This window comes from Leisingera sp. ANG-S5 (genome assembly GCF_000813925.1).
In the GTDB taxonomy this organism is placed as follows: Bacteria; Pseudomonadota; Alphaproteobacteria; order Rhodobacterales; family Rhodobacteraceae; genus Leisingera.
The window spans coordinates 611461-669131 of record NZ_JWLH01000001.1 but is presented as its reverse complement, the minus strand read 5'-3'; the positions used below and the strand labels follow the sequence as shown (position 1 = coordinate 669131).

At 63.3% G+C, this 57671-nt stretch carries 53 protein-coding genes (2 of these 53 only partly in view); 33 read left to right on the top strand and 20 right to left on the bottom strand.

Translation table 11 applies throughout. The features are described from left to right. The 3 genes from RA25_RS03340 to grxD form a co-directional block, all read left to right on the top strand. Positions 1–39 carry the final stretch of a hypothetical protein gene (locus RA25_RS03340; protein ID WP_039146073.1) on the top strand. Its footprint begins 234 nt before the window's first position, so 39 of the gene's 273 nt are visible here — the last part of the coding sequence; the start codon falls outside the window, past its left edge; it ends in the stop codon at positions 37–39. Between the two features lie 6 nt (positions 40–45). After that, positions 46–279 (top strand): hypothetical protein, encoded by a 234-nt coding sequence (locus tag RA25_RS03335; protein ID WP_019297753.1) that lies wholly within the window; start codon positions 46–48, stop codon positions 277–279. 377 nt (positions 280–656) lie between these two features. Beyond that, positions 657–1019: a Grx4 family monothiol glutaredoxin gene (gene grxD, locus RA25_RS03330; RefSeq protein WP_019297750.1), complete on the top strand. Its 363-nt coding sequence runs from the start codon at positions 657–659 to the stop codon at positions 1017–1019. A gap of 80 nt (positions 1020–1099) precedes the next feature. Here the strand turns inward: grxD and RA25_RS03325 are convergent, their stop codons facing one another. Continuing rightward, positions 1100–1495 (bottom strand): cell division protein ZapA, encoded by a 396-nt coding sequence (locus tag RA25_RS03325; protein ID WP_019297749.1) that lies wholly within the window; start codon positions 1493–1495, stop codon positions 1100–1102. Then, the gene (locus RA25_RS03320) at positions 1495–2337 is read right to left on the bottom strand and encodes a hypothetical protein (RefSeq protein ID WP_019297748.1); all 843 of its coding nucleotides are present in this window, start codon (positions 2335–2337) and stop codon (positions 1495–1497) included. Before RA25_RS03320 ends, RA25_RS03325 begins: the two co-directional genes overlap by 1 nt. Before the next feature lie 243 nt (positions 2338–2580). Here RA25_RS03320 and tkt point away from each other — a divergent pair, with 243 nt between their 5' ends. Beyond that, entirely contained in the window at positions 2581–4602 is a 2022-nt protein-coding gene (tkt, locus tag RA25_RS03315) for a transketolase (RefSeq protein ID WP_039170138.1), read from the top strand. Positions 4603–4763: 161 nt separating this feature from the next. Here tkt and RA25_RS03310 read toward each other — a convergent pair whose 3' ends face one another. After that, positions 4764–5735, bottom strand: coding sequence for a DUF808 domain-containing protein (locus RA25_RS03310; protein WP_039170136.1), 972 nt, complete (start codon positions 5733–5735; stop codon positions 4764–4766). 244 nt (positions 5736–5979) lie between these two features. On the opposite strand from RA25_RS03310, the gene gap reads away from it, so the two are divergent. Next, positions 5980–6981, top strand: a complete 1002-nt coding sequence (gene gap / locus RA25_RS03305) for a type I glyceraldehyde-3-phosphate dehydrogenase (RefSeq protein WP_039136330.1) — start codon at positions 5980–5982, stop codon at positions 6979–6981. A gap of 75 nt (positions 6982–7056) precedes the next feature. Then, positions 7057–7200: a hypothetical protein gene (locus RA25_RS22940; RefSeq protein WP_019296919.1), complete on the top strand. Its 144-nt coding sequence runs from the start codon at positions 7057–7059 to the stop codon at positions 7198–7200. A gap of 87 nt (positions 7201–7287) precedes the next feature. Here the strand turns inward: RA25_RS22940 and coaD are convergent, their stop codons facing one another. The 3 genes from coaD to RA25_RS03285 all read right to left on the bottom strand — a co-directional run bounded on the left by coaD (position 7288) and on the right by RA25_RS03285 (position 9302). Further along, positions 7288–7788 (bottom strand): pantetheine-phosphate adenylyltransferase, encoded by a 501-nt coding sequence (coaD, locus tag RA25_RS03295; RefSeq protein WP_019296918.1) that lies wholly within the window; start codon positions 7786–7788, stop codon positions 7288–7290. 124 nt (positions 7789–7912) lie between these two features. Next, positions 7913–8350 (bottom strand): CBS domain-containing protein, encoded by a 438-nt coding sequence (locus tag RA25_RS03290; RefSeq protein ID WP_039170134.1) that lies wholly within the window; start codon positions 8348–8350, stop codon positions 7913–7915. A gap of 55 nt (positions 8351–8405) precedes the next feature. Then, positions 8406–9302 carry a LysR family transcriptional regulator gene (locus RA25_RS03285; RefSeq protein WP_039146088.1) on the bottom strand — a complete coding sequence of 299 codons (897 nt, stop codon included), beginning with the start codon at positions 9300–9302 and terminating at the stop codon, positions 8406–8408. A gap of 137 nt (positions 9303–9439) precedes the next feature. On the opposite strand from RA25_RS03285, the gene RA25_RS03280 reads away from it, so the two are divergent. The 3 genes from RA25_RS03280 to RA25_RS03270 all read left to right on the top strand — a co-directional run bounded on the left by RA25_RS03280 (position 9440) and on the right by RA25_RS03270 (position 12927). After that, positions 9440–10939 carry a CoA-acylating methylmalonate-semialdehyde dehydrogenase gene (locus tag RA25_RS03280; RefSeq protein WP_039170132.1) on the top strand — a complete coding sequence of 500 codons (1500 nt, stop codon included), beginning with the start codon at positions 9440–9442 and terminating at the stop codon, positions 10937–10939. Between the two features lie 202 nt (positions 10940–11141). Beyond that, positions 11142–12176 (top strand): fatty acid desaturase, encoded by a 1035-nt coding sequence (locus RA25_RS03275; RefSeq protein ID WP_039146094.1) that lies wholly within the window; start codon positions 11142–11144, stop codon positions 12174–12176. A gap of 148 nt (positions 12177–12324) precedes the next feature. Beyond that, positions 12325–12927, top strand: a complete 603-nt coding sequence (locus RA25_RS03270; protein WP_019296913.1) for a L,D-transpeptidase — start codon at positions 12325–12327, stop codon at positions 12925–12927. A gap of 77 nt (positions 12928–13004) precedes the next feature. Here RA25_RS03270 and RA25_RS03265 read toward each other — a convergent pair whose 3' ends face one another. Then, positions 13005–14723, bottom strand: a complete 1719-nt coding sequence (locus tag RA25_RS03265; protein WP_152612155.1) for an O-linked N-acetylglucosamine transferase, SPINDLY family protein — start codon at positions 14721–14723, stop codon at positions 13005–13007. Between the two features lie 342 nt (positions 14724–15065). Here RA25_RS03265 and RA25_RS03260 point away from each other — a divergent pair, with 342 nt between their 5' ends. From RA25_RS03260 to RA25_RS03240, 5 genes are all read left to right on the top strand, one after another. Next, positions 15066–16205, top strand: a complete 1140-nt coding sequence (locus RA25_RS03260) for an acyl-CoA dehydrogenase family protein (protein WP_039170129.1) — start codon at positions 15066–15068, stop codon at positions 16203–16205. 50 nt (positions 16206–16255) lie between these two features. Further along, positions 16256–17302, top strand: a complete 1047-nt coding sequence (locus RA25_RS03255; RefSeq protein ID WP_039170128.1) for an enoyl-CoA hydratase/isomerase family protein — start codon at positions 16256–16258, stop codon at positions 17300–17302. Continuing rightward, positions 17299–18174: a 3-hydroxyisobutyrate dehydrogenase gene (mmsB, locus tag RA25_RS03250; RefSeq protein ID WP_039170125.1), complete on the top strand. Its 876-nt coding sequence runs from the start codon at positions 17299–17301 to the stop codon at positions 18172–18174. Before RA25_RS03255 ends, mmsB begins: the two co-directional genes overlap by 4 nt. 217 nt (positions 18175–18391) lie before the next feature. Further along, entirely contained in the window at positions 18392–19963 is a 1572-nt protein-coding gene (locus tag RA25_RS03245) for a choice-of-anchor L domain-containing protein (protein ID WP_039170122.1), read from the top strand. A 97-nt stretch (positions 19964–20060) separates the two neighbouring features. Beyond that, on the top strand, positions 20061–20402 hold the full coding sequence (locus RA25_RS03240; protein ID WP_241477352.1) for an excinuclease ABC subunit A: 342 nt from the start codon (positions 20061–20063) through the stop codon (positions 20400–20402). A gap of 16 nt (positions 20403–20418) precedes the next feature. Here the strand turns inward: RA25_RS03240 and RA25_RS03235 are convergent, their stop codons facing one another. Further along, positions 20419–21189 (bottom strand): helix-turn-helix domain-containing protein, encoded by a 771-nt coding sequence (locus RA25_RS03235; RefSeq protein WP_039170120.1) that lies wholly within the window; start codon positions 21187–21189, stop codon positions 20419–20421. A 121-nt stretch (positions 21190–21310) separates the two neighbouring features. On the opposite strand from RA25_RS03235, the gene RA25_RS03230 reads away from it, so the two are divergent. Further along, complete coding sequence (locus tag RA25_RS03230) at positions 21311–21745, top strand: hypothetical protein (protein ID WP_039170117.1); 435 nt, start codon at positions 21311–21313, stop codon at positions 21743–21745. Positions 21746–21865: 120 nt separating this feature from the next. On the opposite strand, the gene uvrA is transcribed toward RA25_RS03230, so the two are convergent. The 3 genes from uvrA to lpdA all read right to left on the bottom strand — a co-directional run bounded on the left by uvrA (position 21866) and on the right by lpdA (position 27783). Continuing rightward, positions 21866–24724 carry an excinuclease ABC subunit UvrA gene (gene uvrA / locus RA25_RS03225; protein ID WP_039170115.1) on the bottom strand — a complete coding sequence of 953 codons (2859 nt, stop codon included), beginning with the start codon at positions 24722–24724 and terminating at the stop codon, positions 21866–21868. Positions 24725–24899: 175 nt separating this feature from the next. Continuing rightward, a complete protein-coding gene (locus RA25_RS03220) occupies positions 24900–26069 on the bottom strand; it encodes an MFS transporter (protein WP_039170113.1) in 1170 nt (389 codons plus the stop codon). 319 nt (positions 26070–26388) lie between these two features. Further along, positions 26389–27783, bottom strand: a complete 1395-nt coding sequence (gene lpdA, locus RA25_RS03215) for a dihydrolipoyl dehydrogenase (RefSeq protein ID WP_039170111.1) — start codon at positions 27781–27783, stop codon at positions 26389–26391. A gap of 194 nt (positions 27784–27977) precedes the next feature. On the opposite strand from lpdA, the gene RA25_RS03210 reads away from it, so the two are divergent. Then, positions 27978–28391: a hypothetical protein gene (locus RA25_RS03210; RefSeq protein WP_039170338.1), complete on the top strand. Its 414-nt coding sequence runs from the start codon at positions 27978–27980 to the stop codon at positions 28389–28391. Positions 28392–28398: 7 nt separating this feature from the next. On the opposite strand, the gene RA25_RS03205 is transcribed toward RA25_RS03210, so the two are convergent. The 5 genes from RA25_RS03205 to RA25_RS03185 form a co-directional block, all read right to left on the bottom strand. After that, positions 28399–28833: a GFA family protein gene (locus RA25_RS03205; RefSeq protein WP_241477351.1), complete on the bottom strand. Its 435-nt coding sequence runs from the start codon at positions 28831–28833 to the stop codon at positions 28399–28401. Between the two features lie 161 nt (positions 28834–28994). Next, on the bottom strand, positions 28995–29573 hold the full coding sequence (locus tag RA25_RS03200) for a DUF924 family protein (protein ID WP_039146122.1): 579 nt from the start codon (positions 29571–29573) through the stop codon (positions 28995–28997). A 137-nt stretch (positions 29574–29710) separates the two neighbouring features. Further along, positions 29711–30985, bottom strand: coding sequence for an MFS transporter (locus RA25_RS03195; RefSeq protein ID WP_019296897.1), 1275 nt, complete (start codon positions 30983–30985; stop codon positions 29711–29713). A gap of 205 nt (positions 30986–31190) precedes the next feature. Next, positions 31191–32240, bottom strand: coding sequence for a tRNA preQ1(34) S-adenosylmethionine ribosyltransferase-isomerase QueA (queA, locus tag RA25_RS03190; RefSeq protein ID WP_039170107.1), 1050 nt, complete (start codon positions 32238–32240; stop codon positions 31191–31193). Positions 32241–32313: 73 nt separating this feature from the next. Continuing rightward, on the bottom strand, positions 32314–35778 hold the full coding sequence (locus RA25_RS03185; RefSeq protein ID WP_039170105.1) for a YhdP family protein: 3465 nt from the start codon (positions 35776–35778) through the stop codon (positions 32314–32316). A 50-nt stretch (positions 35779–35828) separates the two neighbouring features. On the opposite strand from RA25_RS03185, the gene RA25_RS03180 reads away from it, so the two are divergent. The 9 genes from RA25_RS03180 to RA25_RS03140 all read left to right on the top strand — a co-directional run bounded on the left by RA25_RS03180 (position 35829) and on the right by RA25_RS03140 (position 46807). Beyond that, a complete protein-coding gene (locus tag RA25_RS03180) occupies positions 35829–36290 on the top strand; it encodes a peroxiredoxin (protein ID WP_039146133.1) in 462 nt (153 codons plus the stop codon). 253 nt (positions 36291–36543) lie between these two features. Further along, a complete protein-coding gene (locus tag RA25_RS03175) occupies positions 36544–37386 on the top strand; it encodes a ferritin-like domain-containing protein (RefSeq protein WP_039170101.1) in 843 nt (280 codons plus the stop codon). Positions 37387–37485: 99 nt separating this feature from the next. Beyond that, positions 37486–37995 (top strand): ribosome modulation factor, encoded by a 510-nt coding sequence (locus tag RA25_RS03170; RefSeq protein WP_039170098.1) that lies wholly within the window; start codon positions 37486–37488, stop codon positions 37993–37995. 390 nt (positions 37996–38385) lie between these two features. Beyond that, positions 38386–39729, top strand: coding sequence for a LamG-like jellyroll fold domain-containing protein (locus tag RA25_RS23400; protein WP_039170095.1), 1344 nt, complete (start codon positions 38386–38388; stop codon positions 39727–39729). Positions 39730–40028: 299 nt separating this feature from the next. Continuing rightward, a complete protein-coding gene (locus RA25_RS03160; protein ID WP_039170092.1) occupies positions 40029–41360 on the top strand; it encodes a M23 family metallopeptidase in 1332 nt (443 codons plus the stop codon). Next, positions 41350–41907, top strand: a complete 558-nt coding sequence (locus RA25_RS03155) for a bactofilin family protein (protein WP_039146145.1) — start codon at positions 41350–41352, stop codon at positions 41905–41907. Before RA25_RS03160 ends, RA25_RS03155 begins: the two co-directional genes overlap by 11 nt. Before the next feature lie 200 nt (positions 41908–42107). After that, entirely contained in the window at positions 42108–43604 is a 1497-nt protein-coding gene (locus RA25_RS03150) for a calcium-binding protein (RefSeq protein ID WP_039170090.1), read from the top strand. Positions 43605–43809: 205 nt separating this feature from the next. Then, positions 43810–45189, top strand: a complete 1380-nt coding sequence (locus RA25_RS22060; RefSeq protein WP_152612154.1) for a calcium-binding protein — start codon at positions 43810–43812, stop codon at positions 45187–45189. 196 nt (positions 45190–45385) lie between these two features. Beyond that, on the top strand, positions 45386–46807 hold the full coding sequence (locus RA25_RS03140; protein ID WP_052254140.1) for a calcium-binding protein: 1422 nt from the start codon (positions 45386–45388) through the stop codon (positions 46805–46807). 54 nt (positions 46808–46861) lie between these two features. On the opposite strand, the gene RA25_RS03135 is transcribed toward RA25_RS03140, so the two are convergent. The 3 genes from RA25_RS03135 to RA25_RS03125 form a co-directional block, all read right to left on the bottom strand. After that, positions 46862–47824, bottom strand: a complete 963-nt coding sequence (locus RA25_RS03135; RefSeq protein ID WP_039170331.1) for a DUF3179 domain-containing protein — start codon at positions 47822–47824, stop codon at positions 46862–46864. 154 nt (positions 47825–47978) lie between these two features. Continuing rightward, positions 47979–48527 (bottom strand): peptidylprolyl isomerase, encoded by a 549-nt coding sequence (locus RA25_RS03130; RefSeq protein WP_039170088.1) that lies wholly within the window; start codon positions 48525–48527, stop codon positions 47979–47981. After that, positions 48520–49026, bottom strand: a complete 507-nt coding sequence (locus tag RA25_RS03125) for a peptidylprolyl isomerase (RefSeq protein WP_019296866.1) — start codon at positions 49024–49026, stop codon at positions 48520–48522. The genes RA25_RS03130 and RA25_RS03125 overlap by 8 nt, the downstream gene beginning before the upstream one ends. A gap of 140 nt (positions 49027–49166) precedes the next feature. Between RA25_RS03125 and RA25_RS03120 the strand changes: the two genes are divergently transcribed. From RA25_RS03120 to RA25_RS03110, 3 genes are all read left to right on the top strand, one after another. Beyond that, on the top strand, positions 49167–50357 hold the full coding sequence (locus tag RA25_RS03120) for a phosphoglycerate kinase (RefSeq protein WP_039170085.1): 1191 nt from the start codon (positions 49167–49169) through the stop codon (positions 50355–50357). Positions 50358–50497: 140 nt separating this feature from the next. Further along, on the top strand, positions 50498–51640 hold the full coding sequence (locus RA25_RS03115; RefSeq protein WP_039170083.1) for a M24 family metallopeptidase: 1143 nt from the start codon (positions 50498–50500) through the stop codon (positions 51638–51640). Positions 51641–51789: 149 nt separating this feature from the next. Further along, entirely contained in the window at positions 51790–52089 is a 300-nt protein-coding gene (locus RA25_RS03110; RefSeq protein ID WP_039146165.1) for an FtsB family cell division protein, read from the top strand. Positions 52090–52140: 51 nt separating this feature from the next. Here RA25_RS03110 and RA25_RS03105 read toward each other — a convergent pair whose 3' ends face one another. Next, on the bottom strand, positions 52141–52896 hold the full coding sequence (locus tag RA25_RS03105) for an SDR family oxidoreductase (protein ID WP_039170329.1): 756 nt from the start codon (positions 52894–52896) through the stop codon (positions 52141–52143). A 302-nt stretch (positions 52897–53198) separates the two neighbouring features. Here RA25_RS03105 and pdhA point away from each other — a divergent pair, with 302 nt between their 5' ends. The 5 genes from pdhA to RA25_RS03080 form a co-directional block, all read left to right on the top strand. Beyond that, positions 53199–54212 carry a pyruvate dehydrogenase (acetyl-transferring) E1 component subunit alpha gene (gene pdhA / locus RA25_RS03100; protein ID WP_039170081.1) on the top strand — a complete coding sequence of 338 codons (1014 nt, stop codon included), beginning with the start codon at positions 53199–53201 and terminating at the stop codon, positions 54210–54212. A gap of 16 nt (positions 54213–54228) precedes the next feature. Beyond that, positions 54229–55599, top strand: a complete 1371-nt coding sequence (locus RA25_RS03095; RefSeq protein ID WP_039170079.1) for a pyruvate dehydrogenase complex E1 component subunit beta — start codon at positions 54229–54231, stop codon at positions 55597–55599. Between the two features lie 8 nt (positions 55600–55607). Then, complete coding sequence (locus tag RA25_RS03090; RefSeq protein ID WP_039170074.1) at positions 55608–55868, top strand: hypothetical protein; 261 nt, start codon at positions 55608–55610, stop codon at positions 55866–55868. 1 nt (position 55869) lies between these two features. Then, positions 55870–57189, top strand: coding sequence for a pyruvate dehydrogenase complex dihydrolipoamide acetyltransferase (locus RA25_RS03085; protein ID WP_039170073.1), 1320 nt, complete (start codon positions 55870–55872; stop codon positions 57187–57189). Positions 57190–57523: 334 nt separating this feature from the next. Further along, positions 57524–57671, top strand: the beginning of a protein-coding gene (locus RA25_RS03080) for a YwqG family protein (RefSeq protein WP_275041659.1). It continues 740 nt past the right edge of the window; only the first 148 of its 888 coding nucleotides appear in the window; it begins with the start codon at positions 57524–57526; its stop codon lies off the right edge, out of view.

Here is a 57671-nt window from a genome sequence, read left to right as displayed (position 1 = left end):
ATGCGGGCGCCGGCACGCACCGCCAAGGCACCGGAGTAACCCGGGATGTCGCTGTTCTCCTCCATTCTGGTGATTGGCATTGTGATCATGACCGCTGTTGTGGCGGTTGTGTCCCAGCGCCGGCGCCCACTGGAAGACGATGACGACGACCCCGATTACCACACCCTGCGCTCTGACTATCAGTCGGGCATGGGCGGCGGTTCCGCCCGGACCTGGAAAGTCCCAAAAGACCCGCAGGAATACGCCCGGTTCTTTGTTCCGAAGCGCAAACTGAAGTAGCACAGGTGAGCAAAAAATGAGCGGTATTCCTACTCTTTGGCTCGTTTGTGGAGGTTTTCTACTTTGGTTTGGAGCAGTCCTGTCTGCCTTGCTGTATTTGAAACGGCATGACAAACCACAGCCGCGCAATGCCCTTTGTGCCGCTTGACGGAAAGCATCCTGAGCTGGAGGCAGAACTGAAGCACGAGAAGCAAGAGCGAATGATTGAAATGGGAACAAACGTCGTGAGTAAGTACCTTGACCGCTTTTGAACCTGTTTTCAGCCTTTATCCAGCCATCGCAGCAATTGCCTTGATTGCGGGACTTACTTTTCTGAAGCTTCTCCCCTATATCCGAACCGAACGCGACCGGCGGAAGCGCCAAGAGGAAATGGATTAATGACCGACGCAAAGACCCGCATCGACGAAACCGTCAAAGCCAATGACGTGGTGCTCTTCATGAAAGGCACCAAGGAAATGCCGCAGTGCGGCTTCTCTTCGCGCGTGGCAGCCGTGCTGAATTACATCGGTGTCGACTACACCGATGTGAACGTGCTGGCCGACGAAGACCTCCGTTCGGGCATCAAGGAATACTCCGACTGGCCGACCATCCCGCAGCTTTATGTGAAGGGCGAGTTTGTCGGCGGCTGCGACATCATCACCGAGATGGCCCTGTCGTCGGAGCTGGACACCTTGTTCGAGGACAACGGCATCACCTTCAACAAGGAAGCCGCAGACAAGATCCGCGAAGCCAACGCCTAATTTCAGGCGGAATCGGCAGCAAAAAAAAGGCGCCTCTAGGGCGCCTTTTCCTTTTTTTTGCAGTGGCTTAGGACCCCCCCTCAGCCCGCTGCCTGTTCCTCAATCTGCTGGGCCAGTGCTTCGGTGCGGGCGGCCAGTTCGGCCAGGCTCTCGTTCACCTGCGGCGGCACGATAGGGATCTCGATCCTCTCAGGCTCCGGCGGGGGCGCGTTTTTCAGCGCTTCCAGCTCCTGCATTCGCTCGGCAAGTTCGGCCTCCACTTCCTTGATCCGGTCCTCGACAGCGGCAGTCTTGTCCGCCAGCATCAGCCCGGCCATCAAGAGCATCCGCGCCTCCGGCATACGGCCGATCTGGTCGGACAGCACTTGCGCCTCATCGTCCAGCATCTTGGCGGCAGAGTGCAGATAGCTTTCCTCGCCTTCCTGGCAGGAGACCTCAAAGCCGCGGCCGCCGATCATTATGGTTACTTCAGGCATCAGACTTCCTCTCCCTCAGGCAGGTTGCGGGCATTGGCCAGAAGCGGCTCCAGCTTGGCCAGCACGGCGTTGACCTGGGCCTGATCGCTGGCCTGGGCTGCGCGCAAACCTTCGATTTCGGCTTCCATCGCGGTGTTAATCAGCCCGGCATCGCCCAGGCTTTGCGCGTTGGCTTCGCGCAGGGAGATATTTGAGGCACGCAGCTCCTCATTGGCCTGGCGCAGTTGCTGCAGCTCCATATCGAGCCGCACCAGCGCTTCGTTCTGACGTTCCAGTTCGGCGCTCATGTCCGGTGCGTCCGCCGGCTCTGCAGGCGTGTTCTCCGCCGCAGGGGCTGCCTCCAGCTGTGCCTTCAGCGCGTCATTGGCCGCCTTGGCCTCTGCCAGCTCATCTTCAAGCGCTTCCTTGTCGCTGGCGGCAGTATTGGCCGCCGCTTCCAACTCACCCTTCAGACGGGCAACCTCCGAACGCAGCGCCTGTTTCTCAGCCGGATCCCCGGCCTCGTTGCGCAAGAGCTCCAGTTCTGCCTGCATCGCGGCCACGTCTTCGTCGCTGGCAGAACCAGCCGGCGCGCTGCCCTCAATTTCCTTCAGGCGGGAGTGCAGGACCCGCACCCGCTCTTCCAGTTGGGCGTTGGCCGTCTTTTCCTCGTCCAGCGCCTGTTCAAGCTCAGCATTGGCGGCACCGGCAGCGGCGGCCTCAGCAGCCTGCACCGCTTCTGCCGCGGCTTCCTCGGCCCTGACCTTATCCGCCGCGCGCGCCTCCTGCAGCGCGGCTGTGCCTTCGCTGATACGCTCCAGCGCAGCCTGGATGCGGCCCTGCAATTCTTCAATCTGGTTCATGCCCGTCCCTCACCCGCGCCCTGCCGTTCCATTGTCGTTCTGCGGCCTGCCCGAATCGAGCACGCGCGGCCGGCATGGGCCAATTCTTCCCTTTCAGGGATAAATCACCCCCCTTTGCGTTTCAACCACTTGCCGCGCCTAGTTCGCGCAGATTGGCCGCAATAGGCGCAACCACGCTTGATCTTTGGCGCATCGCTGTTATTGAGCGCAGCAAATGCCTGTTAACGCCAAAGGACAATCCAAGTGGACCTGACAGCCCTGCGCACCGCCAATCCCGAACATTGGAACAAAGCCGCCGCCATCCGCGCGCTGGCCCTGGACGCGGTTGCCGCCGCCAATTCCGGCCATACCGGCATGCCGATCGGCATGGCCGATGTCGCCACCGTGCTGTTCGAAAAGCACCTGAAATTCGATGCATCCAACCCGCAGTGGCCGGACCGCGACCGGTTCATCCTGTCGGCAGGCCACGGCTCGATGCTGATCTACTCGCTGCTGTACCTCACCGGCGACAAGCAGGTCACCCTGGATCAGATCAAGAACTTCCGCCAGACCGGCGCGCTGACCGCGGGCCACCCGGAGAACTTCCTGCTGGACGCAGTTGAAGTCACCACCGGCCCGCTGGGCCAGGGCATCTCCAACGCCGTCGGCTTTGCCATGGCAGAGGAAATGCAGCGCGCCCATTACGGCAAGAAAGTTGTTGATCACCACACCTACGTGATCGCCGGCGACGGCTGCCTGATGGAGGGCATCAGCCAGGAGGCCATCGGCCTCGCAGGCCGCCACCAGCTGGGCAAGCTGATTGTCTTCTGGGACAACAACAACATCACCATCGACGGCACCGTTGATCTGTCCGACCGCACCAACCAGGTGCAGCGCTTCAAGGCGTCGGGCTGGCAGGTGTTGGAAATCGACGGCCACGATCCGGTTGCCATCGACGAGGCCATCACCGCGGCGAAGAAATCGAAGAAACCCTCGATGATCGCCTGCAAGACCCACATCGCCCTGGGCCACGCCGCGCAGGACACCTCCAAGGGCCACGGCGCCCTGACCGATCCCGATCAGCTGAAAGCGGCCAAGGACGCCTACGGCTGGACCGGCGGCGCGTTTGAGGTACCGGCAGAGATCAAATCCCAATGGGAAGAGATCGGTTCGCGCGGCAAGTCCGAGCGCGAAGCCTGGGAAGCCCGCTTTGCGGAGCTGTCGCAGCAAAAGCAGGACCGTTTCAACCGCGCCTATTCTCTGGATGCGCCGAAGAAACTGTCGGCTGCCATCAAGGCGCTGAAAAAGCAGGTGAGCGAGGAGCAGCCCAAGGTTGCCACCCGAAAATCCTCTGAGATGGCGCTGGCCGTCATCAACCCGCTGATGCCGGAAACCGTGGGCGGCTCTGCCGACCTCACCGGCTCCAACAACACCAAGACCGGCGACCTGGGCGTCTTTGACACCGACAACCGCAAGGGCCGCTATGTCTACTGGGGCATCCGCGAGCACGGTATGGCCGCAGCGATGAACGGCATGGCCCTGCACGGCGGCATGCGCCCCTACGGCGGCACCTTCTTCTGCTTCACCGACTATGCCCGCCCGGCGATGCGTCTGGCCGCGCTGTCGAAAATCCCGTCGGTGTTTGTGATGACCCACGATTCCATCGGCGTTGGCGAAGATGGCCCGACCCACCAGCCGGTGGAGCATCTGGCGATCTGCCGCGCGACCCCGAACACCTATGTGTTCCGCCCCGCCGACACCGTGGAAACCGCCGAGGCCTGGGAAATCGCCCTCACCTCCAAGGACACTCCGTCGGTGATGACGCTCACCCGTCAGAACCTGCCCACCGTCCGGACCGAGCACAAGCTGACCAACATGGTCGAAAAAGGCGCCTATGTTCTGGCTGAGGCCGAGAACAAGCGCCAGGTGATCCTGATCGCCACCGGCTCTGAGGTTTCCGTTGCGATGGACGCCAAGGCCAAGCTGGAGGCCGAAGGCATCGGCACCCGCGTCGTCTCCATGCCCTGCATGGAGCTGTTTGCACAGCAGGACGAAGCCTACCGCCGCAAGGTCCTGCCCGCAGGCCCGGTGCGTGTCGGTATCGAGGCCGCCGTCCGCGACGGCGGCTGGGACCGCTGGCTGCTGGGCGAGCGCGGCCAGGAGAAGAAAGCCGGTTTCGTCGGCATGGACCGCTTCGGCGCCTCTGCCCCCGCAGGCGAGCTGTTCGAACGCTTCGGCATCACCGCCGAGGGCACGGTGGCTAAGGTGAAAGAGCTGCTGGGTTAAGTCAGTTCACAGATAAGAACGAACACAGGGGCATCCAAGCGGATGCCCCTTTTCTGTTTGTGCAGTCCACAAACCCGGCGCCCGGGCCGAGGGGTGGGCGTGAAGCGCCCCCCCCGTGGGGTCGGTCCGGGCGCTGCCCGTGCTTCGCACGGGCATTTTGCTCAATGGCTGGCCTTCTTCCCAGAAACCGAGGCAATCGCCGGCCCGATAACCTTCGTCGCCAGCGGGATAAGCACCAGCCCCCAGGCCACACCAAACACCCCGTCCATCGTTGCTTTGGCGGTCCACTCGGCAAAGCCCATCCAGGCAGCAGGCACTGCGTGACCCACGGCATTGGCCCAGTCGTGGATGTGATGGCCCAGCCAGCCAAAGCCCAGCACCTCCAGCCCGTGGATGATGATGGAGCCGCCGACCCACAGCATCGCCGCGGTGCCAACCACCGACAGGATCTTCATCAGCACCGGCATGAACTTGACCAGCCCGCGCCCCAATCCGCGCCCCACCGGCGTCGGTGCGTTCTGCGCCAGGTAGAGACCCACATCGTCCATCTTCACGATCAGCGCGACAGAGCCGTAGACCGCCAGCGTCACGCCGATCGCCACCACCGCCAGAGTCGCAGCCTGCATCCAGACGTTCGGCGCCTCGATGGCGGCCAGCGCGATGGTCATGATCTCGGCCGACAGGATGAAATCGGTCTTGATCGCGCCCTTGATCTTCTGCTCTTCCAGATGGCCGGGGTCCTTGACGCTCATATCCTCGTCGATGGCGTGGCTGGCGTGCGGGAACAGCACGTGAAAGACCTTCTCAGCACCTTCAAAACACAGGTAGGACCCGCCGAGCATCAGCAGGGGCGTAATCAGCCAGGGCGCGAAATTTGCCAGCAGCATGGCGACGGGCATCAGCAGGATCAGCTTGTTGAACAAGGAGCCTCGGGTAATGCGCCAGATGATCGGCAACTCGCGGGCCGGCGCAAACCCCTGCAGATACTTCGGCGTCACTGCGGCGTCGTCGATAATCACGCCCGCGGTCTTGGCCCCGGCCTTGCCCGCCGCTGCCGCCACATCGTCGACCGAGGCCGCTGCCACCTTGGCGATCCCCGCCACATCATCCAGCAACGCCAGCAATCCGCTCATGCCAATTTCCTCAATCCCTGTTCGCGTCTGAGTGGCAATCTGCCTTCTTCCGCGCCGCAGCACAAGCGTTAGCGCCACCGCACGCGGGGCGCGGATTTCCGTTACCGCCACCGCCACAAACCGTTATCGCCAACATCACGATTTTGCGCTAACAGTTTCATTTAATGACGCTTTTACCCCTTTAGACCACATCCGCCCCGGTCTATATGGCGGCCAAAGGTTTTGCTCGCTTGGAGACGTACTCATGACCATCAAAGTCGGGATCAACGGTTTTGGCCGCATCGGCCGCTGCACCCTGTCGCACATCGCCGCCTCGGGCCGCGACGACATCGAAGTGATCAAGGTGAACGCCACCGGCCCGCTGGAAACCGCTGCGCATCTGATCAAATACGACTCCGTGCATGGCCGTTTCCCGGGTGAAGTGACCATCGGCGACGGCACCATGAACCTGGGCCGCGGCGACATGCAGATGTTCTCCACCTATGACATGAACGAGCTGGACTGGTCGGGCTGCGACGTCGTTCTGGAATGCACCGGCAAGTTCAACGACGGCGAAAAGGCCAAGGCGCACCTGGAGCGCGGCGCCAAGAAAGTGCTGCTGTCCGCCCCCGGCAAGAACGTCGACAAGACCATCGTGTTCGGCGTCAATGACGACCAGCTGCAAGCCGGCGACACCATGATCTCCAACGGCTCCTGCACCACCAACTGCCTGGCGCCGCTGGCCAAGGTGCTGGACGAGGCGTTCGGCATCGAGCACGGCATCATGACCACCATCCACGCCTACACCGGCGACCAGCCGACCCTGGACCGCCGCCACAAGGACCTGTACCGCGCCCGCGCTGCCGCCATGTCGATGATCCCGACCTCGACCGGCGCCGCCAAGGCCCTGGGCGAAGTGCTGCCGAACCTGAAAGGCCGCCTGGACGGCTCCGCCATCCGCGTGCCGACGCCCAACGTCTCTGCAGTGGACCTGACCTTCCGCGCCGGCCGCGACGTGACCGCCGAGCAGGTCAACGCCGCCGTCAAAGAGGCTGCTGAGGGCCCGATGAAGGGCGTGCTGGGCTATGAGCCGGCGCCGCTGGTCTCCACCGACTTCAACCACACCCCGGAGAGCTCGATCTTCGCACCGGACCAGACCCGCGTGGTCGAGGACCGCATGGTGCGCGTGCTGGCCTGGTACGACAACGAATGGGGCTTCTCGGTCCGCATGGCCGATGTAGCCGTGGCCATGGGCAAGCTGGGCTAAACGCCGCTAGACCCTTGAGAATTCGTGCCCGCTCAGGTTATCTGGGCGGGCGTTTTCATTTGCGGTGGAGCTTTCATGACAAACCGGATTGCCATTTACCTCGGGCTGTTCCTGATTGCCGCCGCCGTGATTGACATCGCCCTGTTCGGCGACACGCATATGATCTTTCTCGGCAAGAAGCTGTTTGCGCTGATCGACTGGGCTGCTTTCTGGCGCTGACGTCCCGCACAGTCCCGCAGCGTTCCACAGATAGCACAAAGCCGGGCGTCAGCCCGGCTTTGCCTGCGTCCAAACCTGTAAACGGAGTCAGCCGGTTTTGCCCAACCGCTCCATCAGCTTGTCATTGACAAGCGGTGTGACGAATTTCGACACGTCGCCATCCAGCCGGGCGATTTCCTTGACCAGTTTCGATGCAATCGCCTGATGCCGCGCCTCGGCCATCAGGAACACGGTCTCGATCGAGCTGTCCAGCGCCCGGTTCATTCCAACCATCTGGAACTCGTACTCGAAATCGGCAACCGCCCGCAGGCCGCGCACGATGATCTGTGCACCCACGTCGCGGGCGCAGTCGATCAGCAGGTTTTCGAACGGATGCGCAATGATCTCGGTGCCGGTCTCATCGCTCAGCTTGGCGCATTCCGCTTCGATCATCGCCACCCTCTCCTCCAGCGGGAACAGCGGCCCCTTGTCGCGGTTGATGGCGACGCCGATCACCAGCTTGTCCACCAGCGCGCTGGCGCGGCGGATGATGTCGATATGCCCGATGGTGATCGGATCAAATGTGCCGGGATACAGACCAACGCGCATGGGCGGCCTCCTGCCTTGTCAGAAATTTCTGCACACGCAAACATATTTGCAGCCGCCATTGCAAGGGGGCAGAAATACGGAAGCGCAGCCTGCGGCCAAGTGCCCCGCGCGCCGGCTTGCGGGCTCAGTGGCCCATGATCATGTCCTGCAGCGCGTCCTTCTCCATCGCTACCTGGGCCAGCTGCGCCTTGACGGCATCGCCAAGGGTGATGATCCCGATGAGCTTTCCGTCTTCCTCAACTACCGGCATGTGGCGGAACCGGCCGTCGGTCATCTGCTGCAGAACTTCGCCGACGTTTGACTGGCTGGTGCAGGTGACCAGTTCCTTGGTCATATAGCCGCTGACAGGCTCCGACAGGCAGCCTGCGCCGTCCTTGGCCAGTTCCCGCACGATATCCCGCTCCGACAGGATGCCGTCCGGGTATTCGCCGTCTGCGGATACCACAACGGTGCCGAAACGGTTGTCTGCCATCACTTTTGCAGCTTCGGCGACACTCGCAAACAGGCTGACGGTAACAACACCCGAGCCGGCCTTGGACTTTAAAATCTCTTGAACGAGCACGCTGGGGACCTCCGGAAATAACTTCTCAATAAATTAAGTGTGCCGCAACGCAGCTTTAAGTCAAGGCTTCCAGCCGGGCCACCTCGTCGCGGATGCCCTTGGACAAGGCATGGGCAAATCGGTTCAGCCGCTCGCTGCGCTGGTCGCCCTGGTGCCGCACCAGGTGGAAACTGCGGGTGAGGCTCACCTTGTCGGTCAGGATCTTGCGCAGCATACGGTGGGCCGGCAGGCTGAAATCATGCGCAATACAGACCGCCGTCCCTTGCGCCGCCATCTTGATCTGCACCGAGACAGAGTTGGACGCCAGCGCCACCCGCTCAATGCCGATGTCGTTCAGGTAGTCCAGTTCCTTGTCAAAGATCATGTCCGGAATATAGCCGATCATCTTGTGACCCTTCAGGTCTTCCAGCTTTTCGATCGGCGGGTGTTCCTTCAGGTAATGGCGCGAGGCCACAAGGTGCAGCTTATAGTCGCAGATCTTCTGCACCAGCAGCTTGCCCGCGGTGGGGGCGCTGACCGTGACTGCCATGTCGGCTTCGCGGCGGCTGAGGTTGATGACGCGCGGCAGTGCCACGATCTGGATGTCCAGATCCGGGTTGTCCTCTGCGATCTGGGCGCAGACCTGCGGCAATATGTAGTTGGCGCTGCCGTCCGGCGCGCCGATGCGGATCTGGCCAGACATGGTATCGCTGGGGCCGCTCAAGGCTTCCGTCCCTGCCCTCATGGCCTGTTCTGCCGCTTCGGCATGGACCAGCAGACGGTCGCCAGCTGCGCTGAGGGCATAGCCCTGCGGCGATTTCACGAACAGCGGGGTTTCCAGCGCCGCCTCGAACCGGGCGATGCGGCGGCCGACGGTGGCGGGGTCCATCTTGAGGATGCGGCCGGCGCCGGACAGGCTCGCCTCCCGCGCCACCGCCAAAAACACTTTCATATCATCCCACTGCGGATCCATTGGCCCCGGGTCCTCCGTTCTGCTGCTAACCTGGCGTTAACCTTTTGCGTTCCTGCAAAGCCTCTTTGAAATGTTTCCTCTTTTCCAGTGTTTTTTGCAAGCCTACGATTAGGGCAACATGAACAGAGGAGGATCCGATGAAAGAACTCGGCCACTTTATCAACGGCAAACTGGTCTCCGGCACCTCGGGCCGCTTTGACGATGTCTTCAACCCCGCAACCGGCGAAGTGCAGTACCAGTGCCCGATGGCCAGCGCTGCGGAAATCACCGATGCGATCGAAAAGGCCGCGGCGGCACAGCCCGCATGGGGCGCCACCAACCCGCAGAAACGCGCCCGCGTGATGATGGCGATGGTTGGCCTGATGAACCGCGACATGGACAAGCTGGCAGAGGCCCTGTCCCGCGAGCACGGCAAGACCATCCCGGACGCCAAGGGCGACCTGCAGCGCGGCCTGGAAGTGATCGAATACTGCGTCGGCGCGCCGCAAATGCTGAAGGGTGAATTCACCGACAGCGCAGGCCCCGGCATCGACATGTACTCCATGCGCCAGCCGCTGGGTGTTGTCGGCTCGATCATGCCGTTCAACTTCCCGGCCATGATGCCCCTGTGGCACGTCGGCCCGGCGCTGGCCTGCGGCAACGCCGTGGTGCTGAAACCGTCCGAGCGCGACCCCTCCGTGCCGCTGATGCTGGCGGAACTGTTTGTCGAGGCCGGCCTGCCCGAAGGTGTGTTCCAGGTGGTGAACGGCGACCGCGAGGCGGTTGATACCATCCTGGACAGCGACATCATCCAGGGCGTGTCCTTCGTGGGCTCCACCCCGATTGCGCAGTACATCTATTCCCGCGCCACCGCCAACGGCAAGCGCGCCCAGTGCTTCGGCGGCGCCAAGAACCACATGATCATCATGCCCGACGCTGATCTGGACCAGGCCGCAGACGCGCTGGTCGGCGCAGGCTTCGGCGCGGCCGGCGAACGCTGCATGGCGATCTCCGTTGCGGTGCCGGTTGGCGAGGAAACCGCCGACAAGCTGATCGAAAAGCTGATCCCGCGCATCGAGACCCTGAAGGTCGGTCCCTACACCGCCGGCGACGACGTCGACCTGGGCCCGGTTGTGACCGCAGCCGCCAAGGAGCGTATCCTTGGCCTGATCCAGTCCGGTGTCGATCAGGGCGCCAAGCTGGTTGTCGACAACCGCGACTTTAAACTGCAGGGCTACGAGGACGGTTTCTTTGTCGGCGCCCACCTGTTCGACCATGTCACCCCCGACATGGACATCTACAAGCAGGAAATCTTCGGCCCCGTGCTTTCCACTGTGCGTGCAGGCACTTACGAGGAAGCCCTGAAGCTGGCGATGGACCACGAGTACGGCAACGGCACCGCGATCTTCACCCGTGACGGCGACACCGCGCGTGACTTCGCCTCCCGTGTGAACATCGGCATGGTGGGTATCAACGTGCCGATCCCGGTGCCGCTGGCCTACCACACCTTCGGCGGCTGGAAGAAATCCATGTTCGGTGACCTGAACCAGCACGGCCCGGACAGCTTCAAGTTCTACACCCGCACCAAGACCGTGACCTCCCGCTGGCCCTCGGGCATCAAGGAAGGCGGCGAGTTCAACTTCAAGGCAATGGACTAAACCACTGCTGACTAACAGGAAAAGGCCCCGAAAACTTCGGGGCCTTTTTCCTTTGCAGACATCTGGGGCAGATGCACCGCCGGTTTCCGCGGCGCTTTTGACGGCACGGTGTAAGTTAAAATAGGCTTTTCAGCCAGTTTTTGCTTGTTCCGCCGCGTAACTCGTCTATCCGGGCAGGAACAGACAGACAAACGGCAGGCGCATGAGCAAGACAGAAGTACCGGACCAGCCGCAGGCGGCTGCAAAGACCGCCCGCGACTGGGTCAAGATCCTGGCCCAATACCGCGACCCCAACCCCCTGCGCAGCAGCTTTGAGCTGGCCGTGACGGTGGTGCCCTTCCTGCTGCTCTGGGCGCTGGCCTGGTGGTCGCTGTCTGTCAGCTACTGGCTGACTCTGGCCATTTCCGTGCTGATCGCCGCATTCCTGTTGCGCCTGTTCACCATCCAGCACGACTGCGGTCATGGGTCCTTCTTTTCCAACCGGCATGTCAGCGACTGGGTCGGCCGCATCATCGGCGTACTGACCCTGACACCTTATGACGTCTGGCGCCGCACCCATTCGATCCATCACAGCACCCATGGCAACCTGGACAAGCGCGGCATGGGCGACATCCACACAATGACGGTGGCCGAATATCGCGCCGCCAGCCGCTGGGACCGTTTGGTCTACCGGTTGTACCGCCACCCGGTGACACTGTTCGCCATTGGTCCCGGCTACCTGTTCTTCCTGCAAAACCGCATCCCCTACGGCCTGACCGGCCAGGCCCGCTACTGGATCAGCGCGATGGGCACCAATGCCTCTATCCTGGCCGCTCTGGGACTGATCTGGTACTTCGGCGGGCTGATGCCGCTGGTGCTGATCTTCCTTCCAGCCACCCTGATCGCCGCTACCGCAGGCCTGTGGCTGTTCTATGTGCAGCACCAGTTCGAGACCACCCAGTGGGAGCAGGAAGAGGACTGGCAACTGCATGACGCCGCGCTGCACGGCAGTTCGCATTACGTGCTGCCGCCGGTGCTGCAATGGCTCAGCGCCAATATCGGCATCCACCATGTGCACCACCTCTACAGCCGCATCCCCTTCTACCGCCTGCCCGAGGTTCTGCGCGACCATGCCGAATTGGCCGAGGGCAACCGGATGACAATTCGTGAAAGCCTGGCCAACGCCCGGCTGCACCTGTGGGACGAGGACAGCAAGCGCCTGTTGTCCTTTGCCCAAGCCCGCAGCCTGTCAGCCTGACTGTTGTTTGATGCCAGGGCGGCAATCTTCCGCCGCCCGGCACAACACAAGCTTGTGAGGCTGGGAAATTCCGCTATGCCGCCCCTAGGAAAACTCGTTGGCATGCTTATCTTGCGGCGGAGTTTTCGAGCAGCACGGTAGAGGAAATATGACCAAACTCCGCATCACCCGCCGCGCAACCCTGATGGGTCTTGGCGCAACCCTGGCCACCCCGGCCCTTCTGCGCGCCCAATCCACAGACGCCTTCCCGCAAAACGAACCGGCGATCCGCGAGGAAGTGCCGGTGCAGCGCAACACCTCCGCCTTCACCCAGCAGAACTGGCAGGACCATTTTGAAACGCTGGGCGTAGGCTGCCTGCTGGCCGACATCAGCTCCCGCGCGCTGCATTACTGGGGCGCAGACGGCGAAACTTACCGGCTGTTCCCCTCTTCGGTGCCTATGACAGAGGACCTGACCAAGCGCGGCTACACCGAAGTGGTGCGCAAGAAGGAAAACCCCAGCTGGACCCCGACCGCGTCGATGCGCGAGCGCGACCCGTCGCTGCCGGTGACAATCGAAGGCGGGGTTCCGAACAACCCGCTGGGCACCCGTGCCATGTATCTGGACTGGCCGGCCTATCTGGTGCACGGCACCCATGACACCCGCAAGATCGGACGGCAAAGCTCCTCCGGCTGTATCGGCCTTTACAACCAGCACGTCGAAGACCTGTATGAGCTGGTGCAGATCGGCACCCAGGTGCGCTTGCTCTGACCTACGTGGCGGCAGCGGCAGGCTGAATAGAAAAGGGCGCGGAAAACTCCGCGCCCTGTTTTTGTTTTGGCCGGCTGTCAGGACAGGCTGATGTGGTCCGGCTTCAGCCCTGCGTTAAAGCGCTCCAGAGACTTTTCCAGCAAAGCCTCGAAGTTGCGGGTGAATTTTTCAGTGTCATAGAGCGGGCCGTCCTCGATCCCCTGTTTCACCCGTGCCTTCACATCCGCCAGGTAATCCCGGTCGCGGGCCAGCTTCAGCGCCAGCGCCTGATATTGCTGCGGTGTGGTTGCGGTCAGCTCATCCAGCCCGACGGAGTGCAGCAGGCTGGCGGCCACCCGTGCCGCGAACTGCTTGCCGATCTTGGTGACAACCGGGACGCCTGCCCACAATGCGTCACTTGCGGTGGTGTGGGCGTTGACAAAGAAAGTGTCCAGGAAAATATCCGCCAGCGGCAGACGCGCCAGGTGTTCCTCTTGTTTGACCTGGGCCGCAAATACGATCCGTTCCGGGCTGACGCCGCGCCGCTTCGCCTCCGCAAGGATATTGTCGCGGATGCCGTCCCTGGACGCGTAGAACCACAGAACACTGTCCGGCACCAGCTTCAGCAGTTTCATCCAGATATCGAATTCATCCGGCGACACCTTGTAGGAACTGTTGAAGGAACAGAACACCAGCGCATCCTCCGGAAGGCCCACATCCGCTCGCGTGGGCTTCGTCTCAGCGGCCTTACGCTGGTCATCATTGGACTGGTAGCAGTCCGGCATATAGAGGACTTTTTCCGTGTAGTATTTCCGGTACTTCGGCGGCACGACAATTGGGTCTGCCACCATGTAGTCGATGGAGTCCACTCCGGAGGTTCCAGGGTAGCCCAGATACGACACCTGAACCGGCGCCATGCGGTGGTCAAACAGGTTGACCCGGTTGCCCTTTGTGTGCCCCTTGAGGTCGACGGCAATGTCCAGGCCATCCGCCCGCGCTTGATCGACGATTATCTCGCTCGCCATACCGCCGACATGCCGGTAGACATCAGCGGAGTCTTCTGCCCGCTGCCGGCCTTCATTGTCGTTCATGGCGCCGTAGTCGTAGATGTAAATCTCGAACTTCTCCCGGTCATGCAATTCGAACATCCGGCCAATCAGGAACATGGTCGCGTGGTTCAGGAAGTCACAGGAGAAATAGCCGATCCGGATCTTGTCTTTCTTTGCCAGCGGTGCGGTGAATGTGGCGGTCTCGCTCTTGCAGACCCTGTTGACGTTGGCTGCAAGGATTGAAAACTTCATTTGCATTTCGGGATCGTCGACAAGGCTCAGGAACGAAAACGGGTCAATCGCCGTCATAGCCTTGGTGCTGTTCCTGATCTTCCGGCGTGTCTTGTCAAAGTCGGACCAGTCGCATTTATGCCGCTTCAGGTGCATCATGCGGGCAAAGACAACGTCGTTATTCGGGGCGAACTTCAGGCAGTCCTGAAAGTAATTGATGGCTTCCTCTTCCTGACCGATCCGCATCAGAAAACTGCCAATGTAGGACAGGCATTCCGGGTTCCGCGGCTCAAGCCGCAGTGCCTCAACATGGCAAAGGATCGCCTTGTCGCGCTTTTCCATCAGTTCGTACACCTCGCCAAGCGCGGTGTGCACCCCCCGGTTCTTCGGGTCGAGTTCCAGCGCCTGCTGCATCAGGTAAACCGCATCGTCGAAACTGCGCTCAATCGCCTTGCGGCGGGCCAGCTTCATCAAACGCACGACCTGCTCCCTGACCGGCGCATCGGTCGACTTGATCATGCCATGCTTCATTGCCATGGCGAAATTTGCCCGTTCGTTGCTGGCCACGGCGCCCGGGAAATTCAGTGTTTTGCCCGCTCCCTTTGCGGGCCCGCTGAGGTTGGTTGCCAGAAAATGCTGCGCCCCAGAATTTGACACTTCGCCTGCTCCTTTTGGAATGCGTTAGGCAGGATTCACCTGCACTTGACCGGTTTGAGACAGAGTTTCGCCGAAGTTTCTTAATTTTCTCCTGACCGCGGGGCGGGAAGCCGCGGCATTGCTGCACGGCGGCTTTGCATTTGCGCAGCTTGCCTCAGCGTCCGCTGGCCGCTATTAAATAAACAACTGTTCAATTCATCTGAGCGACGGGAGGAACGGCGCATGGATTTCGCACTGTCAGAGGAACAGCAGGCCATTTTCGACATGGCTCTTGCATTCGGCCAGGACAACATCGCCCCGCATTCCCGCGAATGGGAGAAGGCAGGCACCATCCCGAAAACCCTGTGGCCGCAGCTGGCAGAGCTGGGGTTTGGCGGGCTCTACGTGTCCGAGGAATATGGCGGCTCCGGCCTGTCGCGCCTGGACGCCACCCTGGTGTTCGAAGCATTGGCGATGGCCGATCCCGCAATTGGCTCCTTCCTGTCGATCCACAACATGTGCGGCGGCATGATCGACAAGTTCGGCTCAGAAGCGACCAAGCAGAAATGGCTGCCGAGCCTCTGCACCATGGAGAAAATCTTCTCCTACTGCCTGACCGAACCAGGTTCCGGCTCTGACGCGGCGGCGCTGAAAACCCGCGCCGAGCGCAGCAATGAGGGCTACATCCTGAACGGCACCAAGGCGTTCATCTCCGGCGGCTCCTACTCCGACGCCTATGTCGTGATGTGCCGCACCGGCGAGGATGGCCCCAAGGGCATTTCCACCGTGGTGGTCGAGGACGGCAACCCGGGCCTGTCTTTTGGCGCGCTGGAGGACAAGATGGGCTGGAAGGCGCAGCCCACCTCGCAGGTGCAGTTTGACGATTGCGCGATCCCGGCGGACAATCTGATCGGCGAGGAGGGCAAGGGCTTCTCTTACGCAATGGCGGGCCTCGACGGCGGCCGCCTGAACATCTCGGCCGGCGCTTTGGGCGGCGCCCAGGCGGCGCTGGATCAGACCGTGCAATACATGTCCGAGCGCAAGGCCTTCGGCAAATCCATCAACCAGTTCCAAGCGCTGCAGTTCCGGCTGGCGGAATACGAAACCCGCCTGCAGGCCGCCCGCACTTTCCTGCGCCAGGCGGCGTGGAAACTGGACACCGGCGCCCATGACGCCACCAAGTTCTGCGCCATGGCCAAGCTGATGGTCACCGACACCGCCTTTGACGTCGCCAACGGCTGCCTGCAACTGCACGGCGGCTACGGCTACCTGGCCGACTACGGCGTCGAGAAGATCGTGCGCGACCTGCGGGTGCACCAGATCCTGGAAGGCACCAATGAGATCATGCGCCTGATCGTCTCGCGCCAGCTGATTGCAGGCTGATCCGCCCTGCCCCAGACTGCACGGCAAGACATACTGATGGAGCACGCCAGATGAGTGATATCCATATCCGCAAATCCGGCCAGGCCGGCCGCATCACCTTTACCCGCCCCAAGGCGCTCAATGCGATGAGCTATGAGATGTGCATGGCGATCGACGCCGCGATGCGCGAGTGGGCTGAAGATGATGCCGTGAATCTGGTGGTGATCGACGCTGAGGGCGACAAGGCTTTCTGTGCCGGCGGCGACATCGCCGAGCTGTATGACACCGGCACCAAGGGCGACTATTCCTATGGCCGCACCTTCTGGCGCGATGAATACCGTCTGAACGCGCGGATCTTTGAATACAAGAAGCCGGTGATCAGCTTCATGCAGGGCTTCACCATGGGCGGCGGCGTCGGCATCGGCTGCCACGGCACCCACCGGGTGGTGGGTGAAAGCAGCCAGATCGCCATGCCGGAGGTCGGCATCGGCCTGGTGCCGGACGTGGGAGGTTCGCTGATGCTGGCGCTGGCGCCGGATCACCTGGGCGAATACCTTGGCATGACGGCGGCGCGGATGGGCGCCGATGATGCCATCCTCGCAGGCTTTGCCGACTATTTCATCCCTGAAGGCGATTGGCCCGCGCTGATCGCCGCGCTGGAGGAGACCGGCAGCGCCAAGCTGGTAGAAGACGCCGCCAAGCCTGCACCGGAGGGCAAGTTGCGCACGGTTCGCGAGGACACCGCCCGGCATTTCGGCAAGGACAGCCTGGAAGACATCCTTGCGGGGCTTGAGGCAGAGGACAGCGAATTTGCCGCAAGCGCGCTGAAGTCGCTCAAGCGCAACTCGCCGCTGTCGATGGCCTGCACGCTGGAAATGCTGCGCCGCCTTCGTGCCGACGGCCCCGCCATCCGCCGGGCGCTGGACCTGGAATACCGCTACACCTTCCGGGCTATGGAGCAGAGCGATTTCCTGGAGGGCATCCGGGCCCAGATCATTGACAAGGACCGCAATCCGCAATGGCAATATGCAGGCCAGCCGGTTCCGGCACAGGCGGTTGACGACTTGCTGGCGCCGCTTGGTGCTGATGCGCTGACATTTGAGGAGGAACTCGCATGAAGATCGGATTTATTGGGCTAGGCAACATGGGCGGGCCGATGGCCGCCAACCTGGCCAAGGCCGGCCATGAGGTCACCGGTTTCGACATGGCTGATGTCAGCATCGAAGGTGTCAAAATGGCGGCCTCCGGCCCTGAGGCTGCGGCAGGCGCCGATGCGGTGATCACCATGCTGCCCAACGGCGCTATCCTGCGCCTGGTCGCGGCAGAGGTGATCCCGGCAATGGCCAAGGGCGCCGCCCTTATTGACTGCTCCACCGTCGACGTCGACTCCGCCCGCGCTGTGGCGGAACAGGCTGAGGCCGCTGGCCTCCTGTCCGTCGACGCGCCGGTCTCCGGCGGCATCGGCGGCGCGGCCGGCGGCACGCTGACCTTCATGGCCGGCGGCTCAGCCCAGGCCTTTGCGGCGGCGGAACCACTGTTCGATATCATGGGCCAGAAGGCCGTGCATTGCGGCGAGGCAGGTGCCGGCCAGGCCGCCAAGATCTGCAACAACATGATCCTCGGCGTCACAATGATCGCCACCTGCGAGGCCTTTGCGCTGGCAGACAAGCTGGGGCTTGACCGGCAGAAGATGTTTGACGTGGTCTCCACCTCCTCCGGCTACAGCTGGACCATGAACGCCTATTGCCCGGCCCCCGGTGTCGGCCCGCAATCGCCCGCCGACAACAACTACCAGCCAGGCTTTGCAGCGGAACTGATGCTCAAGGACCTGGGCCTCAGCCAGCAGGCGGCTGAGAGCGCCGATGCCGATACCCCGATGGGCGAACTGGCAATGGCGCTCTACAAGAAGTTCGTCGAGGACGAAGACGGCAAGGGCATGGACTTCTCTGCCATGCTGCCCCGCTTTGAGAAACGCAGCCGGGAGGGCTGACACGCCCGGCCGCCTCCACGCGGTTTCCTCCCAAACCGGCATTGCGTCAGGCCGGCCCTTCAACGGGCCGGCCTCAATCTTCGGGAGTTCCTGAAAATACCCCTAAAATTCGAATAAACTCCCGGATTTTGGCCCCAACCCGCCACAGTTCCGTCTCAATTCAGCAGCATTCCGGTAAGCGACCGTAAAGCCGAGCACTAGGATCGAGACGCCCGTCATGGCCACCGCCACCGAACTGAATATCGACTCCACCGCTACCGCCATTCAAATGGCGGAGGAGATTTTCGGCGACGGCGTGACCGTGACCAGCGCCAGCTACAGCGGCGACAACCTGTCGTCCGGCATCTACACCGGCGCGGACACCACCACCCCTGGCGTGGCCCCCGCGGATTCAGGCGTCATCCTGTCAACCGGTTATGTCCGGGACTTCACCAACAGCGACGGCTCAACCAATACCAACCAGAACACCAACACAACCACCAATACCAGCGGCGTGAACGGGGATGCCGATTTTGACTCTCTGGCCGGTGCCAGCACGTTCGACGCGTCCTTCCTGGAGATCGATTTCGTCCCGGATGGTGATACGCTGACCATCGACTTCGTGCTGTCCTCCGAAGAATACCCGGAGTTCGCCAACTCCCAGTACAACGATGTCATTGGCGTCTGGGTGAACGGTGTGGAGGCCCAGGTCACCATCGGCGACGGCACCGCCTCGATCGGCAACATCAACGACGGCACCGAGAACGTCTACGTCGACAACACCGGTGACCAGTACAACACGGAGATGGACGGGTTCACCATCACCCTGACCTTTGTTGCCCCGGTGAATGCAGGTGAAATCAATACACTCAAGATCGGCGTCGCCGATACTGCCGACAGCAGCTACGACACCAACCTTCTGATTGCCGGCGGCTCGGTGCAGACGGCGGTGGTTGCGCAGGACGATCAGGAAGACATCGCCATCAACAAGACGCGGGTGATCGACGTTCTGGAGAACGACACCACCACCTCCGGCACGCTGACCATTACCCATATCAACGATCAGGCGGTCACCGCCGGCGATACCGTCACTCTGGCGACGGGGCAGCAGATCACCCTGAACGCCGATGGCACCCTGACCGTGGTCACCGACGGCGATCTGGAGACCGTCTACTTCAACTACACCGCGGACAACGGCCAGGGAAATTCCGATACTGGTCTGGTGGAAATCAACCAGACCGTGCCATGCTTCCTGCGCGGCACCCTGATCCGCACCCCGGACGGCGAGATCCCGGTCGAAGATCTGCGCCCGGGCATGGAAGTGCTGACCTACGACAACGGCCCGCAGGTCCTGCAATGGACCGGCAGCCGCCGCACGGCATGCACGGCCGAAACCGCTCCGGTCCGTTTTGCCAAGGGCAGCTGCGGCAACACGCGCGACCTCTATGTCTCCCCCCAGCACCGGATGGTTGTCTCCGGCCCGCTGGCCGAACTGCTGTTCGGCGAGGAAGAGGTTCTGGTCAAGGCCAAGGACCTGGTCAACGACAGGACTGTGCGCCCGGCACTGGAGCTGCAGGAGGCAGAGTATTTCCACCTGCTGTTCGGCCGTCATCAGATTCTCTGGGCCAACGGTGCGCTCAGCGAAAGCTATCAGCCCGGACCGGAATCAGCCTCTGGCTTTGATGCCGGAACACAGGCGGAAATCCGCGACTTGTTCCCCGAGCTGTGCGCTGAAACCGGCCGCGGCTACGGAAACGCCGCCCGGCTGTCCCTGCGCAGCTTCGAAGCGCGGGTTCTTGCCGCCGCCTAAGCAGCAACTGGCGGCGCGCCGCCGCCCCTTTTCAGCTCCCTTGGCTTTGCCGCGCAGCTCTTTATGACAAGGGCAGCGAAGAAAGGATCCGCTGTAAATGGTACGCCGTCATCTTGTTCCGATCACCGTTCTTGCCGCGGCCTGCGCGCTGGCGATTCCGCTGGCGGCAGGCAATGGCGGCATCGAAAAGGCCTCGCTCGATTGCCCTCAGGGCCTGGCCCTGAAGGCCTCGCACTGCACGCCGGCACGGTTAACCAAGAAGTTCTACCGCCGCGGCGACCATATCCTGGATGACTACACCTGGATCGGCGAACCGGGCCAATGGGCGCCCGATCCTTATGGAACCTATGTGCAAGCCGGCGGCTATGTCTACCAGGTGAATCGCGAGACCCAGAAGGTGCTGCGCCTGATCGGCGCCGCGGACAATCTCTCCCAATAGACGCCGCGCCGCCCGGTCAGGGCCGGGCCATCGCCTCCATCACCTGGCGCGTTGCCTCATCTGCCGGAAACAGCATCTCGATCCGCAGCTCCGACATCGCCAGATCACCGGTGCCGCCGAACTGGGTGATGGTTGAGAAGAACGCCAGCACCTGCCCGCCCATCCGGTAGCGGGCCGGGATCACAGCGGGCAACACGCCCTCCTGCGGTGTTTCATGGGCGGCCGCATTTGCCTGCAGCTGCGCCACCGCCTTTTCCAGAACCGGGTCAGCCCCGAAATGCGCCAATTCGGTCCTGAGGCGCGCCAGGCTGTGCCGTTCGACCTCCTCCAGGTTATCCAACGCATCCCGCAGCGCCGCATTGCCCAGCAGCGCATTGATCAGGCTGCTGCCCTTGCTGATGCCGGCACCGCTCAGCATCATCTCCATTGGGCGGTTCAGATCCAGCAGGGTCCAGTGGCGGTCGATCATCATCGCCGGATAGGGCGCATGCGCCGCCAGCATCTGCGCCGCCGCCTGCCGCAGCGGCACCAGCGCTGCATCATCCAGATCCCGGCTTGCATAGGCCGGCGCCAGCCCCGCCGCCGTCAGCATCTGGTTCTGCGCCCCGCCCGGAAGCTGCAATTCCTCGCTGAGACGCAGCACCATGCCCCGGCTGGGGCGCGCGCGGCCGCTCTCCAGGAACGACAGATGCCGGGCTGAGACCCCGGCCTCCAGCGCCAGCTGCATCTGGCTCATCCGCCGCAGCCCGCGCCATTTCTTCAGAACCGCACCAAATGCCTCTGCCATGTTCGGCCTCCGTTTGCTGCAGCATAGGCGATGGAAGCCGGTACTTCACTTACCTCCCAGGTAATTGTTTCGCCTCTGTGTTCCGCTGCACCCTGCCCTCAGAAATCTTCAGGAGCCCCCAATGACCCACACTGCCTCGATCCGCATGCTAAAGACCGTCTCGATCCTCTCCGCTGCCTTCGGCCTTGCCATGGTGCTGGCACTGGCCACCCCGCTGGGCGCAGCGCTTGGCCTGTTCATCGACCTAGCCTTCCTGCCGGTGGACGGCGCCCAGATGCTCAGCCCTGGCGCGGCGTCGCTGATGACCGCCATCAGCGGCGGGCTGATGTGCGGCTTCTGCGTGCTGATCTATCTGCTGACTGAACATGTCTACAGCACCGACCCCGCCCTTGGCCGCCGCCTGCTGATCCCGGCGCTTCTGGCCTGGTACATTCCCGACAGCCTCGGCTCCCTCGCCGCAGGCGCCTGGTTCAACGTGGTGATGAACACCGCCTTCCTGGCCCTGTTCCTGGTGCCGCTGCTGCTGGCCCGCCCAACTGCCATGCAGCCCGCATAAGAAAAGGGGGCGCACCCGCCCCCTGTTCACCTTTGCGAAAATACTCCGGGGTGAATTGGCCATCGGCCAAGAGGGGCAGCGCCCCTCTTTCCCGCGTCAGCAGGCCAGCGCCGCTCTCTCTTATTCCGCCGCCACCTTCCGCGCCGCCAGAATGTCCTTCAGATAACGCCCGGTGTGACTGCGCGGCTCCTCCGCCACCGTTTCCGGCGTGCCGGCCGCAACAATCTCGCCGCCGCCATCCCCGCCTTCAGGTCCGATGTCGATGATCCAGTCGGCAGTCTTGACCACATCCAGATTGTGCTCAATCACCACCACCGAATTGCCCTGCTCCACCAGCTCGTGCAGCACTTCCAAAAGCTTCTTCACATCCTCGAAATGCAGGCCGGTGGTCGGTTCGTCCAGAATATACAGCGTCCGCCCGGTGGAGCGTTTCGACAGTTCCTTGGACAGTTTCACCCGCTGCGCCTCGCCGCCCGACAGCGTCGTCGCCTGCTGGCCTACCTTGATATAGCCCAGGCCCACCCGCATCAGCGCATCCATCTTGTCGCGGATCGCGGGCACCGCCTGGAAGAAGCCCTGCGCGTCTTCAACCGTCATATCAAGCACATCGGCAATGCTCTTACCCTTGAACTTGATCTCCAGCGTCTCGCGGTTGTAGCGCGCGCCCTTGCAGGTTTCGCAGGTGACATAGACGTCGGGCAGGAAATGCATCTCGATCTTGATGACGCCGTCGCCCTGGCACGCCTCGCAGCGCCCGCCCTTGACGTTGAAGGAGAACCGCCCGGGCTTATACCCCCGTGTCTTTGCCTCCGGCAGGCCAGCAAACCAGTCGCGGATCGGGGTGAAGGCACCGGTGTAGGTCGCAGGGTTCGACCGCGGCGTGCGGCCGATCGGGCGCTGGTCGATGTCGATCACCTTGTCCAGATGCTCCAGCCCCTTGATGCTCTCGCAAGGCGCCGGTGTCTGGCGTGCACCATTCAGCCGCATCGAGGCGGTCTTGAACAGCGTCTCGATGGTCAGCGTCGACTTGCCGCCGCCCGACACGCCGGTCACGCAGACGAACTTGCCCAGCGGAAACTCTGCCGTCACCTCTTTCAGGTTGTTGCCGGTGGCCTTGACTACCTTGATCTTCTTCTTGTTGCCCTTGCGGCGCTTGGCCGGCACCGCGATTTCCCGCGTGCCCGCCAGATACTGGCCGGTGATCGAGTTGGTGTCAGACGCAATCCTCTGCGGCGTGCCGTGGCTCACCACCTCGCCGCCGTGCACCCCGGCGCCGGGGCCGATGTCGAACACATAGTCCGCCTGGCGGATCATGTCCTCGTCATGCTCCACCACGATCACGGTGTTGCCCTGGTCGCGCAGGTTCTTCAACGTGCCGATCAGCCGGTCATTGTCGCGCTGGTGCAAGCCAATCGAGGGCTCGTCCAGCACATAGAGAACCCCGGTCAGGCCGGACCCGATCTGGCTCGCCAGCCGGATCCGCTGGCTCTCGCCGCCAGACAGGGTGCCGGAATTGCGGCTCAGGGTCAGATACTCCAGACCCACGTTATTCAGGAAACCAAGCCGCTCGCGGATCTCCTTGACGATGGCGCGGGCGATCTCCTGCTTCTGCTGGGTCAGATGGTTCGGCACATCCTCGATCCAGGCCAGCGCCTCCCGGATCGACAGCTGCACCACCTGCCCCACATGCACGCCCGCGATCTTCACCGCCAGCGCCTCTTCCCGCAGCCGGTAACCCTCGCAGTGATGGCAGTGGCGGTTGTTCTGGTAGCGCTCGAATTCTTCCCGGATCCAGTTGGAATCGGTCTCGCGGTAGCGCCGCTCCATATTCGGAATCACACCCTCAAAGGTGCGCTCCACCTGGTAGACCCGCCCGCCCTCGTCATAGCGGAACATGATCTCCTCGTCGCCGGAACCGTACAGGAACACTTTCTGCACCTTCTCCGGCAAGTCCTTCCAGACGGTGTTCTTGTCGAACTCGTAGTGCCGTGCGATGGCCTCGATGGTCTGAAGGAAATAGGGCGACTTACCCTTGCGCCAGGGTGCCAAAGCGCCGTCATAGACTTTCAGGCTCTGGTCCGGCACCACCAGCCGCTCGTCAAAGAACAGCTCAACCCCCAGCCCGTCACATTCCGGGCAGGCCCCGAACGGCGCGTTGAAGGAAAACAGCCGCGGTTCGATCTCCGGGATGGTAAAGCCGCTGACCGGGCAGGCAAAGTTTTCGCTGAAGGTGATCCGCTCCGGCTCGCCCTCCTTGGGCGCGGTCTCCAGAATGGCAATGCCATCCGCCAGGTCCAGCGCGGTACGCAAGCTGTCCGCCAGCCGGGTCTCCATGCCTTCGCGCACCACCAGACGGTCGACCACCACGTCGATGTCATGACGGAACTTCTTGTCCAGAGTGGGCGGCTCGTCCAGCTCATAGAACGCGCCGTCCACCTTCACCCGCTGGAAGCCCTGCTTGCGCAGCTCCAGGAATTCCTTCTTGTACTCGCCTTTGCGGTCGCGGACGATCGGCGCCAGCAGGTAGCCGCGGGTGCCCTCCTCCATCTCCATGATCCGGTCGACCATGTCCTGCACCTGCTGCGCCTCAATCGGCTTGCCGGTGGCCGGGCTGTAGGGCGTGCCCGCACGGGCAAACAAAAGACGCAGATAGTCATAGATCTCCGTCACCGTACCAACGGTGGAGCGCGGGTTCTTCGACGTTGTCTTCTGCTCGATGGAGATCGCCGGGGAAAGACCGCTGATATGGTCCACATCCGGCTTTTCCATCATGTCGAGGAACTGGCGCGCGTAGGCCGACAGGCTCTCGACATAGCGGCGCTGGCCCTCGGCATAGATGGTGTCAAACGCCAGAGAGGACTTGCCTGAACCCGAAAGACCGGTAATCACCACCAGCTCATCGCGCGGAATATCCACGTCGATGCTCTTCAGATTGTGCTCGCGCGCGCCGCGCACTTCGATGGATTTCAGCTCAGCCATAATGCCCCCGTACCCGCGCCGCCGAACCCCTGGCGGACGCCCGCCCTACAGATAGGGAATGCTGTGGAAAACGCCAAGCCCTAAAAGAGAACATAGAGCGAACAGGTTGAAACTTGCTGACAGCAGCTGGCAGCAGGCGGAAGCCACAGGTTTTCCGGCCCGGACTCCGGCGCGTCTAGGCCCAGGCGCGCCGCCGCGCGGCCAGCAGCTGGTGCACCAGAATGCCCGCCAGGAACAGGGCGCAGACCACCAGCATCATGCCGCCGTAACCCGCCACCCCCAGCGATGCCAGCAGCAGCGGCGTGCCGATCACATTGCCGGCATTGCCCGCCTGCGACATCGCGCCGTTCGACTCGGCCTGATCCGCTGCCGTAGTGTTCAGCTGCGGAACACAGGCAAAACTGCCGCTCTGCACCAGGCCAAAGGCCGCGGCCAGCGCAAAGCACGCCAGCCAGTCCCCTGGCATGGCCCACAGCCACAGCCCGCCCGCCGCACAGAGGCCAAAGCCCAGCTGAATGAGCTGCACCGCCGGCATCACCCGCAGCAGCGCCACCCCGATCACCATCGACGAGGCGATGGATATCAGCGGAAACGCTCCCATCACAAAGGCCCGCTGCCCCTCCGGCACATGCGGCGGCAGCACCGTCAGCAGTGCCACAAAGCAGGTGGTGTAAAACAGCCAGCCAGCAGCCGGCGCCAGTTTGAAGGGGGAACGGTAGATCTTCACGTGCAGCGCAGGCAGCATCGCAAGCTGCGGCATCGGCTGGCGCGGCGGCACTGGCAGATCGCGCATTGCCCAATGGAGCAATACCGCCAGCGCCGCCATCAGCGCGGCATGGGCCGCAAACAATGCCAGCAGCCCGTAGGAGGCCACCAGCGGCAGCCCCAGCCAGTTCAGCAGTGCAAAGGCAACGCCGAAAAACGTGCTCCATACCGTCAGCGCCGCGCCCCGCTGGCGGTCGCTTGCCAGCAGCGCCATCAGCGTCGGTCCGGCCACCACAATACCCAGGTGCGACAGGCCTTCCACCGCGCGGGTCACCAGAAACAGCCCGTAGGGCAGATGCAGCACCTGCAGCGCCGACATTACTGCCCCTGTCCACAAGGCCCAGACCAGCGTGCGCCGGTAGCCAAAGGAAGACACGAACAACCCGGCCACCGCGCCCATCAGAATGCCCAGCACGCCCGTCATCGACACGCTCAGGCTCAGCGCCGCGCCAGCCTCGGGATACAGCGCGCCAAGCTGGTCAAAAACAACCGACACCTTGCCGTATTGCGCGGCAGCGCCAAGGCCCGCAGCCCAGACCGCCAGGATCGCGCCCCAGCGGGTTTTCCCGGTTGTGCTCATGTCCGCTGCCCCTTTGTTCTTAATTTGCCTCTGGTTACCCCGGCCCGGTCCGGGAGGCCATAGCGCACAGACAAACCGACGCAGCGCCCCCCAGCGCGGAACCAGGCCGCAAGGCCGCCGCGCATCGCCGGCGCGCCCCCACGCGGCGGCGATCTGGCTGGTCTTGGCGTTCTGCTCAGACGTTCTACGGATGTGGCCGGTATAAACTGCCACTCAAAGACGTCAGGATCGCCTCCACGCGCGCCGACGATGCGCGGCTCCAGGAAAAAAGGCGGCCTGTTACAGACCGCCTTTCAGAACGTCCACTGCCGTTGGCAGCTTACATATGGATCACCCGGTCGTAGGCATCGAGCACGCTCTCATGCATCATCTCGGACAGCGTCGGGTGCGGGAAGACGGTGTTCATCAGGTCTTCCTCGGTGGTCTCCAGCTGGCGGCCCACCACATAGCCCTGGATCATCTCGGTCACCTCGGCGCCGACCATATGGGCACCCAGCAGTTCGCCGGTCTTGGCGTCAAAGATGGTCTTGACCATGCCTTCGGCCTCTCCCAGGGCAATCGCCTTGCCGTTGCCGATGAAGGGGAAGCGGCCGACCTTGATGTCGTAGCCCAGTTCCTTGGCCTTCGCCTCGGTATAGCCGACGGAGGCGACCTGCGGCTGGCAGTAGGTGCATCCGGCAATGCTTTCAGGCTTTACCGGGTGTGCGTGCTTGCCCGCAATCAGCTCCGCCACCATGACGCCCTCGTGCGACGCCTTATGCGCCAGCCAGGGCGCGCCGGCGATGTCGCCAATGGCATACAGGCCGTCGACGCCGGTGCGGCAGAATTCGTCCGTGATCACATGGGTGCGGTCGACCTTGACGCCCAGCTCTTCCAGGCCCAGGCCCTCGACATTGCCGACGATGCCAACGGCAGAGATTACAGTGTCGAACTCCTGTTTCTCCACCTTGCCGCCGACCTCGATATGGGCGGTCACCTTACCCTTGCCGCGGTCCAGCTGCTTGACCATGGCTTTCTCCATGATCTTCATGCCCTGTTTGACAAAGGCCTTCTTGGCAAAGGCGGAAATCTCCGCGTCCTCCACCGGCAGCACCCGGTCCATCACCTCAACCACCGTGGTGTCAGCGCCCAGCGTGTTGTAGAAGCTGGCAAATTCGATGCCGATGGCGCCGGAGCCGATCACCAGCAGCTTTTTGGGCATGCGGACCGGCTGCAGCGCGTGCTTGTAGGTCCAGACCTGATCGCCGTCCGCTTCCAGCCCCGGAAGTTCGCGGGCGCGGGCGCCGGTGGCCAGCACGATATTCTTGGCGGTCAGATCCTGCGTGCCTTTGTCGGTCTTGACCGAAACCTTGCCTTTGGCCGGAATCGACGCCTCGCCCATCACCACGTCGATCTTGTTCTTCTTCATCAGATGGCCGATGCCGGAGGACAGCTGTTTCGCCACCCCGCGCGAGCGTTTGACCACCGCATCGAGGTCATAGCCGATGTTCTCTGCCTTCAGGCCGAAATCCTTGGCGCGCTCCATCAGATGAAACACTTCCGAGGACCGCAGAAGCGCCTTGGTCGGGATGCAGCCCCAGTTCAGGCAGATGCCGCCCAGATGCTCACGCTCGACCACGCAGGTCTTAAGGCCCAGCTGCGCCGCACGGATGGCGGCAACATAGCCCCCCGGCCCGGCGCCGATTACGATCACGTCATAAGATTGTGCGGCCATGTTGCTCCCTCGCCCTCGAACAGGTTCCAAAAACTAGTTTACCGTTAAACTAGTTTTCGCTGCACTGCAATCATCCTCTGCTGCGGCATAGCGGCCATGCATTTTCCGGCAGGTTTCCGCTTGGCAGCAGGGGCAGCTCCGGGTCAGCATAGGCCGGAAGCTTTCGGCAATCCACAACCCTGGACCGCATGCATATGACAAAAACACTTATCGACCTCGCCAAGGCGCTCTTGAACGCCTCCCTGATCCTGCTGGCACTTTGCCTGTTCCTGGGTTGGAAACTGATGGCCGCAGCCGAAGGCGTCACCGCCAATGCTGCGGCCATTGCTGATCAGGCCGCACCGCTGCGCACCGCCATAACCGGGCTGCAGTCAGACGTTGCCGCTCTCCGCAGTTCTATGCAGGACGGCTCCGTGTCCAGCGCACGGCTCACCCAGCTGGAGGCGCGCGTGGCAAAGGTGCAAGACAGCCTCGCGGACATGCGCACGCTGCCGCAGCAGGCCGTGGCAGAGGCCGCCCGTGCCGGAGCCGCAGAACTTGCCGGCCGGATCATCCGCGCTGCGCCCCTGCTGAAGGACGGCAGCGCCTGCGGTTCAGGGGAAAGCTGACCCCGGCTCAGCCTTTTGCGGCGTAGGCTGCCAGCAGCCCGCCGAACTCTTCCATCGTGGGGAAATGGTCAAAGCTGTGCTCAGTTGTGACCTGCACAAACGGATGTTTGGCCGCTGTCCAGGTTTCGATAAACGGCCGGAACCAGCTGCTGTCCTCGAACATCGTCGGACGCACGTTCACAAACCCCTCCACGCCGGTAATGCGGGTGAACATCCAGGTCTGGCACTCCGGGCAGCAGAAATGGCTCAATTCCTCCCCCTTGGCTCCGCCAACCACAGGGGCGCCCTGTGTCACCCGGAACGCCTCAGCCGGGAACATCGCGGTCAGGGAAAAGGCGCTGGAACTCATCTTCTGGCAGCCCCTGCAGTGGCAGGCGGCTGTCAGGGCTGGCGGTGCGGACACTTCAATTCCGGTGGCGCCGCAGCGGCAGCTTCCGGTCATGGGAAAGGAGGATTCAGTCATGCTCTGTCTTTCAAGGATTTTTCTGAAATGCGGGAGCACCTCCCTGCCGCAGTGCCGTGCTGCGCGCAAGGGAGCGGCAACAGAAAAACGCCGCGCCCTTTTTCAGGACGCGGCGTTGAATTCTTCCAGCAAAACCGGCGTCAGCCAGCAGCTTGCATCTGCCGCACGGTCTCGCCATAGCCGCCGGCCTGAACATAGGCCCGTTCCGGCGTGGTGCTGGCGCGGTGCAGCGCCTCGTTGCGGTACGGGAAGCGGCCGAACTGCCGGATCACTTCGCGGTGCGCGCGGGCGTGCAGCAGGTTGCCGCCGCCGGTCTCCGGCATACGCTCCATCATCAGCCGGATGCAGCGCTCCTGGTCGCACAGGTTTTCCGAATGCATCAGCGGCAGGTAAAAGAACTGCCGGGCCGGTTCATTGATCTTGAGGTCCCAGTTCTTGTTGATCGCGATCTTCGCCGCAGACAGCGCCGCCCGGTCCGAGGCAAAGGCCCGGGCATCACCGCGGAACATGTTGCGCGGGAACTGGTCCATCAGGATGATGTAGGCCAGCGTGCCGCTCGGGTAGGTGAGCCAGAAGGAGAACCGGCCTTCGCAGGCCGCCTCCCAGGTGCTTTGGAACTTTTCGCGGATCTCCTGATCCAGCGCGTCATCCTGCAGATACCATCCCTTCTCCCCGACTTTGTCGAGCCAGAATGAAAGTATCTCTTCGGGACCAGTCATCGGTCGTAACTCCAAGTTTTTCCTGACCCTATCTCAGGCCATTTTACATTACCTTTACAAGTAACCTTGGGTCACAAATTACGTCAGACAAGCCCTCTGTGTGAAATAATCCTCACAATTCCGGCTGGTTAGCGCAATCAGACTGTTTCTTGGGCAGTTTCCTGCTCCTCCAGCTCCGACTCGATGGCATATTCCTGGGCAAATTCCACAGCCACCGGCGTAGCCGTCGGCGACATCGCGGCAAAGCTGCCGGTTTCATCGACAGGCACCGCCGCACGCTGCGTCGCGCGGTAGGCGGCATAGGCGGCCATCGCAAACATCAGCGCACCGATGAAGGTAAAGAAGCCCGCCGGACCAAACACCGCATCCTCCATCAGCCAGCCGGTGATCAGCGGCCCGGCAATGGCGCCCAGCCCGTTGATGAAAATCAGCCCGCCGGAAGCCGCCGCCATGTCGTCATGTTCCAGGTAGTCGTTGGTATAGGCGATCAGCAGCGAATAGAGCGGGTTGGAAAGGCCGCCGATGAAGAAGGCCGCCACCAGCAGCATCTTGAACTCCATCCCGAACAGGAAGCCCAGGACAGCACCGACGCCGCCCGCGAGGGCCGCACCCAGGATCAGGAAACGGCGGTCCATGCGGTCCGACAGCCAGCCCAGCGGGTACTGCAGCAGCATCGCCCCTACATAGAAGGTGGAGACAAAGACCGACAGCTGCCACAGCGTCAGCCCGGCGGCTGAGCCGTAAACCGCGCTCATGCCGAACTGGGCCGAGAACACGCCGCCCAAAAGGAACATGCCGACACAGCCCAAGGGCGAGGTTTCAAACAGCTTGCGCAGGGTCATCGGCTTGGTGGTGTCAAAGGCCGGCGTCGGCGAGATCGACAAGAGGATCGGCCCAAAGGAGACCGAAACAAGGATCGACGCGATGATGAACGCCTCATAGCCGGCCGGGTCGCCGATCTGGATCATCATCTGGGCGGCAATGATGCCGATGGTCTGCACGATCATATAGAGCGACAGCGCCTTGCCGCGGTTGGTGTTGTCGGCAGCATTGTTCAGCCAGCTTTCCGCGGTCACATACACGCCCGAGAAGCAGAAGCCGATGATCATCCGCCCCAGCGCCCAGGCAACTGTGTTGGGCAGCAGCGGATAGAGGATCATCACCGCAGAGATAAACGAGGCCAGTGCCGCAAACACCCGCACATGGCCGACGCGGCGGATCATCTCCGGCGCCAGCCGCGAGCCGCCCAGGAAGCCCACAAAATAGGCCGCCATCACGATCGACATCTGGAAGGTCGAAAAGCCCTCAAGCTCGCCGCGCACACCCAGCATGGTGCCCTGCAGGCCGTTGCCCACCATCAGCAAGCAAACCCCCAAAAGCAGCGCCCATGCGCTCGACAGCACCTGCAGCATTTTAATGCCTCCTTCGAAAGCAAAGCAGCCCTCCACAACGGGACGGGCTGCCAACACCTTTGTTTGTTATGTCCGGGCGATCAAGCCCGCCGGGCCGGTATCGCCGATTCCGATTTCAGTTTGATGAACCCTATGCGCGCGTGCGGGGTTCCACAGTTGCGGCGCTTATCTAGGATTTCCTGCCGCTTTTCTGAGATGTATTCGCCTAAGCCGGGATCAAAAGCGACGCGTCGCCGTAGGAGAAGAACCGGTAGCGGTTCTCAACGGCGTGGGCATAGATCTTGCGGATTTCCTCCTGCCCCATCAGCGCCGAAACCAGCATCAGGAGCGTCGATTTCGGCAGGTGGAAGTTGGTCATCAGCGCATCCGCCACCTGGAATTCAAACCCGGGGTAGATGAAGATGTCAGTGTCACCTTCCCAGGCATGGATCCGGCCGTCCTTGGCGGCACTCTCGATCAGCCGCAGCGCCGTGGTGCCGACCGGGATCACCCGTCCGCCAGCCGCTTTGGTTGCGGCGATCTCTGCTGCAGCCTCTTCGCTGACCTTGCCCCATTCCGCGTGCATCCGGTGGGTGGTCACGTCTTCCACCTTCACCGGCAGAAAGGTGCCCGCCCCCACATGCAGGGTGACATAGGAAATCTCCACGCCCTGCTCCTTCAGCGCCGCCAGCAGCGGCGCGTCGAAATGCAAAGAGGCCGTCGGCGCCGCCACCGCGCCTGAATTCCTGGCCCAGACGGTCTGGTAATCCGTCTTGTCCTGCTCATCCGCAGCGCGTTTGGCGGCGATATAGGGCGGCAGCGGCATCGCGCCGGCCTCGGCCAGGGCGGCGTCGAAATCGGTGCCGCTCAGGTTAAAGCGCAGATACCCCTGACCGTCCTCGACGGTGTCCAGCGTCGCGCTCAACGCATCGGAGAAGATGATCTCTTCCCCGGTCTTGATCTTCTTCAGCGGTTTCAGCAGCGCTGCCCAGCTTCCATCGGCGCGCGGCTCCAGCAGGGTCGCCTCGATCTTCGCCGCCACCGGGCCTTGCGCACTGTCGCGGTGGCGCAGCCCGCTGAGGCGCGCCGGGATAACCTTGGTGTCGTTCAGCACCAGCCGGTCACCGGGCTGCAGCCAGCCGACCAGATCGGTCACCTTCCCGTCGTGCAGGGCGCCGCCCTCGGCCACCAGCAAGCGGGCCGAGCTGCGCGGATTGGCAGGCCGGGTGGCAATCAGATCGTCGGGCAGGTCAAAGTCGAAATCGCTGAGTTTCATGGCGCGCGCTATATGATGTGCAGCGGGGAAGTTCCATGGCGATTTTCGCCCCGCGCAGGGTTTCCTTCAAGGACTACTTGTCACTGCCCCGCGGTTCGCGAACCAGTTCCTCGCCGTCTTTCAGCACCTCGCCGTCGGCACTGAACGCCCGGTTGTCGCCTGGAACCTTGGGGGCCGGCCCGCGGAAAATCTCCCGCAGGAACCCCGGCGCCAGTCCGGCCAGCGGGTTGACAGCAACCGACGGATCATCAGCGGTGCCGCGCAGGGTAAAGGTAAAGCCGAACAGCCCCTCACCGTCGCGCGGCGACAATACTCGCCCGATCGCGTTCAGCAGGTAAACCGGAGAAATCACCCCCCGCATGTTCAACCGGCTGCTGTTCAGGTTGTAGTTTCCGTCCAGCGACAGCCCCATCGACGGGCCCACCGCGCTGCTCTGGTGCAGGATCAGATGCGAATCCCCCAGCCGGAACCGCCCGTCCATGCTGGTGAACAGGATGCCCTGCCCCGTCATCTCATCCAGCAGCCCGACCAGGCTGATCGCGTTCAGGATCGCCGCCATCGACGGCGCATTCCGCACCCGGATGTTGCGGACGTTGACCTTGCCGTCATATTCACCCGGCGCACCGGCGGCGGGCACCAGCGTCATGTCGAAACTGCCGCCGCGGCCATGTTCGAACACGCCGGCGGAGCGGAACACCCCGCCCGCATCATTTGAGCGGATGCGCGAGGCGGTTCCCCCGTTCTGCGGCACCACGGTGCCCGCCACCGGCGTCTGCCCGTTCAGCCGTGCGGTGAACTCCCCGTTCATGCCGCCGCGGGTGGAAAACCGCCCCTGGAAATTCTGCAGCCCGATGCTGTCAGTCACCTGCAGGTTCTGCAGCCGCAGGGTGATCGGCACATCGCCGCCGCTGCTGCCGCTGCTGCCGCTTGCGCTGTCGGAGAACGGCGACCGGTTCAGGTCCAGCCGCCCGCCGGTCACCTCGATCGCGGGCGCCGCCGCGCCACGGCCGGTGAAGGTCACGGCGCCGCGGAACCAATTGCCGGCCTGCGCGGAGGAGAACACCGCCTGATCCAGCCCGCCGCTCTTGCGCGTCGTGACCCGGCCCGTGGCAGACAGTCCGGGCGCTTGCAGCTCCAGACGGTCCACCGTGGCTGGCTCGGCCAGCGTTGCAGTGAGCGACAGCTTGCCTTTTGCTGCCGCGCCCTTGCGCCAGCTGATTTCCGGTATGCGCAGCCCCACTCCGCTAAGGTCGGAGTCCAGCTGCAGCCGCGGCGGCACGCCCGGCTTCAAGTCCACCGAGTACCGCCCCTGCGCCTTGCCGGATACCGCACCGCGCGGCAGGCCGATGTTGAAAGCCTCTACCGCAGCCGGGGACAGTTCGATCACCCCGGCGACCCGGCTGTCCGGCGGTGCATCCTTGCCGATCTTCTGCTGCCAGCTGGCACTCAGCGGCACGCCGGACAGGCTGCCATTACCGCTGATCCGAACTTGCCCCTGATCGCCCTCAACCTGCAGCAGCGGTGCCGCCGCCACATGGCCCGGCACCAGCTTTGCGCTTTCCACCGCCCGCACCGTGCCGCGGTAGTGATAGAGGATCTGTTCCACCGGCACCTCTTTCTGCAAGGGCAGCGACAGGGTGCCTTCGGCCTCCACCAGCCCTTCCGCCAGGTCCACCGGCAGGCTGGCCTTATCCATCACCCGCAAGGGTTCCCGGTTCAGCAGCGACAGCGCCGCGGTGGCAGAGCCCTTCGCCTTGATCCGGGCAATCCCCGGCGTTCCATCCTTGGCTGAGACATCCGGGATGATGAAGGACGTGCCCGCCACCTCCACTTCGCCGCCCTGATCCGCCGTGACGGTCCCGCCAGAGGAAGTGACCACAAACCGGTTGCCGTAAAGGCTCAGCTGGCCAGAGCCGCCAACCACCGGCGGCATGAATTTCTGAAACAGCACTTCGGCGCCCTCAAACGCCAGGTCCAGGCTGACAAACGGCTTGCCGCTGCCGCGCCCGCGCATGTGGAAGCCGACATCGCGCACCAGACCGGCCCGCAGGTTTTCGTGCACCCACTCCCGCGGCTTCGGGGCCAGAACTGAGGGCCACAATTCCTTGACCCGCGCGGCGCGCACCTGATCGACGCTGCCGTTCAGATCGTAGTCCCAGCCGTCGCTGCCTGCCCCGACAGTGCCGTCGAAATGGATGCGGCTGTCGCCGTCCCGCACCAGCATCTCGCCCAGCCGCAGCCGGAACGGTTTCAGCCGCAGGTCGAAATCCGCGTCCACGGCGGGGAATTTCACCGGTGTCTCGAACAGCCGGCGCGGGTTCAGCTCCAGGTCGGAGAACCGCAGCTGGCCCACCAGCCCGGCCAGCTGGCCGTTCTGCACTCCGGCCAGGCTCGCCTGCCCCTGCATCACCCCTGAGCCCCAGCCGCTTTCCACGCTCAACTCCGAGAACGCCAGCCGCTGGCGCGCGGGATCATAGGTGAAGTAACTGCGCGCGCCGGTGATCGGCACCGGGCGGGTCTGCGCGGCCGGCTGGATCACACCCTCGCCGATGCGCAGGCTGGCCTGCACCGGCTGCACCACGCCATCCGCCGCCACACCGCCGCGCAGCGATCCGGAAATCGGTGCCCGCAGCACCCCCAGCCAGCCCAAGGCCGGGCTTTGCACGGCGATATCCTCACTAGCGATCTCCGACACAAGCACCCCGAATTCCGCCTCCGGGCTGCCAATCTCGGACGCATAGCTGGCCTCTACCGTGCCCACCTCGCCGCGGCCGCTGAGGACAGAGAACGCCGCCGACAGCGACACCGAACTGCCCTGCCGCTGCAGCCCGATCCGGCCGCCGTCCAGCGTCCAGCCGCGGCCCAGCCGGTCGTCGGTATAGGAGAGGGTCAGCTCGCTGGTTTCCACTTCGGTCAGCGCCGCCAGCACCGGCTTCTGCAGCTGACTGTCCCATTGCTCGATCAGCTCCACCAGGGTTGCAGCCCGCCGCGATGGTGCCGCGCCGCTGGCAAAACTCAGCGCCAGGCTGCCATCTTCATTACGCCTGAGCGCCGCAAACAGCCCGCTCAGCGCGATCCGCTTGGGCTGGATCCTCCCCCGCAGAAGGGGCCGCATCGCCAGGCTCGCCTGAGCATCCGCCAGCTGGGCAAAGACACTGCCGTCCGGGTGCCGCAGCACCACGTCCTGCAGGCTCACCCGCGGCCGCCAGCCCTTGTTCACCACTACATGGATGGCGCCGAATTCGACTTGCAGCCCGTTCAGATGCTGCTCGATCCGCGCCTCCACCCGGCCGCGCACCCAGTCCGGCGCATCGAGCCGGGTACCGATCCCGAAATAGACCGCGCCTGCGCCCAGAAAGGACAGCAGCGCCAGCACCCAGACCAGCCCGCGCAGCAGCCGCCAGCGGCGGCGGCGCCGCGGCGCAGCTGCGGCAGCCGCATCCGCTTCCGGCTCGGGGCCGGGCACGGGCACCGCCTCAGCGGCGGCGCGGATATTCTCGCCGTCGGGTTTGATCTCAGCTTTCCCTTCGCTGTTCATCGGTTATGGTCGCCGCGCAGTGAGTTGCGCAAATGACAGGAGACAGGCCAATGCTTGACGTTTCAGATCCCGCCCCTTCCTTTACCCTGCCCCGCGGCGGCGGCGGAGAGGTCACTTTGTCCAGCCTTCAGGGCGCGCCCGTGGTGCTGTTCTTCTACCCCCGCGATAATACCCCCGGCTGCACCAAAGAATCCATCGCCTTTTCAGAGGCTTTGCAGGCATTCGCCGATGCCGGCGCTCACGTTTTCGGGATTTCCAAGGACAGCCTCAAGAAGCATGAGAATTTCACCGCAAAACACGGGCTGACCACGCCGCTTCTGTCGGATGCCGAGGGCACCGTGTGCGAGGATTACGGTGTCTGGAAAGAGAAAAGCATGTACGGCAAGAAACACTGGGGCATCGAGCGCTCCACCTTCCTGATCGGTGCCGATGGGAACATTGCCCGGGTCTGGCGCAAGGTGAAAGTAGATGGCCATGCCGAGGAAGTGCTGGAAGCCGTCCGCGCGCTTTAGGCGAAGTGCTCCCGCCAGCCCTGCCCGCGCCCTGAGGGGCACGAGCCGCGGCTGTTGGGCCCGGCGCCGCCCCATGGGGCGGCGCGCAGCGCGCGGCACGCGCGCTGCCATGCCCAAGCCGGCCAGGATGATCAGCCTGCTGATCACTCGCAGGCGCGGGAGTGCGCCGGTTTCCGCACTGGACTCTGCCGCCCAAATCAGGTGAACCGGCCCCCGCAATGGCCCAGCCGCCCCGCCGCAACAGGAGACCCACATGACCGATCAGCCCCTTTCGCTTGCCGAACGTGCCGCCGAGGTGCTGACCACCGCCGACGGGCGTGCCAAGACCGCCCTGTCGCGCCGCCATGCCGCCGCGTGGTTTGCCAGCCGCAAGGGCGAGGCACCGCAGATCCCCACCGGCACCGCCACCCCACCGATGCATCCGGCCCGTCCTGAAAAACCGGAACTTCTGAACCCGCGCGACGTGCCCAAGCGCAAGCCCGGGTCCGAGGCCGGCCGCATCGCGCTGCTGCACGCGGTGGCCCATATCGAGCTTAATGCCGTCGACCTGCACTGGGACATCATCGCGCGGTTCTCCCATGTGCCGATGCCACTGGGGTTCTTCGACGACTGGGTGCAGGCCGCGGATGAAGAAAGCAAGCATTTCAACCTGATGTGCGACTGCCTTGAAGCTTTGGGCAGCCACTACGGCGCCCTGCCCGCGCACGCCGGCATGTGGCGCGCTGCAGAGGACACGGCAGACGATCTGATGGGCCGTCTCGCCGTGGTGCCGATGGTGCTGGAGGCCCGCGGCCTCGATGTGACCCCCGGCATGATCGAGGTGTTCCGCAAGGCAAACCTCCCCCAAGCGGTGGAGGCGCTGGAACTGATCTATGCCGAGGAAGTCAGCCACGTTGCCTATGGCTCCAAATGGTTCAACTTCCTGTGCGGACGGGACAATCTGGACCCAAAGGAGGAATTCCATGCGCTGGTGCGCAAGTATTTCCGCGGCGCGCTGAAACCGCCCTTCAACGAGGAAAAACGCGCCGATGCCGGCCTGCCGCCGGATTTCTACTGGCCGCTGGCCGACCAAGTGAAACCGCTGCCGGGCTGGTAAACCGGGCCGGTGAACCAGCCGCCTGAGCACCCCGGTCCGGCCTTTACCCGGAGGCCGCACAGGCGTAGACTGCAAAGGCCCGGAACCGCGGCTGCAGCCATGTTCGAAAACGACTTTCCACTGCTGAGCACAGCCAGCCTTGTTGCCCTGATCCTGCACAAGGCCGGAACCGGTCCCGTGACGCTCGAGAGCTGCGAAACCGCCCTTGCCGCCCTGTTCCGCCAGGCCAATGAGACGCCAGGCCTGCCGCCGGAGGAGCTTCGGGAACGGCTGGCGGGCCATCTGGCGGACCTTCAAACAGCCCGTATTCTGGAACAGGAAGCGGACGGCAGCTGGCAGCTGACCCGCCGCGGCCGCCGGGCGCTGGAACAGCACCCGGAAGGCCTCGACCAGACCGACCTGGCCCGCTACCCGGAATTTGCCGCCCATCTGCGCGACACCGCCCATCAGCCTTGCGGAATGGACCCGAGGGGCGCGCATTTTGACGAAGGCTTCCGCGCCGGCCTGAACGGCAAGCCCCTGACCGCCAACCCCTATGCCTTTGACAACGCCGACCATCAGGCTTGGGAAAGCGGCTGGAGCGAAGCGAGAAACGAACGCCAGGGCTGACGGGACGTTCACCGGCAAACCGCACCTGCGGCCTGGCCTTGCAAGGCCCTTTCCGCGCTTCTTAGCCCTCTTTTCAAGGCTTTCCGTGACACTCTTCCCCTGAAACGGTGGTTTACCAGTCGTGCCGGATACCGGGTAAACACACCTGGGATGCGTTCCCTCCACCGCTGCAAGGGTATCCTGCTTGCGCTGCCGCGCCAGTCTGCGCGCTGACAAAGCCAAGGGGGAACCGGCATGAACCCCACGGACATGGAATTCATTCCCAACGACATGCTCGAGACCGAAGACCGCACGGTCATGCCCTCGGGCCTCACCAACCTGTTCCACTAGGACGGCGACGCAAACGACAGCGCCGGCGGCAACAATGGCACCGTCTATGGTGCCAGCACCGTGGCCGGCAAGGATGGCGGCGCGCTCAGCTTTGACGAGACGGACGATTACGTCGCCATCCCTGATGTCGAGATGAACGACACCTTCACCATCACCTTCCAGTTCAAGGCCGATGATAACGACGGCTCGCTGTTCCAGTACCTCTACAGCCACGGTGACATCAACGGAACCAACAGCATCAACGTTTTCATGACGGAAAACGGCCACGGCACCGACCCGAATATGATGCGCACTGTGATCCAGGACGAGATCGATACCCTCAGCAACACCGATTTGGAATTCGACATCAGCGGCATCATCGGCGACGGCCAGTGTCATACCTATAGGCTGACGGTGGATTTCTCCGGCTCCAAGGTCTACCTCGACGGGGTCGAACAAAACAGCAGCACCGCCGGCGGCGATCCGATCAACCCCACCGGCGATGTGATCCTCGGCAGCCGCAGCGGCTTCAACGCCGACCGATATTACGGCGGCGAGATGGATACCCTGCAGATCTACGACCGCGCCCTCACCCAGTCGGAGGTGACAGAAACCCACACCACCACCGCCCCGACAATTGCCGCAGGCACCGTGATTGCCTCGGTCGACGAGGTGACCGACACGGACAACCCAACGGGCCATACCTTTTCCTTGACCGAAGATGCCGGCGGCAAATTCGTGATTGACCCGAACACGGGCGATATTTCCCTGGCCGCCGACCACGCTGCAGACACCCTGTTCAGCGACACCGTCACGGTCAAGGTCACCGATCCGGACACCAACACCTATACCGAGACCCTGGGCGTCGCCATAGGCACCGAGGACGGCGATGACACCATGACCGGCCCGCACGACCAGAACGTGATGTACGGGCTGGGCGGCGACGATGACCTCACGGGCGGCAGCGGCGATGACACGCTCGATGGCGGCGCAGGCAATGACTCCCTGACCGGCGGCGCCGGCGATGACGTTTCCGCCGCCTCCACAGGCCATGACACCATCAGCGATTACAACACCGGCAATACCGGCGCGCTGGATGATGGCGACAGCGACAACACCCAATTCGGAGCCGGCGACAGCCTCACCTTCTCCGGCGCCTCCGCCGACAGGTCCTCCTTCACCACGGAAAACACCGGCGTTGTCTGTTTCACCGCGGGCACCGCCATCCGCACGCCCCAAGGCGATCAGCTCGTTGAGACGCTGCGCCCCGGCGATCTGGTATTCACCCTCGACAACGGTCCCCAGCCCACTTGCTGGATCGGCACACGGCGCCTGACCCGGGCGGAGGTTGGGCGCTGTTTCCGCAGCTGTTCCGGCCCGGTGCAGCGGCACCGCAGGCATACGGGGGGCTTGCCCGGCCCGTAGCTGCAAAACCTGAGCAAGCCGGACGGCCAGCTCCGCACATGCTGCCCACCGCCTTCCTCGCGCAGCACCTGCCAGTCTGACCGCCGCCGCTGCGCTGACCCCGCGTCACCCCGGGATCAGCCAGGTGCCGTCTCGGCAAATTTCCGCCGACTTCCCCGTCTGACCAGCACCTTGCCCCCCCAATGGGTCAACAGGCTTGCCCAAATGCGCAGCCCTGTCTATTGACTTCGGCCAAGGTCCCGGGCCTGCCCCTAGGCAGCACAAGGGCACCGGACGACGAGACAGACAGGGAAGACACATTGCGCACACGGCTCGCGATCAGAATTCACAGTTTTCTCGAACGCCGCTTCCCGGAGCGGCGGGTGTTCCTGAAGTCCGATACCGACACAAGGTTCATCCGGCTGCGCTCTGAAACCCAGCTGATCGCCATGGCTGGCGTCACCCTGTTTGTGGCCTGGTCGATTGTCGCCACCGCCATCGTGCTGATGGACAGTATCGGCTCCGGCAACTTCCGCGAGCTGGCCAAGCGCGACCAGCAGACCTACCGCGCCCGCCTGAATGCGATTTCCGATGAACGCGACGCCCGCGCCGAAGAAGCACTGGCCGCGCAGGAGCGTTTCAACGCCGCGCTGGCGCAGATCTCCGTCATGCAGTCGGAACTGCTGGCGTCCGAGACCCGCCGCCGCGAGCTGGAAACCGGCATTGAGGTGATCCAGTCCACCCTGCGCGACACCATGACCCAGCGCGACGGCGCCCGCAAAGCCCTGGCGCAGCTGAAAGAGGATACCGAGGGCGGTGCCAGCCCCCATGCAGTGATGGCCAGCGCCGAGGCGCAGATGGGCCTGCTGGCAAGTGTTCTGTCCGACACCGCAAGTGAACGCGACCAGATTCAGGCCGACGCCCAGGGCGCGCTGGAGCAGCGCGACGAGCTGGAGCTGGAACTGCAGCTGATGAATGAGCGCAACAGCCAGATCTTCCGCCAGCTGGAAGAGGCGGTTGCGGTCTCCGTCACCCCGCTCGACAAGATGTTCCGCAACGCCGGCATGCCGCCCGACCGCATCCTCGAACAGGTGCGCCGCGGCTACAGCGGCCAGGGCGGCCCGCTTGAGCCGCTGGCAATGTCCACCCGGGGCGAGGAACCCAGTCCCGAAGCCCTGCGCGCCAATGCAATCCTCGCCAAGCTGGACCAGCTTAACCTCTACCGGCTGGCCGCCCAGCAGGCGCCCTTTGCCACCCCGGTGAACCTCGGCCACGTGCGCCAGACCTCCGGCTACGGCTACCGCCGCGACCCCAAAACCGGCGGCCGACGCCTGCACAAAGGGTCCGATTTCGCCGGCAGCACCGGCACCGATATCTTTGCCACCGCCGACGGCGTGGTCACCCATGCCGGCTGGCAATCCGGCTACGGCAAGATGGTCACCATCCGCCACGCCTTCGGCATCGAAACCAGATATGCCCATAACTCCAGGATCCGCGTGACAAAGGGCCAAAGGGTCTCGCGCGGGGATCACATTGCTGATATGGGTAACACCGGACGGTCCACCGGGACCCACCTCCACTACGAGGTCAGGGTCAACGGGCAAGCTGTTAACCCCATGATCTATATCAAGGCTGCGAGAAATGTTTTCTAAGAGCAAAATCAACGAGCCCGGGCCGAAGCAGGCCGAAGCAACCCCGGCACCCGCGGCAGCACCGGCAGCTGCGCCTGCGGCCAGCGACTACACCTCCAGCATGCCCAAGGCCAAGCCCGCCGCATCGCTGCTGAGCTCGGACCTGCACATCACCGGCAACGTCAAGACCACCGGCGACATCCAGGTCGAAGGCACGGTTGAGGGCGACATCCGCGCGCATCTGCTGACCGTCGGCGAAACCGCCACCATCAAGGGTGAAATCACCGCCGATGACGTGGTCATCAATGGCCGCATCGTCGGCCGTGTGCGCGGCCTCAAGGTGCGCCTGACCTCCACCGCGCGGGTCGAGGGCGACATCATCCACAAGACCATCGCCATTGAGTCCGGCGCCCACTTCGAAGGCTCCGTGCAGCGCCAGGACGACCCGCTGAACCCGGGCGGCCGCAAGTCCGCTCCGGCGGCAGCCGCAGCTCCGGCCGCAGCCCCGGCTCCGGCACCGTCGGCCGCGGTTCAGGCCGCAACCAAGGCACATAAAGCAGAAAGCTGAGCCGCCATCCGGCAAGCCTTCTGCACGGCCGGGTCTGACAGGGACCACCAGAACGCCGCGGGGCCACCCGCGGCGTTTTCTGTTGCATCACCCTGGCTTTACGCAACGTACAGCAGTCCGGCCTTTACCATTTTCGCTTAAAGATTTATCAACCGCCAAAACAACCCCGGCCTGCAAAGCCCCACGTTTCAGGACACATAATGGCGAATATTGTTGTTACGGACGCATCCAATACCGTCCCGGAATATGATCTTTCCAATTTTGACATCAGCAACGTCACCGTCGTTTCCGCCACTGGCTCAACTTTCACGGTGCGCTACGAAGGTATCACTGCCGTCTTCAAAGGCACCTTTGCCTACAACGGCGCAGGCGTGCCTGCGGACGGCAGCACCATCCAGTCCATTTCCCTGCGCTATGACGGAACCGAGTTCACCTCCATAACCGGTCTCAGCCTGACCTATCAGGACCTGGCACAGGGCGATCTCGAGAGCGTGCTGGAGACCGCACTGGGCGGCAATGACAGCTACACCTCTGCTTACAATGGCGGCGAGTACATCCGAACCTACGGCGGTAATGACACCATCCAGGCCGGCAGCGGACAGGACACCATCAATGGCGGCAGCGGACACGACACCTATGTCATCAGCAACCCGGCTGATGGCCTCGGTTACGGCTTTGACTCGACCTTCGGCTTTAGAATCTACGACGCCCAGGGCCAGGTTCTGGACTATTTATACAACGTTGAAACGGTCAAGGTCGGCAGCAAAACCCTCCGGGTCCAGGAGGGCGGCGACGGCGCCGATCTGCTGACTGCCAAAAACCCCAGCGGAACTTCCAGCCGGGATATCATCAATGGCCGCGAAGGCAATGACACCATCCGCGGCGGGCATAAGTCCGACGTGCTTCTGGGCTGGACCGGCGAGGACAACATCCACGGCGGCACCCAGTATGACTTCATTGCAGGCGGTTTTGACAACGACCACCTGTCCGGCGGCAGCGGCAGTGACAAGGTTTGGGGCGAATACGGCAGCGACAAGGTGTACGGCGGTACCGGCAACGACACCCTGGTCGGCGGACAAGGCAGCGACTCCCTGTATGGCGGATTGGACAACGACACACTCAAAGGCGATGATACCTATTCCTCACACGGCCATGACCAGCTTTACGGCGGCCGCGGCAATGACCGGCTGGAGGGCCATGGCGGCAACGACAGCCTGTATGGCGGCAAGAACCACGATACCATTTACGGCGGTTCCGGCGATGATGTGCTCTATGGCGAAACCGGCCATGACACCCTGCAGGGCGGCACCGGCAACGACACCCTGCGCGCCAACGGCGGCGATGACTACCTGTCGGGCGGCTCCGGCAACGACCTGATCGAGGGCGGCGTCGGCAATGACACCCTGTACGGACGCTCCGGCAGCGACACGCTGCGCGGCCAGGCGGGGGATGACCAGCTGCACGGCGGCACCGGCGCGGATGTCTTCATCTTCCACCGCGGCTACGGCAATGACACCATCCAGGATTTCACCGCCGGGCAGGATCACATCAAGATCGGCGTCGGCGCCAACGGCATGGATGATCTGGAGTTCCAGACCCGCGGCGATGACGTGCTGGTGTCCTTCTCCAATGTGACCATCCTGGTCGAGGACATCACCCTGGCGCAGCTGCAGGACGCGGACAACTTCCTGTTCTAACGGCGGTGGAGCGTTGCAACACCCAAAGGCGCGCCCGAGCCGGCGCGCCTGTTTCGCCCGTTAAAGCTGCAAAAACATCACATTTACCCTACGGAAAGCAATTCCCCGCCTTGAACCTTTCAGGCCAATCGGGCAACAGGCATTTAGATTGCATTAACCCTCCGGGTTTCAACCCAAGCATTGCTAAGACCGAGAGGCTGTTTCCATGGCGACTTTTACCATAAATGACTCCAGCTATAGCTGGACCGTCGGCAACCTGACGACGTATCCGGTACGCACGGCAAATGTATCAACCTTCACCAGCAGCCTAATTGTCTCCAGCGGACTGGACTACAGCTACAACTCGTACACCCTTAGGATGACAGGCAGTTTCTGGACTGGCAGCAGCGGGCTCAACGGCACGCTCAACAGCTTCACCTACACGGTGGACGGCAAGACAGTGGTCACCGTAACCGGGCTGAACGTTTCCCTTAGTGACGCGGCCGACGGCGGTTCCAGCTTCGTCAACTCCGCCAACAGTGGCAATGACCTGTTCACCATCAATTCAACCCGCTCCACCACATGGGAGCTGGGGGACGGCAATGACACCATCAATTCCGGCAACGGCAATGAATACATCTACGGCGGCGACGGTATCGACCGGCTGATTGTCGATGGCAAATTGTCCGCAGCCAGCTTCTCCTCCAGCTACGGCCGGATGATCCTGGACGGCTCCGACGGCCGCGACTACCTGAGCTCCGTCGAGCTGGTGCAATTCAGCGACCGCACGGTCAGCGTGAAGGTCGGCAGCTCGTCCTCCAACAAGATCAACGGCGACCGTTTCTCCCGCACCCCGGACGACATTCTTCTGGGCGGCTACGGCAACGACACGATCTCCGGCCGCACCGGCAATGACAGCCTGATTGGCGAATACGGGACCGACGTTCTCTATGGCCAGAGCGGCCACGACAAACTGTACGGCGGCGCCGGCGGCGACCGTCTCCACGGCGGCGAGGGCAATGACACCCTCAAGGGCGGCGATTCCGCCAGCGAGACCGGCGACGACAAGCTTTACGGCGAGCGCGGCAACGACCGGCTGGAAGGCCAGGCCGGCAACGACAGCCTGTTCGGAGGCAAGAACCACGACACTATTTTCGGCGGCGCCGGCAATGACGTGCTCTATGGCGAAACCGGCCATGACACCCTGCAAGGCGGCACCGGCAACGACACCCTGCGCGCCAACGGCGGTGACGACTACCTGTCGGGCGGCTCCGGCAACGACCTGATCGAGGGCGGCGTCGGCCATGACACCCTGTACGGACGCTCCGGCAGCGACACGCTGCGCGGCCAGGCGGGGGATGACCAGCTGCACGGCGGCACCGGCGCGGATGTCTTCATCTTCCACCGCGGCTACGGCAATGACACCATCCAGGACTTCACCGCCGGGCAGGATCACATCAAGATCGGCGTCGGCGCCAACGGCATGGATGATCTGGAGTTCCAGACCCGCGGCGATGACGTGCTGGTGTCCTTCTCCAATGTGACCATCCTGGTCGAGGACATCACACTGGCGCAGCTGCAGGACGCGGACAACTTCCTGTTCTGACAGCTTCCACCGCTTTCAAACGAACCAAGGCGCGCCCTGCCCGGCGCGCCTTTTACGTGTTGTAAGCTGCGAAGCTATTCGTTCCGCCTAGGTGCAGGAGCCCGCAGGCCTTGCGGCTTGTGATTGAGCGATTTACACTCAAAGTGATACTTGGGACCGATACCTTTCCCGTATAAATGGCAGGACATTTCTGAGTATGGCAAAAATTGTTGTTACGGCCGCCTACGACAGCGGAACCAACTATCTCAATCAGTATAACGCATTTGCTGCCGAACTTCAGATCCGCTCCGCCAGCGCCACCAGATTGGAACTGGTTTACAAGGACACCGTCCTCCTGTTCGAGGGCGCGTTTACCTATGATGCCTCCGGCACCCCCGCAGCTGACAGCCGCATAACTGCATTTTCCCAATGGTATGCGGGTGCAATGTACTACGAAATCAGCGATTTCGATCTGACGTATCAGGATCTTGCCGAAAGTACCGTTTACAGCTTTCAGATCAAAGCGGTGGCGGGTGATGACACTTTCACATCCTACGCAAACAGTAGCGTCCGCTACTGGACAGGGGACGGCAACGACCGTCTCATGGGCACCTCTCGCACGGACTACCTGTCGGGCGGTAGCGGAAACGACACGATCTATGGCGGAAACGGCTACAACCGGCTCTCGGGCGATGACGGCGAAGACCGCATGTATGGTGGCAAAAACGTCGATCACTTGACCGGCGGCGAAGGCCGGGATGTGCTCTATGGCGGTGCTGGCCGCGACTATGTCAGCGGCCAGCAGGGCAACGACACGCTGTTTGGCGGCAGCGGCGGGGACGGTCTAGTCGGCGGAAAGGGGCATGACCTGCTCAATGGCGGCTCCGGGGATGACTACCTGCTCGGAAAAACCGGCACCGACAGGCTCTGGGGCCAGACCGGCAACGATAGGCTAGTAGGCGGGAGCGGGTGGGACACCCTTCACGGGCAGGCCGGTGGTGACGTTCTTGAAGGGGGTAAAGGTAACGACCTTCTTTACGGCGGCGAAGGAAGTGACACCCTGAAAGGTTATGGTGCCAGGGCCGAAGCCAGCGATGACACCCTTTACGGCGAACAGGGCAACGACCGGCTGGAGGCAAACAGCGGCGCTGATCTCCTCTATGGCGGCACCGACGACGACACCCTGTACGGCGGCCCGGGTGATGACCTGCTCTTTGGGCAAACAGGCCACGACACCCTGCAGGGCGGCATGGGCAACGACACCCTCAAGGCGGGCAGCGGTGACGATTTCCTGTCAGGCGGCTACGGCGACGACATTCTTCTGGGTGAAGCGGGCAGCGACACCCTGCACGGGCGTGCCGGCAATGACACGCTGCGGGGCATGGCGGGCGATGACCTGCTGCACGGCGGCACCGGCGCCGATGTCTTCGTCTTCCACAGCGGCTATGGCAATGACACCATTCAGGATTTCAACGACGGCCAGGATCACATCAGGATCGGCACAGGTGCCTCCGGCATGGGCGATCTCAATTTCCAAACCCAGGGGGATGACGTGCTGGTGTCCTTCTCCAACGTGACCTTCCTGGTCGAGGACATTACCCTGGCGCAACTGCAGGACGCGGATAACTTCCTGTTCTGACGGCGGTTTCCGCAGCAAATAATACAATGGCGCGCCCGGCCCGGCGCGCCTTTTTCATTTCAGCATCCATGTGCCGTCCGGCCAGAAGGCATGAAAGGCAAAGGCAAACATCACGTCATGGGGCACATCCCGCCCCTGCGCGTCACGCACCCGGACAGATCCGATGTCGCGCCCCTGCGACAGCCTGCCCGTATCCAGGGCTGAGGCCTGCCCCGCCCGCCAGCTCAGCACCAGACCGGCCTCGCGGATCTCGCCCTCCTGCGCCAGCCGGTCCAGCGGCCAGGCGCGGCTGCCAACCCGCACCACCCGCGCCATCGGCGCCACCCCATGCGGCGGCGGGCTGCCATCATAAAGGAACGGCCATTTCGCGGTGTCATAGCCGCGGTAGGGGTTGCGCCCGTAATCCCGGTTCCAGCCCGGCTCTGCCATCACCAGCCCGTCCGGGTTGCGTGCGGTGAACTCCTGCCAGCTCTCGACCCAGCTCGGCAGCGTCTTCAGCCTGGTCCCGGTCATCCGCCCGACGATGCCGGTGCCGGTTGCCTGCTGCCACCAGCTCTGGCTCTCGCGGTCATACATCACCATGTCGGAAAACCGCAGCTTGCCGCTGACGCCAAAACTCAACGTGCCTGCCGCCGTGCGCCGGTCAAATGTCACTGCCGAGTTGCATAGCGGGCAATAGGTCACAGCCACCGGCACCCCGGCCACCACGTCGTTCACGATCTCATGCCAGGTCAGGTAGCGCAGCGGATAGGCCCGTGGCTTGGCCCCTTCCATCTGCAGCGTGATCACCGGCTCCCGCGGCTTCAGCCGCCGCGCCTTGGCGGGTTCCACGAACTGCGGCTCATCCAGTGCCGGGATCGCGTCCTTGCCCACCCCGCCAGAACGGATCTGGCGCCACTCCGGCACATTGGTGCGGCAGAAATCGGTCTGCGGCCACTCCCGCTTCCAGACCTGCGGATCGGCGGCAGCACCCGACGGCAGCAGCAGCGCCAGACACAACAAAACACCTTTGAACATGATCAAACGCCTCCTGCCCCAGTAAACGGCGGCAGAGCGGCGCAGAACAGAGGGCGGCACGGGCTTGTGACCTGCCGTTAGCGCCCGGCAAAAGCAAAGGCCCGCCCCCGGAATGCCGGGCGCGGGCCTCAATCTTACGGACAACCGGACCCGATTACTCGGTCACGGTCACCTTGGTCATCGCATCCGGCTGGCCGATCACAGAACCGTTGTTGCCGGCGCCGCGCTTGATTGCATCGACCACATCCATGCCCTCGGTCACCTTGCCGACAACCGTGTACTGGCCGTTCAGGAAATGGCCCGCATCAAACATGATGAAGAACTGCGAGTTGGCGCTGTTCGGGCTTTGCGAACGCGCCATGCCCACGACGCCGCGGTCAAACGCCAGGTCGGAGAACTCGGCCGGCAGGTCCGGGCGGCTGGAGCCGCCGCGCCCGGCGTAGCTCATGTCGCCGCCGATCCGGCCGAACTCCACGTCGCCGGTCTGCGCCATGAAGCCCTCGATCACGCGGTGAAACACCACGCCATCATATTGGCCTTCCGCCGCCAGCGCAGTGATCTGCTCCACATGCTTGGGCGCCACGTCCTCGAACAGGTCGATCTTGATGGTGCCGTTGGCTTCGCCTTCGACCTGGACCTCCAGGCCAGAGGCAAAGGCAGGCCCCGCCGCCAGCAGGGCCACCAGCGAAAGCGCCTTACGCATCCGCAGCAACCTTCACGGAGATCATCCGGTCCGGGTTCGCAGGCGGCTCGCCGCGGGTGATCGCGTCCACATGCTCCATGCCTTCGATGACACGGCCGTAGACGGTGTACTGGCCGTTCAGGAAGTGGTTGTCCTTGAAGTTGATGAAGAACTGCGAGTTTGCGGAGTTCGGGTTCTGCGACCGCGCCGCGCCCAGGGTGCCGCGGTCGTGCGGCAGTTTGGAGAACTCGGCCGGCAGATCCGGCAGGCTGGAGCCGCCGGTGCCCGCCATGCGGATGTTGAAGCCGTCTTCCATGTCGCCGTTGGCCACATCGCCGGTCTGCGCCATGAAGCCGTCGATCACGCGGTGGAAGCAGACGTTATCATATTCGCCGCCGCGGGCCAGTTCCTTCATCCGCTCGGAATGCTTCGGCGCCACGTCGGGCAGCAGCTCGATCACCACATTGCCGTCTTTCAGCTCGATGATGATGGTGTTTTCGGGATCTTTAATCTCGGCCATCTGGCCCTCCTGTCGTCGAAATTTGCACAGATACCTAAGCCCAGAGCCCGGAAATGCCAAGGGAGCATTGACTGATGCGCAAAAACCCCCGAAACAGCGCGCGGATTTATCGGCAATTTCACCAATGAGGGGTCTCGCAGATGGGCTGGAAAACACTCGACGACATGGATCTGAACGGCAAGCGCGTGCTGGTGCGCGTGGACATCAACGTGCCGATCGTCGACGGCGTGGTGACCGACTCCACCCGCATCCGCCGCATCGCCCCCACCGTGCGTGATATTCTGGCCGCGGGCGGCAAGCCGATCCTGCTGGCCCACTTCGGCCGCCCCGGCGGCGAGCGGCGCGAGAACCTGTCGCTTAACCAGCTGGTGCCGACGCTGGAACGCGCTTTTGAAACCAAGGTCCTGTTTGCCGCCGATTGCGTCGGCGCCGGGGCTGAGGCCGCCGCAGACGCGCTGCAGCCGGGCGAAGTTCTCCTGCTTGAAAACACCCGCTTCCACGCCGCTGAGACCAAGAACGACCCGGACCTGGCCGCCGGCATGGCGCGCCTGGGCGAGGTCTACTGCAACGACGCCTTCTCCGCCGCCCACCGCGCCCACTCCTCGACCGAGGCACTGGCCCGCCTGCTGCCCGCCTGTGCCGGCCGCCTGATGCAGGCCGAACTGGAAGCGCTGGAAAGCGCCCTGGGCCAGCCGCAGCGCCCGGTGACTGCCGTGGTCGGCGGTGCCAAGGTCTCCACCAAGCTGGAACTGCTGGGCAACCTCATTGAGAAGGTCGACCACCTGGTGATCGGCGGCGGCATGGCCAATACCTTCCTGGTTGCCAAGGGCCTGCCGGTCGGCATTTCGCTGGCCGAACGCATCATGAAGGACACCGCAGCCGAAATCCTGGCCAAGGCCGAGGCCGCGGGCTGCGAGATCATTCTGCCCTCCGACATCGTGGTCGCCAAGAAGTTCGAATCCAACGCTCCGCACGAAGTCCTGCCCGCCGATCAATGCCCCGAGGACGGCATGATCCTGGACGCAGGCCCGGAAAGCGTCGCCCGCATCATCGAGGTCTTTGCCAACAGCAAGACCCTGATCTGGAACGGCCCGCTCGGCGCGTTTGAGCTGGAACCCTTTGACGCCGCCACCAACTCTGCCGCGCTGAAAGCAGCGGCCATGACCCGTTCCGGCCAGCTGATCTCCGTGGCCGGCGGCGGCGACACCGTGGCGGCGTTGAACGCCTCGGGTGCTGCCGGCGACTTCACCTATATCTCCACTGCCGGCGGCGCCTTCCTGGAATGGATGGAAGGCAAAGTGCTGCCCGGCGTTGCGGCGCTGGATCAGTAAGCCAAATACACATCTGCATGACCGCGCCCCGGCCTCACCGCCGGGGCGTTTTCTTTGTCACGGGACAATAAAAGCTTTGCCCCGGCCCTGCCCGCCCCCGTAGCGTCACGCCAAGACACCGGCAAAAGCGGAGGCCCGCCATGTTCCAGGACCGCATGACCCGTCTCAGGCAGAAAATGGCAGAGGCCGGCATCGGCGTGGCGCTGATCACCGACGACGACAGCGTCTATTACCTCACCGGCTACTACGACTATCTGCATATGGAGTTCGGCCGCCCCACCATCCTGGTGGTTCCTTGCAACGGCCCTTCCCTCCTGATCACCCCGGTGATCGACGTGGTGATGGCGGAGGAGGTCGCGCAGGTGGACCGCATCGCCGCCTGGAACGACGGCGACGGGGCCGAATGGCGCGCCGAACTGCCAGCCGCCTTGGCCGGCGCCGCCCGCATCGCCATTGAACCGGACCACATGCCGCCGATGGTGCGCGCCTGTGTGAATGAGCTGGCAGGCAGCGCGGAGATCACCACCATCACCCCGGCGCTGTCGGTCCTCAGGATGATCAAATCAGCCGAGGAACTGCAACTGGCCCGCCACGCAGGCCAGGTCGCCGGCGCCATGATGGCCGCAGGCCGCGGCGCCATCGCCGCCGGTGTGCCGGAATACGAGGTCGCCATCGCCACCTCCCAGGCCGGCACCCGCACCGCGGCAGCGCTGCTCAGCACCCACTACAGCGATGCCAACATGTCACCCAGCACCCATTTCCTGCAGATCATGGCCTCAGGCCGGGACATTACCAAGACCCACCACCGCGCCTCCACCCGCATCATGCAGCACGGTGAGCCGGTGTTCCTGTGTTTCTGCGGCATGACCAATTTCCACCGCTTCAAACTGGGCTTCGACCGCACCTTCTGGATCGGCGAAGCGGACCCGGAACAGGCCCGCATCTATGAGGTGGCCGTGGCCAGCCAGAAGGTCGCGCTGGACGTCCTCGGCCCCGGCGTTCAGGCGCAGGAGGTGCACCGCGCCTATGCCGGGGTGATCCAGGACGCAGGCTTCAGCTACCCGTTCCGCTGCGGCCGCGCCACCGGCTTCAGCTTTCTGGAACGCCCGCAGCTGGTGACCGGCGACACAACCGTTCTGCAGCCCGGCATGGTCTTTGCGGTCGACGGTTCTGTCGCCACGGATACCTTCCGCGCCCAGGTCGGCGACAGCTTCATCATCACCGGTGACGGCTACGAGCAGATCACCACCCACCCCAAGGCACTGCAGGACATGATCCTCTGACCATCCCGGCGCCCGCCAGAACCCCATAAAAAACACGCCCGCGGACAGATTTGGGATTCCCAAGCACAGCCGCGTGTGGCATGCTGGTTTCAGACGCCGGCAAACGGCGCAAAATACAACATGAGCAGTAACATACAGGCACCTCCAAAGTGACCCGAAGCAACCGCCCGTCCCTGGGCGCCATCACCTTTTTTGCCATCGCCTTCGCGCTCAGCGCGTACTTCACCTTTGCGGCGGTGCAGGGCGACTTCGGGCTGTTCAGACGGGTTGAGATCCAGGCCGAAGCAGAAGAACTTCAGCAGGATCTTGGCCGCCTCCAATCCCGCATCGGCGAGATGGAAAATCTGACACGCCGCCTGTCCGACGATTACCTCGACCTTGACCTCCTTGACGAACAGGCACGCACGGTTCTCGGTCTCGTCCGCGCGGACGAGATCGTGATCCGCTGATCCGGTCGGAAATGTCTGCCGCCAGCCGCACAGCAGCCAGCGGCAGCAAAGTCAAATCAACCGGGCCGAAATACCGCCATCAACAGAGACCGGAGCACCGGTCATAAAGCTTGCTCTGTCCGACAGCAGAAACAGCGCCGACTGGGCAATCTCCTTCGGTTCCGCCATCCGCTTTAGCGGGTGCAGACCGGCGATAAACTCATGCGTTGCCGGATCATCGCCAGCCATATCCGTCTTGGTGCCCCCCGGCAGGATCGTATTCACCCGGATCCCTTCCGCTGCATGGTCTGAGGCCAGCGACTGCGTGAGCCCCAGCAGCCCGGCCTTGGACGCGGCATAGGCCGCCATGCCCGGCATGCCGCCGTTACTGACACCCACAAAGGTTCCGGTAAAGACAATGGACCCGCCGCCCCGCCGCTGCAGCGCGGGGATCTGCGCCCGGGCTGACAGAAATGCGCTGGTGAGGTTGGTCGTCAGGACGGATTGCCAATTGCCGGGCTCCATCTCCGCAACGGGACCCACATCCCCCATCATGCCCGCGTTGTTAAACGCGCCATCAAGTCCGCCGAATTGTCCCTCGGCCAAATCAACAAGCGCCTTGGCATAAGGTCCGTCACAAACATCTCCGGCCAGAAAAGCCGCGCGCCCGTTGCTCTGCTCGATCTGCCCGGCAAGGGCGCGCAGCCGTTCCTCCCGGCGCGCGCCCAGCACCACATTTGCCCCTTCAGCGGCAAACAGCAGCGCCGCGGCCGCGCCGATCCCGCTGCTGGCCCCGGTAATGATGATCGTCTTGTCTTTCAGTTCCATGGTCATGCCTTTCAGTTTTTGCACGCCATTCAGGAAAGGAGGAAAGACACGGCAGGGCGACCCGGATCTTGCGCTTGCCGCGCGGCCCGGACCGTAACCGCAAGATCCGGGCCGGCCTGTGCCGCCAAACCGGTCAGCGCCGCCCCTGCGCCAGCCGCCAATTGTTGCATTTCTGCGCAGCCATCGGCGGATCTTTACCCTGCGTCCAGCCCGCGGCAGAATAGCACTATTCAGCCGGGCCAAAACCCGCTATGAATTTGTTTAACACTAAACTATCTAGCCTTCAGGGGGAGCTGACCACCATGGCCGCTAGAAAAAGCGCAAAGAAACCAAACGTTTCTGCCGAAGAACTGACAAAACACTACCGCGAGATGCTGCTGATCCGCCGATTCGAGGAAAAGTCGGGCCAGCTCTACGGCATGGGCCTGATCGGTGGTTTCTGCCACCTCTACATCGGCCAGGAAGCGGTTGTTGTGGGGCTTGAGGCCGCAGCCGAGGAAGGCGACAAGCGCGTCACCTCCTACCGCGACCACGGCCACATGCTGGCCTGCGGCATGGACCCGGACGGCGTCATGGCCGAGCTCACGGGCCGCGAGGGCGGCTATTCCAAGGGCAAGGGCGGCTCCATGCATATGTTCTCGAAAGAGAAGCATTTCTATGGCGGCCACGGCATCGTCGGCGCCCAGGTGCCGATCGGCGCGGGCCTCGCCTTTGCCGACAAGTACAAGGGCAACGGCCGCGTGACCTTCGCCTATTTCGGTGACGGCGCAGCCAACCAGGGCCAGGTCTACGAGACCTTCAACATGGCTGCCCTGTGGAAACTGCCGGTGGTCTTCGTGATCGAGAACAACCAGTACGCTATGGGCACATCGCAGCAGCGCTCCACCTCCAGCGCCGAGATCTGGGAACGCGGCAAGGCGTTCGGCATTCCGGGCGAAGCAGTGGACGGCATGAACGTGCTCAGCGTCAAGGAAGCTGGCGAGCGTGCCGTGGCCCACTGCCGCAGCGGCGACGGCCCCTACATCCTTGAAGTGAAGACCTACCGCTACCGCGGCCACTCGATGTCGGACCCGGCCAAGTACCGCACCCGCGAAGAGGTCCAGAAAATGCGCGAGGAGCGCGACCCGATCGAGCAGGTCCGCGAGATGCTGCTGACCGGCAAGCACGCGACCGAGGAAGACCTCAAGGCGATCGACAAGGAAATCAAGGAGATCGTCAACAAGTCCGCCGAGTTTGCCAAGGAAAGCCCGGAACCGGCCCTCGAGGAACTCTGGACCGACATCTACGCGGACGAAGTGCCGCAGGAAACCGCCTGAGAGGGAAGACAAAGACATGGCAACTGAAATTCTTATGCCCGCCCTGTCGCCGACCATGGAGGAAGGCACCCTGGCCAAATGGCTGGTCAAGGAAGGCGATACCGTGAACTCCGGCGACATTCTGGCCGAGATCGAAACCGACAAGGCAACGATGGAGTTTGAAGCCGTCGACGAAGGCACCGTCGGCAAGATCCTGATCGGTGAAGGCACCGAAGGCGTCAAGGTGAACACCCCGATTGCGGTGCTGCTGGAAGACGGCGAAAGCTACGACGCCTCCGCCGCCCCTGCCCCGGCTGCTGAAGCCCCGGCACCCGCAGCTGAGGCGCCCGCAGCCCCCGCTGCTGCCGCTGCGCCTGCCCCGGTCGAAAGCCGCGTGCTGGAACCGGACTATCCTGAAGGCACCGAAATGGTGCAGACCACCGTGCGCGAAGCCTTGCGCGACGCCATGGCCGAGGAAATGCGCCGCGACGAGGACGTGTTCCTGATGGGCGAGGAAGTCGCCGAATACCAGGGCGCCTACAAGGTCTCCCAGGGCCTGCTCGATGAATTCGGCGCCAAGCGCGTGATCGACACCCCGATCACCGAACACGGCTTTGCCGGCATCGCCACCGGCGCCGCCTTCGGGGGCCTGCGCCCGATTGTCGAGTTCATGACCTTCAACTTCGCCATGCAGGCGATTGACCACATCATCAACTCTGCCGCCAAGACGCTCTATATGTCCGGCGGCCAGATGGGCGCCCCGATGGTGTTCCGCGGCCCCAACGGCGCCGCCGCCCGCGTCGGTGCCCAGCACAGCCAGGACTACGCTGCCTGGTACATGCAGATCCCGGGCCTCAAGGTGGTCATGCCCTACTCCGCCGCCGACGCCAAGGGCCTGATGAAAACCGCGATCCGCGACCCCAACCCGGTGATCTTCCTGGAGAATGAAATCCTCTACGGCCAAAGCTTTGAAGTGCCCAAGATGGACGATTTCACCATCCCCTTCGGCAAGGCCCGTATCTGGCGCGAAGGTTCTGACGCCACCATCGTCTCCTTCGGCATCGGCATGAAATACGCGCTGGAGGCAGCAGACAAGCTGGCCCAGGACGGCATCTCGGCTGAGGTCATCGACCTGCGCACCCTGCGTCCCATGGACCTGCCCACGGTGATTGAATCGGTCAAGAAGACCAACCGCCTGGTCACCGTCGAAGAAGGCTGGCCGCAGGGCTCCGTCGGCAGCTACATCGCCTCCGAGGTGATGCAGCAGGCGTTCGACTATCTCGACGCCCCGGTTGTGACCTGCACCGGCAAGGACGTGCCCATGCCCTATGCCGCCAATCTGGAACGCCACGCGCTGATCACCACAGATGAGGTGGTCGAGGCCGTTAAGCAAGTGACCTACCGCTAAGGACGAAGATGGAAATCAGGGGCCGCGATCCCGAAACCGAATGCTACCGCGTCACGCTGACCGTCGACGGGCGCACAGTCACCGCACTGGTTCCCGAACGGCTGGCAGCAGACACACGGCTCATCGGCTCGCGGCCCTCCCATCAGGAAGCCTACGTCTGGATGGCGGAGAAGAAAGACAAGATCGAAGCCGCGATAACCCAACTGGCCCGCGGCACCCGGCGCCCCAGGGCGCCCTATGACCAAATTGTTCTGATTGAGGAGCGCTGACATGCCCACCGAAATCCTGATGCCCGCGCTTTCTCCCACCATGGAGGAAGGCACCCTTGCCAAATGGCTGGTCAAGGAGGGCGACACCGTCTCCTCCGGCGACCTGATCGCCGAGATCGAAACCGACAAGGCCACCATGGAATTTGAAGCCGTGGACGAAGGCGTGGTCGGCAAGATCCTGATCGCCGAAGGCTCCGAGGGCGTGAAGGTCAACACCCCCATCGCGGTGCTGCTGGAAGACGGCGAAAGCGCCGATGACATCCAGTCCTCCGGCGGCGGCGCTGCTGCCCCGGCCAAGGCTGACGCCCCCGCGGCCAAAGCGGAAGCCCCCGCAGCCGCGCCCAAGGAAGAGGCCAAAGCCGCCCCCGCTGCACCGCAGGGTGCTGACGGCAGCCGCATCTTCGCCTCGCCGCTGGCCCGCCGCATCGCCGCCGACAAGGGCCTGGACCTGAGCGCCATCAAGGGCTCCGGCCCCAAGGGCCGCATCGTCAAGGCTGACGTCATGGACGCCAAGGCGCCAGCGGCGCAGGCACCGGCCGCAGCAGCTTCCGCTCCGGCCGCCGCACCTGCCGCTGCTGCAGCCCCTGCCGGCCCCTCTGCCGACATGGTTGCCCGCATGTACGAGGGCCGCGCGTTCGAAGAGGTCAAGCTGGACGGCATGCGCAAGACCATCGCCGCCCGCCTGACCGAGGCCAAGCAGACCATCCCGCACTTCTACCTGCGCCGCGACATCCAGCTGGATGCGCTGCTGAAGTTCCGCGCCCAGCTGAACAAGCAGCTCGAAGGCCGCGGCGTCAAGCTCTCGGTCAACGACTTCATCATCAAGGCGGTGGCGCTGGCCCTGCAGGCGGTGCCGGACGCCAACGCGGTCTGGGCCGGCGACCGGGTCTTGAAGATGAAAGCCTCCGACGTGGCGGTGGCCGTCGCCATCGAGGGCGGTCTGTTCACCCCTGTCCTGCAGGACAGCGACACCAAATCGCTCTCGGCCCTGTCGGCAGAGATGAAAGACCTCGCCTCCCGCGCCCGCGACCGCAAGCTGGCACCGCATGAATACCAGGGCGGCAGCTTCGCGATCTCCAACCTCGGCATGTTCGGCATCGACAACTTCGACGCCATCGTGAACCCGCCGCACGCGGGCATCCTGGCGGTCGGCTCCGGCGTCAAGAAGCCGGTTGTGGGTTCCGACGGCGAACTGAAGGTCGCCACCGTGATGAGCGTCACCATGTCGGTCGACCACCGCGTCATCGACGGCGCCCTCGGCGCGGACCTCTTGAAGGCCATCGTCGACAACCTGGAAAACCCGATGGTGATGCTGGCCTGAGGGGTCGCTTCATCGGAGAAACGAGAAAAGCCCCGGCCTCAGCGCCGGGGCTATTTGCTTTTCTTGCCGCCACTTTTCTCAAAGTCCGGCTTTCAGTTCGGTTTGCCTCTTGCTGCGTGACGCGCGAATGGCCGCTTGCGTCTTCTATCGCTCCTTGTACGTTGACCTTTCAGGATTGCGAAAAGGGTCAGGCAGGTGTTCAGAAAAGCTAAAAATGAACTGTTAGTTCCCAAGTTTCACGACAAGGACAGTTTGGAAAAGTCACTTCAAGAAACTGGAATATCTGTAGAGGCGTCCCGTCAACTGGCGGGACCTTGGGCGCCACAGCCTGCATTTGCTGCCAATCAAAGGTGAGAAAGGCGGCGGCCGTGTATTCTCCAAAGTCGGGGGAGTACCGGACCTCCCAAAAGGAATGGAATGGCCCATCCGGACAAGCTTTCCGGCATCGGCTGAAAAAGCCCCAAGAGGTTTACTCCGGCGTA

Excerpts from the sequence above, each read along its gene's own strand:
- RA25_RS03195 (WP_019296897.1), bottom strand. The coding sequence starts at position 30,985 with ATGCTGCAGGTGCTGTCGAGCGCATGGGCGCTGCTTTTGGGGGTTTGC.
- RA25_RS03200 (WP_039146122.1), bottom strand. The coding sequence starts at position 29,573 with ATGACTGGTCCCGAAGAGATACTTTCATTCTGGCTCGACAAAGTCGGG.
- queA (WP_039170107.1), bottom strand. The coding sequence starts at position 32,240 with ATGAAACTCAGCGATTTCGACTTTGACCTGCCCGACGATCTGATTGCC.
- RA25_RS03235 (WP_039170120.1), bottom strand. The coding sequence starts at position 21,189 with ATGGCAGAGGCATTTGGTGCGGTTCTGAAGAAATGGCGCGGGCTGCGG.
- gap (WP_039136330.1), top strand. The coding sequence starts at position 5,980 with ATGACCATCAAAGTCGGGATCAACGGTTTTGGCCGCATCGGCCGCTGC.
- RA25_RS03230 (WP_039170117.1), top strand. The coding sequence starts at position 21,311 with ATGACCCACACTGCCTCGATCCGCATGCTAAAGACCGTCTCGATCCTC.
- RA25_RS03090 (WP_039170074.1), top strand. The coding sequence starts at position 55,608 with ATGGAAATCAGGGGCCGCGATCCCGAAACCGAATGCTACCGCGTCACG.
- RA25_RS03105 (WP_039170329.1), bottom strand. The coding sequence starts at position 52,896 with ATGGAACTGAAAGACAAGACGATCATCATTACCGGGGCCAGCAGCGGG.
- RA25_RS03335 (WP_019297753.1), top strand. The coding sequence starts at position 46 with ATGTCGCTGTTCTCCTCCATTCTGGTGATTGGCATTGTGATCATGACC.
- RA25_RS03325 (WP_019297749.1), bottom strand. The coding sequence starts at position 1,495 with ATGCCTGAAGTAACCATAATGATCGGCGGCCGCGGCTTTGAGGTCTCC.
- RA25_RS03245 (WP_039170122.1), top strand. The coding sequence starts at position 18,392 with ATGGCCACCGCCACCGAACTGAATATCGACTCCACCGCTACCGCCATT.
- RA25_RS03240 (WP_241477352.1), top strand. The coding sequence starts at position 20,061 with ATGGTACGCCGTCATCTTGTTCCGATCACCGTTCTTGCCGCGGCCTGC.
- RA25_RS03170 (WP_039170098.1), top strand. The coding sequence starts at position 37,486 with ATGTTCGAAAACGACTTTCCACTGCTGAGCACAGCCAGCCTTGTTGCC.
- RA25_RS03205 (WP_241477351.1), bottom strand. The coding sequence starts at position 28,833 with ATGACCGGAAGCTGCCGCTGCGGCGCCACCGGAATTGAAGTGTCCGCA.
- RA25_RS03115 (WP_039170083.1), top strand. The coding sequence starts at position 50,498 with ATGTTCCAGGACCGCATGACCCGTCTCAGGCAGAAAATGGCAGAGGCC.
- RA25_RS03120 (WP_039170085.1), top strand. The coding sequence starts at position 49,167 with ATGGGCTGGAAAACACTCGACGACATGGATCTGAACGGCAAGCGCGTG.
- RA25_RS03185 (WP_039170105.1), bottom strand. The coding sequence starts at position 35,778 with ATGAACAGCGAAGGGAAAGCTGAGATCAAACCCGACGGCGAGAATATC.
- pdhA (WP_039170081.1), top strand. The coding sequence starts at position 53,199 with ATGGCCGCTAGAAAAAGCGCAAAGAAACCAAACGTTTCTGCCGAAGAA.
- RA25_RS03275 (WP_039146094.1), top strand. The coding sequence starts at position 11,142 with ATGAGCAAGACAGAAGTACCGGACCAGCCGCAGGCGGCTGCAAAGACC.
- RA25_RS03210 (WP_039170338.1), top strand. The coding sequence starts at position 27,978 with ATGACAAAAACACTTATCGACCTCGCCAAGGCGCTCTTGAACGCCTCC.
- RA25_RS03135 (WP_039170331.1), bottom strand. The coding sequence starts at position 47,824 with ATGTTCAAAGGTGTTTTGTTGTGTCTGGCGCTGCTGCTGCCGTCGGGT.
- mmsB (WP_039170125.1), top strand. The coding sequence starts at position 17,299 with ATGAAGATCGGATTTATTGGGCTAGGCAACATGGGCGGGCCGATGGCC.
- RA25_RS03175 (WP_039170101.1), top strand. The coding sequence starts at position 36,544 with ATGACCGATCAGCCCCTTTCGCTTGCCGAACGTGCCGCCGAGGTGCTG.
- grxD (WP_019297750.1), top strand. The coding sequence starts at position 657 with ATGACCGACGCAAAGACCCGCATCGACGAAACCGTCAAAGCCAATGAC.
- uvrA (WP_039170115.1), bottom strand. The coding sequence starts at position 24,724 with ATGGCTGAGCTGAAATCCATCGAAGTGCGCGGCGCGCGCGAGCACAAT.
- RA25_RS03260 (WP_039170129.1), top strand. The coding sequence starts at position 15,066 with ATGGATTTCGCACTGTCAGAGGAACAGCAGGCCATTTTCGACATGGCT.
- RA25_RS03085 (WP_039170073.1), top strand. The coding sequence starts at position 55,870 with ATGCCCACCGAAATCCTGATGCCCGCGCTTTCTCCCACCATGGAGGAA.
- RA25_RS03095 (WP_039170079.1), top strand. The coding sequence starts at position 54,229 with ATGGCAACTGAAATTCTTATGCCCGCCCTGTCGCCGACCATGGAGGAA.
- RA25_RS03125 (WP_019296866.1), bottom strand. The coding sequence starts at position 49,026 with ATGGCCGAGATTAAAGATCCCGAAAACACCATCATCATCGAGCTGAAA.
- RA25_RS03155 (WP_039146145.1), top strand. The coding sequence starts at position 41,350 with ATGTTTTCTAAGAGCAAAATCAACGAGCCCGGGCCGAAGCAGGCCGAA.
- lpdA (WP_039170111.1), bottom strand. The coding sequence starts at position 27,783 with ATGGCCGCACAATCTTATGACGTGATCGTAATCGGCGCCGGGCCGGGG.
- RA25_RS03180 (WP_039146133.1), top strand. The coding sequence starts at position 35,829 with ATGCTTGACGTTTCAGATCCCGCCCCTTCCTTTACCCTGCCCCGCGGC.
- RA25_RS03130 (WP_039170088.1), bottom strand. The coding sequence starts at position 48,527 with ATGCGTAAGGCGCTTTCGCTGGTGGCCCTGCTGGCGGCGGGGCCTGCC.
- RA25_RS03265 (WP_152612155.1), bottom strand. The coding sequence starts at position 14,723 with ATGGCAATGAAGCATGGCATGATCAAGTCGACCGATGCGCCGGTCAGG.
- RA25_RS03255 (WP_039170128.1), top strand. The coding sequence starts at position 16,256 with ATGAGTGATATCCATATCCGCAAATCCGGCCAGGCCGGCCGCATCACC.
- RA25_RS03140 (WP_052254140.1), top strand. The coding sequence starts at position 45,386 with ATGGCAAAAATTGTTGTTACGGCCGCCTACGACAGCGGAACCAACTAT.
- RA25_RS03320 (WP_019297748.1), bottom strand. The coding sequence starts at position 2,337 with ATGAACCAGATTGAAGAATTGCAGGGCCGCATCCAGGCTGCGCTGGAG.
- RA25_RS03150 (WP_039170090.1), top strand. The coding sequence starts at position 42,108 with ATGGCGAATATTGTTGTTACGGACGCATCCAATACCGTCCCGGAATAT.
- RA25_RS03310 (WP_039170136.1), bottom strand. The coding sequence starts at position 5,735 with ATGAGCGGATTGCTGGCGTTGCTGGATGATGTGGCGGGGATCGCCAAG.
- RA25_RS22940 (WP_019296919.1), top strand. The coding sequence starts at position 7,057 with ATGACAAACCGGATTGCCATTTACCTCGGGCTGTTCCTGATTGCCGCC.
- coaD (WP_019296918.1), bottom strand. The coding sequence starts at position 7,788 with ATGCGCGTTGGTCTGTATCCCGGCACATTTGATCCGATCACCATCGGG.
- RA25_RS22060 (WP_152612154.1), top strand. The coding sequence starts at position 43,810 with ATGGCGACTTTTACCATAAATGACTCCAGCTATAGCTGGACCGTCGGC.
- RA25_RS03280 (WP_039170132.1), top strand. The coding sequence starts at position 9,440 with ATGAAAGAACTCGGCCACTTTATCAACGGCAAACTGGTCTCCGGCACC.
- RA25_RS03220 (WP_039170113.1), bottom strand. The coding sequence starts at position 26,069 with ATGAGCACAACCGGGAAAACCCGCTGGGGCGCGATCCTGGCGGTCTGG.
- RA25_RS03270 (WP_019296913.1), top strand. The coding sequence starts at position 12,325 with ATGACCAAACTCCGCATCACCCGCCGCGCAACCCTGATGGGTCTTGGC.
- RA25_RS03285 (WP_039146088.1), bottom strand. The coding sequence starts at position 9,302 with ATGGATCCGCAGTGGGATGATATGAAAGTGTTTTTGGCGGTGGCGCGG.